This window comes from Streptococcus sp. SP8, from assembly GCF_030440045.1.
Lineage (GTDB): Bacteria > Bacillota > Bacilli > Lactobacillales > Streptococcaceae > Streptococcus > Streptococcus parasanguinis_I.
In genome coordinates, this window is the sequence record NZ_JAQFJL010000003.1 from 57352 (window position 1) to 113394 (window position 56043).

A 56043-nucleotide genomic window follows, 5' to 3' on the forward strand; every position below is an offset into this window, starting at 1 on the left:
TTATCGGAGTCTTGACGTCTGCTCATGGCAATATGTATGCAGTCATCAAAGCGGTTTTGCGCATCAATGAAGGTTTGGACTTGGGATCTGTTCGCTCCCCTTTGACGCCAGTAGTAGAAGCGGATCAAGAAGTGATTCAACGTGCTGCTCAACTCATTCAGGACACAAAAGCCAGATTCCTTTAATCAAAGGAGGTCTAGATGAATCCATATGTTGTAATTGATATCGGAGGGACCAGTATCAAGTATGGTCTAGCCGATGCAAAAGGGCAACTCCTAGAGACCCATGAAATGCCAACGGAGGCCCAAAAAGGAGGACCTCACATTCTTAACACAACAAAGGAAATCGTAGCCCGTTATTTGAAGAAGCATCCCTTGGCAGGGGTTGCGATTTCTTCGGCCGGAATGGTAGATCCTGATAAAGGAGAAATCTTTTATGCAGGCCCACAAATTCCCAACTATGCAGGCACCCAATTCAAAAAGGAAATCGAAGAGACCTTTCAGATCCCTTGCGAGATTGAAAATGATGTTAACTGTGCCGGTCTCGCAGAGGTCACCACAGGCCATGCAAAAGGATCGAACAATGCTGTTTGCCTGACGATTGGGACAGGGATCGGCGGTTGCCTCTTGCTCGATGGTCAGGTCTTTCATGGCTTTAGCAATTCAGCCTGTGAGGTTGGCTATCTTCATTTGCCAGATGGTGCCTTTCAGGATCTAGCTTCAACGACGGCTTTGGTCGAGTATGTGGCGGAACATCACGGTGATCCTGTGGAACAGTGGAATGGCCGCCGGATCTTTAAGCAGGCAACAGAAGGAGATAAGATCTGTATGGCTGGAATTGATCGAATGGTGACCTACCTTGGCAAAGGACTGGCCAATATCGTTTATGTGGTCAATCCAGAGGTCATCGTTCTTGGAGGGGGGATTATGGCTCAGGAAGCTATCCTCAAGCCAAAAATCTATCAAGCCCTGTGTGCCGAACTGGTTCCTAGCCTAGCAGATAAGATCCGTTTGGAATTTGCCCACCATCAAAACGCTGCGGGTATGTTGGGGGCCTACTACCACTTTAGACAAAAACATGAAACATAAAACAAGTCGCGCTGGCGACTTGCTTTTTAAATAGGGAGACCATATTAAGATTTTCGAGAACGTTGATTAGAAAGTTTTTTGTTTTCCCAGTAGCTATTAAAGACAATTTCCTTTTGTTCTCGGCTTTTATTAAGGAAATGAGCATAGATCAAATCGACCACAATGAGGAGTGGTAAAATAGCAGAGATTCGATCGATATAGGTACTACTAGGAAGAGGTGCGGCCGGTAACACTTCTGTGAATCCTTGGTGGATGGCAGCCGGGTTAGCGGTCACAAGAACCGTTTTAGCCCCTTTTTCTTTGGCGTCCAGGAGACTATCTGTAATGGAGTTGGTGCCTCCTGACAATGAGAAACCGATGACTAAACAAGAGGAATCGAGAATACTGGTCGTCCAAGCAAAGCCGTCTTGATCAGTCAGGGCTTCACAAACGACGCCCAATCGCATAAAGCGCAATTTCATTTCTCGAGCGACTAATCCGGAACTACCGATCCCGAAGAAATAGACTCGGTCTACTTGATCGATTAGTTCAGCTACCCGATCTAATTGAGAATCTTTTACCAGACTTTCAGTGACGTTACTGATATGGTGGTAGCGTTGCAAGACACTGAGAGTGAGTTCGTCATGCACTTGCACCTGTTTTTGATTTTTGGTTTCTTCGTTAAAATGATAGACAAACTCCCGATAGCCGGAAAAACCACATTTTTGAGAGAAACGCGTTAAAGCTGCCTTTGAAACATGGAGTAACTCCGTTACACGAGAAGAGGACAGGGAGTGCTGTCGTGCTTCGGATGATAAAAAATATTGGGCAATATCGCGTTCCATATCTGTTAACTCAGCTTCATGGCTGGCGATAATGGCGCGTAAATCTTGATCTTGTTTCACAGCAATCCTCCTTTCTCACGAGATGAAATAACAGGATGCTCCTATAATATATTACACATTATAACATGGGTAACCGCTTTATTCAAGTAAAAGAAATCAAGAAATACTGAAACTAGGAACAGGATAGGAGAAAAGAAGAGAACGCTACCAAACTTGAAACTAAGGTCTTATTTGTTGTCCACAATTTTCTGAAAATTCCCGGTTGGGCCTGAACAAACGATATGAATTGTGGTATAATTTAAGATAATTGTACTGTTGTTGGAAGAACAATAGTTGAATAAGGAGGTGTGACGATGTCGAATGCAACACTCGAGATGATGCAAGAGATCGAGCAAGCTGCTCAGGGCGTGATCGTAGGCTATGAAGCTCAAGTTGAACAAATCCGAACGGATTCGCGCGATCGCCTTGCAACAGTGGCACAGCATTACGATGAGGAAACCAAGCAATTGGTCACAGAGGCAGAAAAAAACGCCCAGGAAAGACTCGTCCGTTTAACGAAAGATCTGGAAGAAACGGTTGCGCGCAATGATGCCAGGGTACAAGAGGCGATGACCGATAAACGAGCTGGGCTAGTTGAAGCCATTGTAGAAAAGGTGGTAGCAAGCTATGGCCGTTAGTCAGATGCAAAAACTGTCCCTCATCTTACCCAAAGATGACTTGGACAGTCTCCTACTAGCGCTACAGTCTGAGGCAAAAATCCAGATTTATGACCTCAGTGAGCATGAAGAATGGCAGGCTGCCTTTGAGGCAAATACCTTGTCTCAACCCTTGACAGAGGACAATCGTCAAGCTTTGGTAGAGCTGCAAAAACGTCAAGAACAAGTTGAAAAAATGATTCAGACTCTGGAGCCTTATATGCCTGAGAAAAAGGCCCTGCAAGCTCTGAAGGAAGAACCCTTAAGCTTGTCTTTTGATGACTTGCAGGCCCACGGGATGATTCGAGATGAGGATCTTCTATTGACCAAGTTGAAACGCCAATTGCGCGTGTTAGACAAGGCTCGTCAGAAGATTGCGGATGCAAAGGCAGAGATAGAGCGCTTAGAAAAATGGCGACCGTTAGAGGTGACACCAGCTGCCCTCGCTACTTTTCACTATGTGCATGGCTTGATCGGGACGATTCCAAATAGCGATACAGACGCTGTTCGTTCTTCCTTAAAAGCTCATCCAGAGCTGGAGTTAGAAGAAGTCTTTACGTCTGAAACCGAACACGGTTATGTCATCTTGTATCGATCGGGAGATCGTGTAGCTGTTCAGGAGCTTCTGGAAGACCATGGGTTCAAAGAATTGGACTATGAAGAAGAGCAGGTCCCGGCCGCCTACTTGGATCGCCTAGAAGGGGAAATCAAAGAGCAAGAAGCTGTAGCTGCAGCAACCCTAGCCGAGTTGCAAAACTCCCAGAAGGAGTTGGACCAGCTTAAGTACCAGATGGATTACTTGCTGAGTTCGGGAGCTCGTGAGGAAGCTAAGTCGCTTCTTGCCAGCACGCAAAGCTTGGTAGCCCTAGAGGGTTGGATTGAAACATCCCAAGTAGCCTCATTGCGAGACTTCTTGCAAGAAGGTTTTGGTTCTCGAGTCTTACTAGAGACACGCGATGTGACGGAAAAAGATTGGGATGACGTTCCGATCCAGTTGCGAAATAATGCCTTGGTAGAACCTTTTGAATTAGTCACAGAGATGTACGCCCTGCCTAAGTATTACGAGAAAGATCCGACACCGATCGTTTCTCTCTTCTACTTTGTTTTCTTTGGCATGATGGTCGCAGATATCGGTTATGGACTGTTGCTAACGGTAGCGACAGGGTTTGCCCTTAAAGCCTTTAAGCTCAAGCCTAGTACAGCCAAGAACCTTCGTTTCTTCAGCCTCCTTGGAATTTCAGTGGCCCTTTGGGGTGTGGTCTATGGCTCTTTCTTTGGATTTGAGATGCCTTTTGCCCTGATCAGTACGACCAGCAACGCCATGACCATCCTGATCCTCTCAGTGGTCTTTGGTTTTATCACCGTCTTAGTGGGCCTCTTCCTAGGAGGAATGAAAAATGTTCGCCTCAAAGACTACACGGAAGCCTATAATGCGGGCTTTGCTTGGGTCTTGATCCTACTTGGTTTAATGCTTCTAGCAGTAGGCAATATCTTGCCAGGGATGAGCCTGCTAGTTCCGATCGGCAAGTGGCTGGCTATTTTGAATGCCATTGGGATCTTGATTGTTTCCATTGTCAGTGCCAAGAAGCTATCCGGTTTAGCGTCTGGTCTCTTTAACCTCTACAATGTTAGTGGCTATGTCGGAGACTTGGTCAGCTTCACCCGTTTGATGGCCTTGGGCTTGTCTGGAGCGAGTATCGGTTCGGCCTTCAACCTCATTGTCAATCTCTTCCCACCGCTTGGACGGTTTACGGTAGGGCTTGTGCTCTTTATCGTCCTACATGCCATTAATATGTTCCTGTCCTTCTTGTCAGGATATGTGCATGGAGCCCGTTTGATCTTTGTGGAGTTCTTCGGTAAGTTCTACGAAGGAGGAGGCAAGCCATTTCGTCCTCTCAAACCTTCTGAACGCTATATTAAAACAAAAAAATAAGTATTATCTTTAATAAATAGGAGTATATTCATGGAATCTTTAGCATCATATTTTTCAGCCCATGGGGGCGCCTTCTTTGCAGCATTTGGTGTGGCGATCGCCGTTGCACTTAGTGGAATGGGATCTGCCCTTGGGGTTGGTAAAACGGGTCAAGCAGCAGCAGCGCTCTTGAAAGAACAACCTGAAAAATTTGCCCAAGCCTTGATTTTGCAATTGTTGCCAGGTACACAAGGTTTGTACGGTTTCGTTATCGGGATCTTGATCTGGTTGCAAATTAAGCCAGATATGCCACTTGAAACAGGGGTTGCTTACTTCTTTACAGCTCTTCCAGTTGCGATCGTTGGTTATTTCTCAGCCAAACACCAAGGAAATGTTGCGACAGCAGGGATGCAAATCTTGGCAAAACGTCCTGAAGACATGATGAAAGGGGTTATCCTTGCGGCCATGGTTGAAACCTATGCCATCTTGGCCTTCGTTGTGTCCTTCCTATTGACCCTACGCGTCGGCTAAGAGCTAGCTTTGATGAATTCGCCTCGCGAGGTGAAAAACACAAGACGCATGCAATAGGAGAAAAACGATATGGATGAACAAACCCAATTAAAGGATTCGATCTTGGCCCAAGCCCACGAAAAAGGGCGTAAACTCTTAGAAGAGACCAAGGAAACCATCCTAAAAGAAGAGACTGCGCAAGAAGAGCGGTTGATCCAAGAGAAACTCAATCAACGCTCCGAGCAGCTCAAGCGGATTCAACGTCAATTGCAACGTGAAACCCAACAAATCGAAAATAAAAAACGCCAATCAACCCTTGTCACCAAACAACGAGTCTTAAAGGATCTCTTTGCAGATGCTTACGAAGCGATGGTGGCTTGGCCCCTTGACAAGGAAATGCAGTTTGTAGATGCAGTCTTAGATCGCTATCAGGGACAAGTTGTGACCCTGACCTTTGGGGCGGTGAGCGCTAGCAAATTTGATCCAGCAGCTCTCGATAGATGGAAGCAGACTCATCAGAATGTGACAGTTGCGGATGCGACGATCCCAGCTCAGGCAGGCTTTGTCTTGTCGGTTGGGAAGATTGATGACAACTATCTCTACCGTGATTTGGTGGATTCCATTTGGGAGCAAGAAAGCTACCAGATGGCAGCCAGCATTTTCACCGACGAAGAGAACTAGGAGGTTGCAATGAGCGAACGGACCTATTCTCAAGTTAATACAGGAATCAGCGTACGTGAGGCTAGTTTTGTCAGTCCCAGTCAGTTCGAGCAGTTGCTTGCAAGTCCCTCTAGTGAGAGCCGAGAAGGCTTGCTACAAGGGACACCTTATGCTTTAGACAGCCACGAGATCAAGGATTTAGCAGCCCTTGAAGAGCGCCTGATGGCAGCCTTGTTGGCGGAATACCAATGGGCTTTTGAGGTAACCCCCCAGTCAGACCTGGTTAGCCTCTTCACCTTGAAGTACACCTATCACAATCTCAAGGTATATCTGAAAAACAAGGCTACAGAGCGCAAGTTGGGACATTTATTGATCCCTATCGGACCTTATTCTCTTGATGTGCTCGAACATTTGGTGGCGACCTTTTCTGCGGAGCATTGTCCAGCCTTTATGGCGGAAGAAGTGGCTGCAACTTGGCAAGAATTCCAAGACTATCAGGACTTGCGGGTCCTCGAAATCGGGATGGACTTAGCTTATTTTAAACACCTGAGATACTTAGGAGACAGCCTAGATCATCCGATTTTGAAGCAGTTGGTGGACGTGACCATTGACTTTTACAATGCGATTACAGTTAAGCGGGCCTTGGATCAGCAAAAACCGCATAGCTTTATGCACCAATTACTCTCAGATGAAGGGAGCCTCAGTGCCCATCAGGTGATCGACCTGCTAGAATCCGGCCAGTGGTTGACCTGGTTTTATCAAGTTAATCCGCTGGAGTACGATCTCGCCTTAGAGACTTATGAAGAAAAGATGCGCACCGGTCAACTAAAGACCGTAGAGTTGGAGTATTTAGAGAGTTTGGTGAAATTCAGTCTTCTAGACGCTGGCCGTTTTGAAGTCGATGGACCACTCCCTCTTGTTCGTTATCTTTACGGAAAAGAGTTAGAGGTGACCAACCTTCGTTTGGTCCTCTCTGGTTTGGACAATGGTTTTCCGCTAGCAGAAATTAAAGAAAGGATGAGACCGATTTATGGACAAACAGACCTATAAGATCGCCGTTGTGGGCAATCGGGACGCCATCCTTCCTTTTCGCCTGATTGGCTTTCAAACCTATCCGGTCACAGAGCCGCAAGAAGCGATCAATACCTTGCGAAAACTCAGTCGGGAAAACTTCGGGATTATCTACCTGACAGAGGATATTGCTCAGGCCATTCCAGAAACAGTGGCTTTTTACGACCAGCAGCTGACACCGGCTTTGATCCTTATCCCGACCCATAGAGGGACTACAGGACTGGGCCAACAGCGGATTCGTGATAATGTCGAAAAAGCAGTAGGACAGGATATTTTATGAGAACAAATGAATTTGGTCAAGCGATTGGGGATGCACTGCCGGAGTTTACACCGGGGCGCTTGCCAGCTATTGAGAGGATCGAAGGTCGCTATACCGTGATCGAGCGCCTCTCAAAAGAAAAACATGGGGCGGATCTTTATCAGGTTTACGGGCCGGACTCTCCAGCAGCTATGTGGACCTTTCTGTTTAAAGGTCCTGCCCGCAATGAAGAGGAGTGGGACCGCTTATTAGATGACCTCATGACAGCCCAAGGTCGCTTTTACTATGCGATTGTAGACAAAGATTCAGGCAAGGCTTTGGGGACATTCTCTCTCATGCGGATCGATCAAGCCAACCGGGTGATCGAAGTCGGAGCAGTGACCTACTCACCAGCACTCCAAAAGACACGCATGGCTACGGAAGCCCAGTATCTGTTAGCGCGCTACGTGTTTGAAGATTTAGGCTACCGCCGTTATGAGTGGAAATGCGATGCCTTAAACCAAGCTTCTCGCAAAGCAGCTGAGCGCTTAGGATTCACCTATGAAGGCTGTTTCCGTCAGGCTGTTGTTTATAAAGGTCGTACCCGCGATACAGACTGGTTGTCCATCATTGACCAAGAATGGCCAGCTATCAAACAGCGGCTAGAAGCTTGGTTGGATCCAAGCAATTTCGATGCTAATGGCCAACAAAAGCAAGCTCTAAGAGAGATAGCACAAAAGTAAAACAAAGAAACAAAGGATTCCCAGGAGGAATACATGACTCAAGGAAAAATTATCAAAGTTTCCGGTCCCTTGGTGGTTGCATCAGGGATGCAGGAGGCCAATATTCAAGATATTTGCCGGGTCGGCGATCTTGGTTTGATTGGCGAAATTATTGAGATGCGGCGTGACGAAGCCTCTATCCAAGTATATGAAGAAACGTCTGGAGTCGGTCCAGGAGAACCAGTGGTAACAACCGGAGCTCCCCTTTCTGTTGAATTGGGACCAGGTTTGATCTCTCAGATGTTTGACGGGATCCAACGCCCCTTGGAACGCTTCCAAGAAGTGACTGCCAGTGACTTTTTGGTTCGTGGGGTGCAAGTTCCAAATCTAGATCGGGACACCAAATGGGCCTTCGAACCAAGTGTGACAGAAGGGACAGAAGTGGTCGCTGGAGACATCGTCGGTACCGTTCAAGAGACCAATATGGTGGAACACCGCATCATGGTACCCTTTGGTGTCAGTGGACGTGTGACCAAGATCGCAGCAGGTTCTTACACAGTGGAAGAGCCGGTCTATGAGATCGAGCAGGCAGATGGTAGCCTCTTTACTGGGACCCTGATGCAAAAATGGCCCGTTCGTCGAGGCCGTCCCTTTGCACAAAAACTGATTCCAGTAGAGCCTTTGGTCACCGGTCAACGGGTTATCGATACCTTCTTCCCTGTGACTAAGGGTGGAGCTGCAGCTGTTCCGGGTCCTTTCGGAGCTGGGAAAACAGTTGTGCAACACCAGGTGGCCAAGTTTGCCAATGTAGACATCGTAATTTACGTTGGTTGTGGGGAACGTGGAAACGAAATGACGGACGTTCTGAATGAATTTCCAGAATTGATCGATCCGACGACCGGTCAATCCATCATGCAACGGACCGTTTTGATCGCTAATACTTCGAACATGCCGGTGGCGGCGCGGGAAGCTTCCATTTACACAGGGATTACTATTGCCGAATACTTCCGTGATATGGGCTATTCCGTTGCCATCATGGCGGACTCTACTTCGCGTTGGGCAGAAGCTCTCCGTGAAATGTCTGGTCGTCTAGAAGAAATGCCAGGGGATGAAGGATACCCAGCCTATCTTGGTAGCCGGATTGCTGAATATTACGAGCGTGCAGGTCGGGTTAAGACACTTGGAACCGCTGCGCGTGAAGGTTCGATTACCGCCATCGGTGCCGTTTCCCCTCCAGGTGGAGACATTTCAGAGCCGGTGACCCAAAATACCCTGCGGATCGTCAAGGTCTTCTGGGGACTAGATGCTCAGTTGGCGCAACGCCGCCACTTCCCAGCCATCAACTGGTTGAGTTCTTATTCACTTTACCAAGATGAAGTCGGTCGCTATATCGATCTACATGAACAAATCAGCTGGTCTGAAAAAGTGACCCGCGCTATGAATTTGCTTCAAAAGGAAAGTGAATTGCAAGAAATCGTCCGCTTGGTTGGTCTAGATTCCTTGTCTGAAAAAGACCGCTTGACCATGAATGCGGCTAAGATGATCCGTGAAGACTACCTGCAACAAAACGCCTTTGATGAGGTCGATACCTATACCTCTTTCAGCAAGCAGGTGGCCTTGTTGACCAACATTTTAACCTTTGACCAAGAAAGTCAAAAAGCGTTGGAATTAGGGGCTTACTTCACAGAAATCATGGAAGGAACCGTGGCTCTTCGGGACCGCATTGCCCGTAGCAAGTTCATCCATGAGGATCAGTTGGCAACCATCCAAGCCCTGAAAGAAGAAATCGTAGAAACCCTACACCAAATCGTCGCAAAAGGAGGAGTAGACAATGAGCGTGATTAAAGAATACCGTACTGTCAGCGAAGTTGTTGGCCCCTTGATGATTGTCGATCAGGTCGAAGGGGTTCACTACAATGAACTGGTAGAAATCAAGCTTCATGACGGAACGACCCGCCAAGGACAAGTCCTCGAAGTCCAAGAAGACAAGGCCATGGTCCAGCTCTTTGAAGGATCTAGCGGGATCAACTTGGAGAAAGCCAAAGTCCGCTTTACCGGACGTCCCCTAGAACTTCCTGTGTCTGAAGACATGGTCGGACGCATCTTTAGCGGGATGGGGAAACCCATTGATGGCGGTCCAGAGATTATCCCAGAGAAGTACTTGGACATTGATGGACAAGCCATTAACCCTGTTTCGCGGGACTATCCGGATGAATTTATCCAGACAGGAATCTCAGCCATTGACCATTTGAATACCTTGGTTCGGGGCCAAAAACTCCCAGTATTCTCAGGTTCTGGTCTTCCTCACAAGGAGTTGGCGGCTCAGATTGCTCGTCAAGCGACGGTTCTTAATTCTGAAGAAAACTTCGCCGTGGTCTTTGCGGCCATGGGGATTACCTTTGAAGAAGCCGAGTTCTTTATGAACGACCTTCGGGAGACAGGTGCCATTGACCGCTCGGTCCTCTTTATCAACTTAGCTAATGACCCCGCTATCGAGCGGATTGCCACTCCTCGGATCGCCTTGACAGCTGCCGAATATTTGGCCTATGAAAAAGACATGCACGTCTTGGTTATTATGACCGATATGACCAACTACTGTGAAGCCCTTCGGGAAGTATCTGCTGCCCGCCGGGAAGTTCCAGGTCGTCGGGGCTATCCAGGTTACCTTTATACTAACCTCTCAACCCTCTACGAACGTGCAGGACGCTTGGTTGGAAAGAAAGGATCTGTGACCCAAATTCCGATCCTCTCTATGCCAGAAGATGACATCACCCACCCCATCCCTGACTTGACAGGCTACATCACCGAAGGACAGATTATTCTGTCCCGCGATCTCTACAATAGTGGTTACCGCCCACCGATCAATGTTCTTCCATCCCTTTCTCGTTTGAAGGACAAGGGTTCTGGTGAAGGCAAGACTCGGGAAGACCATGCGGCGACTATGAACCAGCTCTTTGCGGCTTACGCTCAAGGAAAACAAGCCAAAGAACTGGCCGTAGTGCTTGGGGAATCTGCCTTGTCAGATACGGACAAGCTCTATGTTAAATTTACGGACCGCTTTGAGCAAGAATACATCAATCAAGGTTTCACTACCAATCGGACGATTGAGGAAAGTTTGGATCTCGGTTGGGAACTCTTATCCATCCTTCCAAGAACAGAGCTTAAACGGATCAAGGATGAGATGATTGACAAGTATCTGCCAAACAAAGAGGATTAGCCTATGGCACGATTAAATGTAAAACCAACTCGGATGGAGCTTAATATTCTCAAAGAGCGCCTCAAGACAGCAACCCGGGGGCACAAGTTGCTCAAGGATAAGCGGGATGAACTCATGCGTCGCTTTATTGAAGCTGTGCGTGAGAATAATCGCCTGCGCCAAAAGGTGGAGGCAGCGCTGGTGGGCAATATGCAAGATTTCGTGATGGCCAAGTCCTTAGAGAGTGACCTTATGGTAGAAGAAATCTTTGCCGTTCCCACTCGAGAAGTGATGCTCCATATCGAGGAAGAAAATGTCATGAGTGTGCGCGTGCCCAAGCTCCATGCCCGAATCGATAATCCATACGGAGATGATGAAGGGGACGTGGTTTATAGCTACCTCGCCTCCAACAGTCAAATGGACAGCACCATTCAAGAAATGGGGGATCTACTCCCAGATTTGCTTAAGTTAGCGGAAATTGAAAAAAGCTGCCAACTCATGGCAGATGAAATCGAGAAAACCCGCCGTCGGGTGAATGGACTCGAGTATGCGACCATCCCAGACCTCAAAGAGACTATCTATTATATCGAAATGAAACTCGAAGAAGCCGAACGCGCCAACCTCGTCAGAATCATGAAGGTCAAATAAGATACAAAGCCCGTAAAATGCAAAGTGAAAATAGGGAGCAGGACAGAAGCACTGTTGTATAGAATGCTTCGTTGTCCTGCCCCCACAAGGCTGATTAGGATTTTTCCGAGCTCTTAAAGCAAGAGAAAAATCCAATCAGCTACTGTGCCTTTGAAGTTAGTACTATTACAGTTTGCGTTTTTCACCCAGCCTTAATGACTTAAAAAAGATAAGAACCTCATTGAGGAACGGCTCCTTGATGAGGTTTTTTTCACCCTGGAACTCTTCTTCCGCCACCCTTTTTTTATGTTACTAGTTTGTAACAATGTGACAAGAAAGACGAAATGTTACAAGAAAAATACAGTTTTGTTAAATAGCCAAAAAGGCCTTTTATTATTTATAAATTGTGATAAGATAGTATAGTAGTTCATTTGTTCAAGAAAATCTTGAGCAAAAAAACAAAGAAAAAAGAGGATAAAAGATGAAATTAAAAGTTAATACGAAAGCCTTGATCGCTTCAACAGTAGCTCTTGCAGTGATTCCATTTACAAAAGCCACTGCAGAAACACTTGAAGATTGGGTAGCTCGCTCAGTAGATGAAATCAAACATGATATCCAACAAAGCGGTGAAAACCAACAAACTTATACTATCAAATATGGTGATACATTGAGTTCGATCGCAGAAGCGCTTGGAATCGATGTTCATGTGTTGGCAAACTTGAACAACATCAGCAACATGGATTTGATCTACCCAGGTACTGTTTTGAAAACAACAGTAAATGATCAAAAAGAAGTAACTTCAGTTGAAATCCAAACTCCTCAAGCAGGTGCGACAGATGCAACCGTTGCAAGTGCTGACTTGACAACAAACCAAGTGACAGTTGATGACCAAACAGTCGCTGTCAACGATTTGTCAAAACCAGTTAACGAAGATAACAAAGCTGTTCCAGTTGCTCCAGCAGCGGAAACTCAAGAAGCTCCTGTAGTTGAAGTACCAGTAGCAGAAACACCAGCACAACCAGCTGTTCCAGAAACACCAAGCTACGGTGCTCCAGCTACCAATGTTGCAACTCAAAACCCAGAAACAGCCCCAGCTTCTGCTCCTGAAGCTCCAGCAACTCAACCAGAAGCTCCTGCTGAAACACCAGCTCCTGCAGACGAAGCTCCGGCAGCACAACCTGCAGCAGCAGAAACTGTCGCAGCACCAGAAGTGCAACCAGTAGCAGAAACCTCAACGAGCGGAAATACGATTCCAAATGATCCACACCTTCAACCTCAAGCGGAAGCTTTCCGTCAAGAAATCGCTGCAAAATTTGGTATCACAAACATTGGTGGTTACCGTGAAGGGGATCCAGACGATCATGGTAAAGGACTTGCAGTGGACGTAATGGTACCAACCAGTTCACAACTCGGGGATCAAGTTGCCCAATATGCTATTGACAACATGGACCGTGCAGGTATCTCATATGTTATCTGGAAACAACAATTCTACATGCCAGTAGACAACATTTACGGACCAGCTAACACTTGGAACCAAATGCCTGACCGTGGTGGAGATACAGCAAACCACTATGACCACGTGCATATCTCATTTAACGGATAATAAAACATTGAACTAGGCCTAGAGCCTAGTTCTTTTTTGTGTGCACAAAAAAAAGCCGGAAGACGAATCTTCCAGCCGGACAATGGTTATAAAATATGATCGACTTTTTCCACCTGATAAAGGGCAATCGCCATGATAATGGTTAAGACCAGTAGCATGAGGATAGCTGGTGTCCAAGAGTGGAAGAGAGATTTGCTGTAGCCGAAGAGAATGGGACCAAAGGCTGCAAAGACGTAGCCTCCGGTTTGGGCAAGTCCAGAAAGTTGAGCTGTTTTTTCAGGTGTGCTGGATTTCATAGAGAAAGCGACCATGAGGTAAGGGAAGAGCGAACTAACGGAACTTCCAATTAGGGCATTTAATACCAACCAGTAGAAGAAGTTGCTGGTCGGGATTAAGAGCATGGCTACCCCCAGAATCCCTGCTCCGACAACAATGGCAAGCATCAAGCGTCGATTGCGATCGGATAACCGTGTCGTTAAACTTGGGATCGTCAAGGAGAATGGGAGACTGATCAGGGTAAACACGGAGGCCAGTAGTCCAGATTCAACCTTTGAAAGGCCAGCTTGAACAGCCATGGTCGGAAGCCAAGTCATACTTGTATAGAAAAGTAGTGACTGCAAGCCTCCGAAAATCATGATAGCCCAGACATATTTATTGGTATACCACTTGCTACTAGATTCCGTAGTAGCAGCCTTTTTGAGTCGGTGGTTGTAGCGAAGGTTAGGAATCCAGATAACCAAAGCAAGAGCACACAAGGCTGTCAAGATGTTGACCAAACCTTGCCAAGAAGTGGCTTTGGTGATCGGAACAGCGACAGAAGAGGCGATCGCTGTGGACATCCCCATAGAAGTGATGTACAAAGTGGTCAGAATGCCTAGTTGGCGGGGTCTGTTCGCCTGAATGAGGCTTGGAAGGAGCACATTGAGAAAGGCGATGCCAGCTCCAATCAAGATGGTTCCCAGATAGAGGAAGGGGAGGTTGATAATCCGAATAGCAGATCCGATCGTAATCGCGATCAAAACTAGGAAAAAGAGGCGCTCAATCCCCAACTTTTTAGCAAATTGAATCGCAAAAGGTGAGAAAATGGCAAAGGTGAGAAGTGGTAAGCTAGTCAATAGTCCCAGAGAGCTCACATCTACCCCCAAACCAGCAGCGATGTCAGACAAGACTGTCGGAAGCGTAGTAAATGGTGTTCGTAAAATAATCCCAAGCATAATGATGCCCGGGATGAATAGCATAGAATGTGTTTTTTTCATAAATCCTCCTCAGACAAAAATTCTCTTCATTATAACATAGATTGAGCATAAATTGGAGTATTGATACAAATGAAGGAGAAGGACCGTAGTTCTCACTGTCGTTCGAACTGCGTCAACGTACCTAAGTTCGTCTACGCCCCTATTGGACTTGACTCACTAAGGTACGTAGAAAAAGCCACCGGTTTTGGTGGCTCTTATAGGGAGATTATTATGAAAAAGTTTAGGATTTTCTATCAAACAAAGTTAGGAGGTCTTTATTTGATGGTTTTATTATAAGGCGGTTTGCTTAAAGAAAACTTAAGAAAAGGCGCTGACCGAAAGAATCGGTCTAAAGTCTGAGACGTCTTTATTCGCTGAAGAAATCAATGCCGGTTTTGTTGAGTTCGTTGACTCGCAACATGAATTTTGTTTTGATTTGAACAAGTGGGCTTCCGAAATTTTCGAGTGCAATCAAACCTTCCAGGGCTTTTAGGACCTGCTTGGCACGATAAACCCCTTCCTTGTCATTTAAGCCAAGGAGGGCATAGACCTGTATAAATTCTAACTGCATGGAAATACTGGTGTTTAAAATCGGTTTGCGCTTGCGAAGCTGGTTAATCGATTGAAGAAAATTCAGAGCTTCTAAGTAGAGTTCTTTTTTAATAAGATAGTTGGCTAGATTTAACAGCAAAGAGGCCAATGCATTGGCAGAGTAGGCAGAATAACTGCTTTCAAAAAGTTCCAAGGATTCCTTTCGAATCTTAGCGACGACTTCATAGGGCAAGACAGATAAAAGGGCAATGGTGAAGTCTTGCTCAATTTCATTTTGATAGGCAAACGGCACTTCTTGAGCGATTCGTTGAATCGAGACAGGTGCGTCTTCCAGGTGGATTTCTTTTCCCATCGCGTTATTGACATTGATTTCAAGCGAGCGCAAATAGAGTTGCCAGAGCTCTTTGTTCTCCTCTGCAACAGGCGATTTTTCGTGCTTTAAGCGCTCAATAATGGACAGAAAATCCATGTTTTCTTGATTGATGTGTTTCATCAAAATAGGACTGAAATTTTGAATGGTTAAGCCAGGATAATGGGACAAAAAGGTGTCCCAATCCACCCCCATAGACAGCAAGAGGCGAGAGAATGTCTCGATGGTTACTCCTTTTTGAGAACGCTCAAATTGGCTGAGGAACTGAGGAGAGACAATGTCTGCAGCGACTTCTTTTAGAGAAAGACCGCGTGCTTCACGAATCTTACGAAATGTTGGACCAAATGGAGAAGATGAGGACATAGGGGGGCTTCCTTTCAATTAGCATACCATTAGTATACCTCAAAAAGGGATGGAATTAAACTCAGAGTTTAATTTTTAACAAAAAAACTAGAAATTATTCGATTTTTAAGAAAAATGAAACTATAGTTTACATGGCCCTTTTTTAGGGAGAGATTTTTGATAAAATAAGGTCAATTCTAGAAGATACGCTTATAACAAAAGGAGATTTACAATGACGACACAAGAAATTTTACAGCTATTAGATGAAAAGCGCGTGCTAACAGCCCCTGCAGCAGTTGCTTGGGATGAAGTTCAGCGCCAACAAAACCGATTAAATAAAGCAGCGAAGAGACTCAATGGGCCAATCACGGTCACACTGGCCCTCAATCTTCTTTTTGCCTTTACGATTTTTCTCTTAGAACAAAGTCACCTGATGCACGGTTTTCTACTGATGCTCGGATTGATGGGTGGGTTGATTGCGATCAAATATTTTGTATTTGTAGCCCCAGCCAAGCAGGCTCTTGCCAATGCCCAGGCCCTTTATAACCAGGAAATCAGCCAACCAGCCTACCAACAAGGGATGCAAGGTTTCCCACAAAAATTTTATAATTACCACGACCTCTTCCGACTATATAACTTAATCGCAGAAGGCCGTGCCTCTACCTTGCCTGAAGCCTACAATCTGCTTGAAATGCAACAATTCCAAGAAACGCAAGTGAATCTGCAAGAGGAGGCCAATGCCCTACAAGCCGATATCGCACGTAGCTCAAGGGTCAGTGCCGTTGCTAATGTAGTCACTGCTTACAATACTTATCGCATCCACAAAGATATGTGATGTCAAAAAGATAAAAGATGAAAAAACCTCCCAAGAGTCATGATCGAAAATCAGAGCTCTCGTGGAGATTATTTTGTTGTCCTGTAAAAAGTAGTTCCGCACGGCATCCATGTACTCAAGTTCACTAACGTATTAAGGATCGTAGTTCTCACTGTCGTTCGAACTGCGTCAACGTACCTAAGTTCGTCTACGCCCCTACTGGACTTGACTCACTAAGGTACGTAGAAAAAAGCCACCGGTTTTGGTGGCTCTTATAGGGAGATTATTATGAAAAAGTTTAGGATTTTCTATCAAACAAAGTTAGGAGGTCTTCATTTGATGGTTTTATTATAAGGCTCATTTCTTAAAGAAAACTTAAGAAAAGACACGGTCTATAAGAATCGGTCTTAGGTCTGATAATTTTTTTACAACAGACTCTATTTAGATTTTTTTCTAAATAGAGTTGACAAACCCATCCGAAAGTACTAGAATCTATTTAGAAAGATATCTAAATAGATTAGAGGAGATAGAGAATGAATTTTGCGCAAACATTTAAAGCTTTATCGAATCCGATAAGAAGAAGTATCTTAGAACTGCTAAAGGCGGGGAAGTTATCTGCTGGTGATATCGCTGGCCACTTTGATGTAGCAGGAGCGACCATTTCCCATCATTTAAACCTCCTCAAGCAGGCAGATTTAATTCGAGAGGAAAAAGAGAAGAATTTTATCTACTATGAACTCAATACTTCTGTCTTGGAGGATTTAATGGTCTGGCTCGTTGATTTGAAAGGAGACTCTACTGATGAAAACGAATAAAAAACTATTGCTATTAACTTCTATGGTGATCCTTTTCCCCATGCTTTGGGGGCTGATGATTTGGTCGCAATTACCTAACCAAATCCCGATTCACTTCAATTTTGCTGGCCAGCCCAATAACTTCCAATCGAAACCCCTGGTTGTGTTTGGTCTTCCTATTTTCGATCTCATGGTGCATCTGTTTATGATCTTTATGATCGGTCGCGATTCTAAGAATAGCGCTATGAATGAAAAAATGATCAGAGCGATTTACTGGTTGACCCCAATCGTTTCCTTAAGTACCTCCTATCTCATCTATAGCAAGGCGCTAGGATCTACTACCAATCCATCAGTTTTTGTTTCGGTTCTGCTGGGTCTCATCTTTGTAATCATGGGCAATTACATGCCTAAGCTAAAAGTGAATCACACGGTTGGAATCCGTCTGCCTTGGACCTTACAGAGTGAAGATAACTGGCACAAAACCCATCGCTTGGCAGGGAAGTTGTGGGTTCTCGGAGGTTTGATCCTTCTACTTGAAGCAGGCCTTCAATTCGCGCTTTCTTATGTTTTGGTGCTGGTCATCCTCGCCATTGTGTTTATCCCTGTGATGTACTCTTATCAATTAAGTCGGAAAAATCGTTAGTATGAAAAACAACCAGAGAAGAAGCCAGTCGGGAACGGTTTCTTTTCAGGTTGTTTTTGCTTGTTCATCGTTTCAAATTTAAAACTTTCAGGAAAATACTTATTTTTCGGAAAGTAATATTTAGAAATTGAATGGTATTGGTCGAATATTTCTAGGGAGTCTTAGAGGATGATGTGGGGTTCCATTTTTATTTTTTTAAGACAATATAGATTAGGTATAAGTTCCTTAATGATATTTTCCCTATCCATATACATACCATTATTTCCCCAGCAGGCAACTACTAAATCAGATTGTGCTACACATTCTAAAATATAATTATCATTTTCGTTTCCGATAGGATTATCAGTTAAATATATATCCTTTGGGTAAGTGCTTCTAAAAGCAAATAAGTTAGCCATAAGTAAGGTTCCATATCCCCAATCCTTGGCGTAATTTATACATCGTGTGATTGTAGGATCATCAATAGTTTCATCGGCAATTGATGGATTTAAACCAATAAAAAGAATTGTAGGTTTTGTTGAATCCCAGGTACGAGATAGTTTATAGCGATAAATCTGATCGTCTGAAATAGTAGCTTCTTTTTGCATAGTTGGCCTCCGTTTTCTTCTATTATATCACTAAATATTTTTCCAAAAAAAATATTTATAAATTATTCAGATCACTTTTGATATAATAGAATCAGAAACATAGAGGAGATTATAAATGAGAAATAAACGAATCACATGCCAACAATGTAAATCTTTAATTGAATATGATCCTACATCTACCCATGAAGGTCTCAGGGATTTTGAGGAGATAGTCTGTCCGCGATGTGACTACGTTGTGACACGAGTTTTTACCGATTTAATTCCATCTGTCCGAGTGGTAGATTAGTAGAATAGAAGTGGAGATATTAGATTTCTACTCATGTTTAGTTATTTATTTTTGCTAAAGTTTAAAATTAAATCAAAGATTGCAATTTTTGTTAAAAAGTAAAAGTGATAAATTTGGGAAACTAATCCTGGTTGAAATCCCCTTATTGAATCAAATTTATTCAATTTTTTTGAAATAAAAAAGCAGTACAAGTCTGCTAAAGTTTAATGTAAAGCTATTTATAACTACCTAAAATCAGCCCGTGTCAAAGCAGGTCTTAAGAAAGCTCGTAAAGCATCACAATTATCAAAACGTTAATCAACACGCTTATATCAACGTTTACAGACATTTAAGAAATTTCTCTTGGATGTCTTTTTTTGTCTAGCTAAATTTTACAAATTGGGCAATTTAGGTTACTCAATAATATAAAAAAGATAAAAATTTAAAGTTCGAATTTTAATTTTTAAAAAAGTAATTATTATTGAATATCTGTTCAAACATTTTTTCTTTTCTAAGGTTAATATAAGTATATATACTTTAAAAAAGGAAGTCAAACATCTTGCTCATAGATTTTTGCATTTTTAAAAAATACATTTTGTCATATAATAATGTGGAAAATTGACGGATTCCTTAAACAATCATATAATATGAATATGTAAACCCTTACATACTATTCTACTTATACTTGATAAAATGCAAGTTCTTGAGGATCTATAAATATATAGACACTCTTCTATTTATAAAGTGAAATAAAGAATCACGGAGAAAGTTTATGGATATTAAAGAGACATTCAACCAGCTAGACAATACAAAATTTAATGATTTCAATAATCGCCTTGAAGGTTTTGAGAAACTTTTTAAAGACAAATATTATTTTACCCATCCCGAAGATTTTAGCTCAATCTTTAGCATTTTGGTAAAGTATGGAAAAAGTACAAGTAAATATATTTTATCGAAAGGAGAGATATATGAGTGAAATAGTTATTAATGCTCAGAATTTATCTAAAAATTTTTATAATTTTGATTCAAGACTCCCATTTATCAAGAGATTTTTGAAACGTAATCAAATAACGATTCGAGCTGTTCAAGATATTAGTTTTACGATTAAGAGAGGGAGTATAGTTGGCTTTATTGGGAGTAATGGAGCTGGTAAATCCACAACGATTAAAATGTTGACTGGGACTCTTTATCCTAGTTCCGGAAAATTAGAAGTGAATGGAGAAATTCCATTTAAAAGAAGTATAAATTTTAGAAAAAAAATTTCAATAGTAGTAGGAAATAAATTACAGTTATTTCAAGATGTTTCGGCTATGGATTATTTTCAATTGATTGGTACTTTATATGAGGTAGAACCGGCGATTTTACAAGAACGAATTCAGGAATTAAGCAATTTGTTGAATGTAAAAGATCAGCTTTACCAGCAGGTCCGGACCCTCTCTCTTGGACAAAAAATGAAAATGGAGTTTATCGCGGCATCTTTAACAAGTCCGGAAATATTATTTTTAGACGAGCCTACTATAGGGTTAGATATACAGTCTAAAAAAGATATCAGAACATTTTTAAAGAAAATGAATGAAGAATGTCATACTACTATTATTTTAACGAGTCATGATATGGATGATATTTCGTCTGTTTGTGACGAATTAATCGTCATTGACAAAGGAAAAATTATTTTGCAGGAGTCAATGGATGTTATTTTATCTAAATTTTCTGATTTTAAATATTTAAAGATAAAAATGACATCAGATTTGGTACCAGAGTTATGCTCTGTTAAAGGAGTAGTAGTCATTTCTCAAACAAAATCGGAATGTATACTAAAAATACCTAGAGATTTTGTCTTTGAGACATTAGAATCAATCAATAAGCTTGTAGATATAGAAGATTTTGAAATATCAAATCTTTCTTTAGAAGAAATTATTTTACAAAACTATTTTACAAAAAAGGAGCACAATTGAAAAAAGAAATGTCTATTATTCTGATATCATTTCGATCTATTTTGAACTATAAATCAAGTGTACTATTGTTAATGTTACAGGCAAGTATACAAATTATGATATCAGTATTTTTATGGACATATATATATCAGAGTAACCAGATAGATATAGCAGGATATGATTTTACCTCAATGGTTCAATACTATTTGGGGACTATAATTTTTTCATATTTTGTTTTTTATCCAGTTGATTGGGAAATCAATGACGATGTTCATTCAGGAAATTTTTTTAGCATATTAATAAAACCTGTTACTTTTTATAAGTATTATTTTTGTAAAATGCTTGGAGATAGGATTGCTCATTTATTATTTATCATCATTCCTGTCATTTTATTCTCCAGTGTTTATTACAAGAATGAGTTATTAACCATTGAAATTCTTATTTTAGGAAGTATTGCAATTATTCTATCTATGTTTCTATGGTTTTTAATATCATGTTGTGTAGGTATGCTTTCTTTTTGGTTAGAAAATATATTTTTTGTCCTTACTGTTAAAGAAATAGTAATTCAGTTTTTATCAGGAATATTATTGCCTTTAAGTTTTTTTTCAAATAATTTTCGTCTGTTTTTAGATGTATTACCTTTTAAATACTTAGTATATGAACCGCTTCAGATGTTTAGTAATGATACATATAAATTAATAGACTATTTGAGAATTATTTGTATTCAATTGATTTGGTGCATCATTTTTTATATTATATCAAGATTCATATTGAGAAAAGGAGTGGAGCACTTCTCAAATGTGGGAGGATAAAATGTTTAGAATAAAAGTAATTTTTAGGCTACTTCATTTTGGTTTTAAATCTGATATGAATTTTCATTTTGACTTCTTTTGTGGTCTATTTTCGTCGATACTGTGGATTGGTTTACCTATTGTATTTTTTAGATTGATTTTCTTAAACATAGACTCTTTTAATGGTTGGGACTATTATCAAATTTTATTTTTGGTAGGTTCCTACACTATTGTAGATGGAGTTATGATGGGATTGTTAATTAGAAGTATGGGAATTTTAGAATCAGATATTTTGAGTGGTAACTTGGATCAAATTTTATTGAGGCCGTTTGATACTCAGTTGTTCTATATTTTTAGATCATTTAATTTAGTTCAATTCGTGAATACTTTTTTTGGTCTTGCGATCATTTTTATAAGTTATGGAAATTTAAATGTACATTTAAATTCATTAAAAATATTATTTTATATCCTTTCTTTAATGTGTGGTTGTATTATATATTATTCAATTTGGTTTCTAATAACGATTAGTTCATTTTGGTTCCCAACTAAATTTTCAAAAGTAGATGTATTTTTGAATTATATTGGAATTTCTAAGTATCCATATAATATTTTTACAGGTATTAACAGATTGATCACTATGTTATTTGTTCCCAATTTATTAATTGCCAATCCTGCAGTATTAATATTTTTAGGGAAAGATACATTGAACCTATTTTTCTATCAAATAGTTTTTACAGTTTTTTTGATTATTATCAGTCGTACAATTTTTAGAAAAGGATTGAAAAAATATGAAAGTGCAGGAAGATAAACAATGTTGTTCAGTTATATGTTTGACTAAAGGAAGTGATTCGCTGTACTTTGTTTTGTGGTCATTGAAACATCAGATAATTATAAACTATAATTTAAAGAATAGTATTATTAACTTATAGGTGCTAAGAAAAAATTTAAAGAAATTCCCTCATTCAATCAAACTTATTCATATTTTTTAAAATAAGAAAATAGTTGGATTTTGATGATGGTTGATATAAAGCTAAACTGAAAGTACCTGAAATCCAACTGTGTCAAACCAGGTCATACGATCTGTGAGAAAAAGAACACATAACAAAAAGAGGAGCTTCACAATAAAGTTCCTCTTCTTTTATATATCCGAATCATTATTCTTATTTCAAAAAAGGTAGTGAAAAAGGTAGTGATTCGGTTGATTTATATTGCAATGTAGTGAAATTTAGAATTTCAAGAATCGCTTAAAATCAAGGTTTCTAACATCTATTGACGTGTAGTGAACCCCTATTTCACTTCTGTAAACACAACGTGTTTGCGAAGTTTTGGTGAGTATTTCTTCAATTGAAGACGGTCTGGAGTGTTACGTTTGTTTTTAGAAGTAAGGTACAAGCGTTCACCAGATTCTTTGTGTTCAAGTGTAATATTTACGCGCATGGTATCTCCCTTCTATTATTCAGCTGATGCAGCTTTAGCGATCTTACGTCCTTTGTAGTATCCTTTAAGTGATACACGGTGTGAACGTGAGTAATCTCCAGTTGCTTCGTCAAAGTTTACAGATGGAGCTGTTACTTTGTAGTGCGTACGACGTTTGTTTTTCTTCGCTTTTGATGTGCGACGTGCAGGTACTGCCATTTCGTTTTTCTCCTTTTAAGATATAAATTCAATTAGGTTTGATTTTCATCAACTGTAACAGTATAACAAAACTTTTTTGTAAAGTAAAGTTACTTGACAAAAAAATTGAAATTTTTGAAAGAAACTTTTCTGTCGTCTGTCTCTTCAAAGACCTTGCCTATCTTTGTGCTCTCTTTTATGCTATAATGGTAAAAAATGAAACGAGAGGAATGACATGACAGAATTAGATACACGCCATCGCAGTAGCGTCTACGACAGCATGGTTAAATCCCCTAACCGGGCTATGCTTCGAGCAACTGGGATGACCGATGAAAACTTTGAAAAACCAATCGTAGGGGTGATCTCTACTTGGGCTGAAAACACACCTTGTAATATGCACCTCCATGATTTTGGAAAATTGGCCAAAGAAGGTGTGAAAGATGCAGGAGCTTGGCCAGTCCAATTCGGAACCATTACGGTTGCGGATGGGATCGCTATGGGGACACCAGGGATGCGCTTCTCCTTGACTTCTCGTGATATCATTGCAGACTCTATCGAAGCAGCTATGGGTGGTCACAACGTGGATGCTTTTGTAGCCATCGGGGGCTGTGATAAGAACATGCCTGGTTCGATGATTGCCATTGCCAATATGGATATCCCAGCGATCTTTGCTTATGGTGGGACCATTGCTCCAGGGAATCTCGATGGAAAAGATATCGACTTGGTTTCTGTTTTCGAAGGAATCGGGAAATGGAACCATGGTGATATGACTGCTGAAGAAGTGAAGCAACTGGAATGTAATGCCTGTCCTGGCCCTGGTGGCTGTGGGGGTATGTATACGGCCAACACCATGGCGACAGCGATCGAGGTCCTTGGGATGAGTCTTCCTGGTTCCTCTTCTCACCCTGCTGAATCAGCTGATAAAAAAGCCGATATCGAAGAAGCAGGTCGTGCAGTTGTCAAAATGCTTGAAATGGGACTGAAGCCATCTGATATCTTGACTCGTGAAGCCTTTGAAGATGCGATTACAGTCACAATGGCGCTTGGTGGTTCTACCAATGCGACCCTTCACTTGCTTGCGATCGCTCACGCAGCTAACGTTGACTTGACGCTGGAAGATTTTAACGATTTCCAAGAGCGTGTGCCTCACTTGGCTGACTTGAAACCATCAGGTCAATATGTCTTCCAAGACCTTTACAATGTCGGTGGTGTGCCAGCCGTCATGAAATACCTTCTGAAGAATGGGTTCCTTCATGGGGATCGCATCACCTGTACTGGTAAAACGGTAGCTGAGAACTTGGAAGCCTTCGCTGATTTGACACCAGGTCAAAAAGTTATCATGCCACTTGAAAATCCAAAACGTGCGGATGGTCCATTGATCATCTTGAAAGGGAACTTGGCTCCAGAAGGAGCAGTTGCCAAAGTATCAGGGGTGAAGGTGCGTAACATCACGGGTCCTGCTAAGGTCTTTGATTCGGAAGAAGCTGCCATTGAAGCGGTTCTTTCGGATGAAATCGTGGATGGCGACGTTGTCGTTGTTCGTTTTGTAGGTCCGAAGGGTGGTCCTGGTATGCCGGAAATGCTGTCCTTGTCATCTATGATCGTTGGTAAAGGCCAAGGAGATAAGGTGGCCCTCTTGACAGACGGACGCTTCTCCGGTGGTACTTATGGTCTCGTTGTCGGTCACATTGCGCCTGAAGCTCAGGTCGGTGGTCCAATCGCCTACCTCCACACAGGGGACATGGTAACAGTTGACCAAGATACCAAAGAAATCACCATGCACGTTTCAGACGAAGAGTTAGCGAAACGAAAGGCAGAAACAACCTTGCCACCACTGTATAGTCGTGGAGTTTTGGGTAAATACGCCCACATCGTTTCTTCCGCATCTCGTGGTGCCGTGACCGACTTCTGGAATATGGAACAGTCTGGTAAACAATAATTGCAAGGACGACTTTGTCCAAAGAGAGAGTGGGACAGAAATCGGCAATTCGTTAGAATTCGATTTCGTCGTCCCACCTCCGCATAGTTGAGTAGGGCTGTAAAAGCTGATGAAATCAGCGTAGTAGAGCCCACTCAACCACTGCGTCTTGCTCGACAATCCAAAAACAAGAAGAGGCTAGGACTTTTGTCCCGGCCTCTTTTTTGGCTCAAAGTGGCTATTATCGACCCTGTCGCTGAAACGTATGAATATTACTTTTTGGTGGCTTTGAGTGTATCATCTGTCATTTTTTCTTGTAAATCCGTCTATAATTTGCTATAATTTTGGCTAATCGAATCAATCCTTTAATACTGTCCAGAGAGGCAGGCAAGGAGCTATGGAAATGAAAGGCCTGGGAAGACCAGCCTATATTTTGTGTATCTCCTTGTTATGGGGGATTTTTTTGTATAGTTGAAAAGTGGTTTGATAAAAAAGAAATCGTCGATGATGGAAGTAGGGAGTGCATCTTTACGATTTGGTCATCGAAGGTAGACGTTTTTGTTCAGCCATAGCTTGTCGCATCTTAATTTTAGGAGGTTTTTACGATCGTGAATGACGTTAAATATGATGTGAATGATATGCCAAAACCTGGTTTATTGGTTGGTTTATCTTTCCAGCATTTGTTTGCCATGTTTGGGGCGACAGTGCTGGTGCCGATTTTGGTTGGGATTGATCCTGCCATTGCTTTGTTCTCATCTGGTTTGGGGACCTTGGCTCACTTGACAGTGACCAAGTATAAGATTCCTGCCTATATGGGGTCTAGTTTTGCTTATATTGCTGCTATGCAGATGTTGATGAAGACAGATGGAATCGCAGCAGTTGCCCAAGGTGCTATGGCGGGTGGTTTGGTCTACTTGTTTGTAGCTCTGATTGTTAAGCATGCGGGTAAAGACTGGATTAATAAGGTCCTTCCACCAATCGTGGTTGGTCCCATTATCATGGTCATTGGTTTGAGTCTTGCGAAGAATGCCGTCACTGATGCGACAACCTTAAATAATAGCTACAGCGGCTATGCTCTATTGATTTCGATGGTTACCCTCTTTGCGGTTATCCTCTTTAACATGTATGGCAAGAAGATTGTCGGTGTCGTCCCAATTTTACTTGGATTAATTGTGGGCTATATTTTCTCATTGGCTCTTGGTTTGCTGACAGGACATAGTTTTGTCAATTTCTCAGAGGTAAGTGCGGCGCATTGGATTCAAGTTCCAAACTTTGACATTCCATTTGTGGATTATAGTTTTAAGCTCTATCCAAGTGCGATTTTGACCATGGCTCCGATTGCCTTTGTGACCATGACGGAACATTTTGGCCACCTCATGGTTTTAAATAGTTTGACTGAGCGTGATTACTTCAAGGATCCAGGGCTAGACCATACGCTTACTGGTGATGGCTTGGCACAGATTATTGCTGGATTCTTTGGAGCTCCTCCGGTAACTTCTTATGGGGAAAACATTGGGGTGATGGCCCTTAGTAAGGTCTACTCAGTTTACGTTATTTCAGGCGCAGCAGTGATTGCGGTTGTCATGAGCTTTATTGGGAAGCTATCAGCACTCTTGCACTCTATTCCAACTCCTGTATTGGGAGGTTTGTCTATTGCCCTCTTTGGGGTTATCGCTGCTAGCGGTTTGAAAATTTTAGTTGAACATAAGATTGATTTTGATAATAAAAAGAATCTCTTGATTGCAAGTGTGATCCTAGTATCAGGGATCGGTGGTTTGATGATTGACCTCGGTGGTCTTCAAATCACGGGTGTGGCAACGTCAACCATTCTTGGAATTGTGTTGTATCAAATCCTTCCAGAACCAAAAGCTGATGAGGCTTAGTCCATTCTGGTAGTGAAAAAGTTTGAATGGATTCAAACATTATAAAAAACGAGGAACAAACTCTGATGGCAGAGTTTGTTCCTCGTTTTTTTATTATGGATCGATTTCCAAAGAGGCCTTCCTTTATTAGTTGACTGCGTTTATTAAATGGTAATGATTGTTATCGTGGTGGAAGACCAAGGGCGATGCGCCCGTATCGGCTGATTCGTGTAATTTTCCAAGCGGGTGACCAAGTCACTTCAACCTTGACATCTTCGATCCCATCGATTTCCTTGAGGCGCGAAACGATTTCGATCGGAAGGCTCTCAGCACAGCTACAAGCCGTATCGGTAAAGGTCATAACCACCTTGCAAGTGCCGGCTTCATCTAGATGGATCTCGTAGATCAGTCCTAGGTTATAGACATCTAACTCAACATCGGTATCAAATACAAGCTCCAATTTTTCGATTAACGACTTCTCTAGTGCCAGGGCGCGGTCATTGATTTTGATATCCTCTCTCATCGCAAGATCCTTTCAGTGTAGTATGGCTTCCATTTTCTCATAATTCGGCTGATAAGGCAAGAAGAGAAAGAGTTTTTGAACGTGTCGAACGAAGGAAATTCGGTCCAGTCTCCATTTCTCTTCGAATTTGTGGTAAAATAGAGGCAAAAGTAAGACAAAGGATGAAGGCTATGAAATTACAAAAACCAAAAGGGACCCAGGATATCCTTCCTGGCGATTCAGCGAAATGGCAATATGTAGAAGGCTTTGCACGCAAGGTCTTTGCGCGATACAATTATGATGAAATCCGCACACCGATCTTCGAACATTATGAAGTCATCAGCCGTTCAGTAGGGGATACGACGGATATCGTTACCAAAGAAATGTATGACTTCTATGATAAGGGAGACCGTCATATCACGCTTCGTCCAGAAGGAACAGCTCCTGTTGTCCGCTCGTATGTAGAAAATAAACTCTTTGCGCCTGAGGTACAAAAACCAAGTAAGTTCTATTACATAGGCCCAATGTTCCGCTATGAACGTCCTCAAGCAGGTCGTTTGCGTCAATTCCACCAAATTGGGGTAGAATGCTTTGGATCGGGCAATCCTGCAACGGATGTCGAAACCATTGCCATGGCAGCACAATTCCTGAAAGAATTAGGAATTGATAATGTAACCTTGCACTTGAACACCTTGGGAAGCCCTGCCAGTCGTCAGGCTTATCGTCAAGCCTTGATTGATTACCTCTTGCCAATGAAGGATCAATTGTCTAAGGACAGCCAACGTCGCTTAGAAGAAAATCCGCTTCGTGTCTTGGATTCAAAAGAAAAAGAAGACAAGGCCGCGGTTGAACAGGCTCCTTCCATCCTAGACTATCTTGATGAAGAAAGCCAAGCGCATTTTGATGCGGTTCGTCGGATGTTAGAAGACTTGGGGGTAGCCTATGTCATCGATACCAATATGGTGCGTGGCTTGGATTACTACAACCACACGATTTTTGAGTTCATTACAGAAATTGAAGGCAATGAATTGACAGTCTGTGCGGGTGGTCGCTATGATGGTTTGGTTGAATACTTCGGTGGCCCTGCGACAGCTGGTTTTGGATTTGGTATCGGTGTGGAACGGATCCTTCTTGTCCTTGAAAAGAAAGGCATTGAATTGCCGATCGAAACAGGCCTAGATGCCTATATCGCTGTCCTAGGAGATGAGGTCAATGAAGCAGCGCTTAGCTTGGTTCAGGCCCTTCGAATCCAAGGCTTCAAGGCAGAACGTGACTACCTTGGACGCAAGCTCAAGGCACAATTTAAGTCAGCAGATGTCTTTGCGGCCAAAGCCTTGATTACCTTAGGAAGTAGTGAAGTTGAGAGCGGTCAAGTTACTGTGAAAAATAACCAAACTCGTCAAGAAGTAACGGTAGCTCTTGAAACCTTGAAGAAAGACTTCCCATCTGTTTTAGCAGAGTTGGGATTGGCTTGATCAAGTCTTGCAGACACCTGAAAAACAGATTCGCATGGGAGTAGGAGCAAAGTCGTTGCGCCTGCTCTCTTTTATCTAGCTTCTGTTTGCCGACCTTTGCCAAGATTTGGCGAAAAGCCGTTAAATTTTCTGACATTTATGATATAATGAGAAGACTACTAGTAAAGGAATGAAACAGTCATGACATTAGTTTATCAATCAACACGAGATGAAAAAAATACTGTAACAGCTAGTCAAGCCATTCTTCAAGGATTGGCGACAGATGGCGGTTTGTTTACTCCAGTCTCTTATCCTCAAGTAGAGCTGGATTTTGATACCCTCAAAGATGCTTCTTACCAAGAAGTGGCCAAGCTTGTTTTGTCAGCCTTTTTGGACGACTTTACAGCAGAAGAGTTAGACTACTGTATTTCTCATGCTTATGACAGCAAGTTTGATACCCCAGCTATTGCTCCGCTTGTCAAACTCGATGGACAATACAACTTGGAGCTCTTCCACGGTTCCACCATTGCCTTTAAAGATATGGCTTTGTCGATCTTGCCTTACTTTATGACAACAGCAGCTAAAAAGCACGGTCTGGAAAACAAGATTGTCATCTTGACAGCGACTTCTGGAGATACTGGAAAAGCTGCTATGGCAGGTTTTGCTAATGTTCCAGGGACAGAGATCATTGTCTTTTATCCAAAAGACGGTGTCAGCAAGGTGCAAGAATTGCAAATGACGACTCAAACGGGGGACAATACCCATGTCATCGCGATCGATGGAAACTTTGACGATGCCCAAACCAATGTCAAACACATGTTCAATGATGTGGCGCTTCGTGAAAAATTAGCAGCCAACAAGATGCAATTCTCATCAGCTAACTCTATGAACATTGGCCGTTTGGTGCCTCAGGTTGTCTATTACGTATACGCCTATGCGCAATTGGTGAAGACAGGCCAAATCACAGCGGGAGAAAAAGTCAACTTTACCGTGCCAACAGGAAACTTTGGAAATATCTTGGCAGCTTTCTATGCCAAACAAATCGGTCTTCCAGTTGGGAAATTGATCTGTGCCTCAAACGAGAACAATGTTTTGACAGACTTCTTCAAAACACGTGTCTATGATAAGAAACGCAGCTTCAAAGTAACCACTAGTCCATCGATGGATATCTTAGTCTCTTCAAACTTGGAACGTTTGATCTTCCACTTGGTAGGCAATGATGCCACAAAGACCAAAAAGTTGATGGAAAGCCTCGTTGCAACAGGTCAATACCAATTGTCCAACTTTGATGCAGATATCTTAGATTTGTTTGCGGCTGCATACGCAGATGAAGCAGAAACTGCTGCAGAGATCAAGCGGGTCTATGAAGCATCTGATTACATCGAAGACCCTCATACAGCTGTAGCATCAGCCGTTTATCAAAAATACCGGACCCAAACAGGGGATGCTGCTAAAACAGTCATTGCCTCTACAGCAAGTCCTTATAAATTCCCAGTTGTGGCAGTAGAAGCAGTGACGGGCGAGACAGGTCTAGGCGATTTCGAAGCCTTGGCCAAATTGCACACCCTCTCAGGTGTTCTTGTGCCACCGGCTGTAGACGGTCTTGAAACTGCGCCGGTTCGCCATCGTACAAGCGTAGCTGCTAAAGACATGCAAGCAGCCGTAGAAGACTACTTGGGACTGTAATTCTCCCTATTAGAAAGATCAAAAGAGCCGTTTGGCTCTTTTATATACTCATGAATTCATACAAAAAAATCTTAAACATTGCCCTTCCTGCCATGGGTGAAAATTTCTTACAAATGCTGATGGGTATGGTGGACTCTTATTTAGTGGCTCACCTGGGCTTGATTGCCATTTCAGGTGTTTCCGTCGCAGGAAACATCATCACCATCTATCAAGCCATCTTTTTGGCACTGGGTGCGGCAGTTGCCAGTGTCATGTCCAAAAGCTTGGGCGAAAAAAATCAAGAAAACATTGCCTACCATGCGACAGAGTCACTGAAGGTGACCTTGTTGTTGAGTGCTCTCTTAGGAGGGGCTTCGCTGTTATTTGGACGCCAGATGATTTCGCTGTTGGGGACTGAAGCTGCAGTAGCCGAAAGTGGGGGGATTTACCTTTCCTTGGTTGGCGGGACCATAGTTCTCTTAGGATTGATGACGACCTTGGGCTCCTTGGTTCGGGTGGCCAACAATCCACGTATTCCTATGTATGTGAGCCTGTTGACCAATCTATTAAACGCTCTGTTCTCCTCTGTAGCCATTTTCCTTTTTGGTTGGGGCATTGTTGGTGCTGCTTTGGGGACAGTGCTAGCCCGTCTGGTGGGCGTCATCCTCTTGTGGCAAAAGGTCCAGCTACCCTTTGCCCCCCTTCGTTGGGGATTGGATCGTAAGCTCTTGAACTTAGCACTTCCAGCAGCCGGAGAGCGGCTGATGATGCGGGCTGGAGATGTGGTAATCATTGCGATCGTGGTTGCTTTTGGGACCGAGGCAGTCGCAGGAAATGCCATCGGAGAGACCTTGACCCAGTTCAACTACATGCCTGTATTTGGAGTGGCCACAGCGACGGTCATGCTCGTAGCACGGAGCCTTGGTGAAGGTGATCTTGAGCAGATTGCCCGCCTTCGAAAGCAGTCTTACTGGTTGTCCTTTGTATTAATGTTACCCATTGCCTTAGGAATCTTTTTTGGGGGCACCCTTCTGACCTATCTCTACACACAAGATGTGAAAGCGGTAGAAGCTAGCCTGTCGGTTGTCCTCTTTTCTTTGTTGGGAACGCCGTTTACAGCAGGAACGGTCATCTATACGGCTGTTTGGCAAGGCTTGGGAAATGGGAAGCTTCCATTTTATGCAACGACCATTGGCATGTGGGTCATTCGAATTGGAGCCGGTTATCTGCTTGGAGTAACTCTTGGTTTTGGCCTTCCAGGGGTCTGGACGGGGACCTTGCTAGACAATGGTTTCCGTTGGCTATTTTTGAGTCAGCTTTATAGACGAAAAGTAGGAGAGAGAAAATGACAAAACGAGCTTTTATTTGGGATCTGGATGGGACCTTGCTGGATTCCTATGATGCTATTTTAGCAGGTCTTGAGGAGACCTATGCAACTTATCAGCTTCCCTTTGACCGAGCCAGCATTAAAGACTACATCTTGAAGCATTCGGTTCAAGATCTTTTAGTAGCTGTGGCGGAGGAGTATCATCTGGATGTGACCGACTTGAATCATCGCCGAGCTGAAAGTCTAGCAGAGAAAAATGCCCAGGTCCTTCTGATGGATGGGGCGCGTGATGTCCTATCCTGGGCACAAGAAGCTGGAATTGAGCAGTTTGTCTATACCCATAAGGGAGAGAACGCCTTTGTCATCCTGCGGGACTTGGGTTTGGAATCTTTTTTTACAGAGATTTTGACCAGTCAAAGTGGTTTTGCTCGCAAGCCTGACCCAGAAGCTGCCAGGTATCTGATGGAGAAGTACGGGGTGGAGCCAGAAAATACCTACTATATTGGGGATCGGAGCCTGGATATTGACTTTGCAAGAAATAGCCAGATTCAGAGTATCAATTTTTTGACGTCTGACTATCAAGGCAATCATCAGATGAACACCTTACTAGATATTCCAGGTATTTTAAACGCTGAAAAGAATCTGTAAAGAATTTGTTTTCATTTTGAAATAAAGTCGTAAGCTTTCTTTAAGAAATGTCCGCTATAATAGAAGCATAAACAAAGACCTCCTAACTTTGTTTAGAAAAATCCTAAAACTTTTCTTTTTCATAATAATCTCCCTAAGAGTCGCCAAATCAGGCGGCTTTTTTTGTGCGAAAAAACAGTACAAGCTCTTTTCCTTGCTAGGATAGAAGAAAAAGTTTATAATTGACCTATCAATTATTGATTTATCAAAAATAATACGGAGAAGGAATATGGCAGAAATAAATGATTTGCTCTACCAACTACGCTTGGCGGATCAATCAACTACGCAACTTTTTGAAAAGTGCCTAGGGATTAGCTTAACACGTTATCAAATTTTGCAGGATTTATTAGAACAAGCACCTTGCAATCAGATCGCGGTTCAGGAGCGCTTGCAGATTGATCCAGCGGCTTTAACCCGGCATTTCAAAATATTGGAAAAGGAAGGATTTGTCCATCGGAGTCGAAATCCAAAGAATCATCGGGAAATCTTAATTCATTTGACGGATACGGCCTATAATCGTTTGGTCAAACATCCCCCTCGCCATCATGTGGCGGTGAAAGAACAGATGAGTCGGATTTTAACTGCTCAAGAACAAGAGCAATTTTCTTACCTGCTGGACAAATTAGTATCTGGCATTGAACAAATAACAGTTGAATAAAAAGGAGAATCTACGATGTCATTACTGACGATTATTTTAGCAAGTCTTGCTGCACTGGAGCATTTGTATATTTTTTATTTGGAGAGCATCAGAACCACATCTGATACCACAAGTCGGGTTTTCAACATGGATAAAGAAGAACTCGCTCGCCCATCTGTGACTTCTTTATTTAAGAATCAAGGGATATACAATGCCTTGATTGGGGTGTTCCTCTTGTATGGATTGTTTGTCTCTAAAAATAGTGAAGTTGTTACAATTTTTGTGCTTTTTATTATTGGAGCTGCGGCCTACGGTGCGATGACAGCCAATAAAAAGATTATCTTGACCCAAGGTGGTCCTGCAATTTTAGCTTTATTGAGTATCCTATTGTTGGGATAAAAAGGACGGGCCGCTAGGGCTCTTTGAGCTGATTTTATTAAATAAGTGTAGAAAAAAGTATAAAAAAAGACTAAAAATTTTATTGACTTTCTAAGAAAAAGGGTTATAATGGTAGCAACAGAAAAGTAATGAGTCAGCTATTTTCAGGGAGCTTGTGGGAATTGTGAACAAGCAATAGCGACTGATGAAAATTGGACTGTTATGATTAATGAATTCTAACCCATGTGAATTCGGTTGGCACCCCTTACCGTGCAACTCCTTGATAGAGGAGATAGAGATGTAGGGAAAGACCAGCTATTTTTCCCTATAAAAGAGGTGGCACCGCGGACACTACGCCCTCACACAGTTTTTGTGTGAGGGCTTTTCTATGTGCCTTAGCAAGCGAAGCGAGCTTAGGCACATTGATCCCAAAGCGAGAATTGAGCGATGGGATACCCTTGCTTGCCTTAGCAAGCGAAGCGCGCTTAGGCACATTGATCCCAAAGCGCAAATAGAGCGTGGGATATCCTTGATAGCCTTAGCAAGCGAAGTAGGGTGCGGCTGAATTCCTTAGAATAAAAGAGAGGTTTCTGATATGAAAAAAGTTTTATCTGCTGATGTGTTGAGTCCAATTTTGGCTTATATGCGTTTGGATGCGCCCCATAAAATGATCTTGGAGTCGATCCCTCGTGAAAAAGAGAATGCACGTTTTTCAATTGTAGCCTATCGGCCAGTCAGTGAAGTCAAGTTTGAAAATGGCATTCTCTATTACAATGATCAAATTGTTGAAGAGGATCCTTTGGATTTTTTGAATCGCATCACGGTCAAAACGAAAACTTCAGAAGAACTTCCTTTTAACGGTGGGGCGATTGGATTTGTCGGCTATGACTTGATTGGCTTCTATGAGAACATTGGTTCCATTCCTGAAGATACGATCGGCACACCAGATCTTCACTTTTTCTTATATGAAAGCTATGTGATTTTTGATCACAAAAAGGAAAAGGTCTATGTGGTGGAAGAGAACCTCTATAGTGGACGGAGTGAAGCAGAGCAAGCGTCGAGCTTGGAGCAAGTATTAGCACAATTGGCAAGACCTGCAAAAGAAGAGTTTCAGGACAAGGACCTGCATGCGCTTCATTTCCACAATCATTTGGAGCAAAAAGAGTTTGAGGAAATGGTGGCCCTAGCGCGGGACTATATTCGAAAAGGAGATATGTTCCAATGCGTGCTCAGTCAACGTTTTTCAGCTGACTTTTCAGGAAAACCACTAGATTATTACCGCAATTTGCGCGTGACCAACCCTTCGAATTATCTCTACTTTTATGATTTTGGGGAGTACCAAATTATCGGTGCTAGTCCAGAAAGTCTGGTGTCGGTCAAGGACCGAGTGGTGACAACTAATCCCATTGCGGGCACGCGTCCAAGAGGGATCGATGAAGAGAGTGATCGGCAATTGGCAGCTGATTTGGCAGGGGATCCAAAAGAAGTCGCAGAACACCGGATGTTGGTGGATCTAGGGCGAAACGATATTGGGCGTATCGCCCAAAATGGGTCGGTTGAAGTGACCAAATATATGGAAGTGGAATTCTTCCGTTATGTCATGCACCTGACCAGTGTGGTCAAGGGACAATTGCTTCCTGGACTAGCCTCCATTGAGGCTCTGAAGGCAACTCTTCCAGCGGGGACCGTTTCGGGGGCTCCCAAGATTCGAGCCATGAAGCGAATCTATGAGGCTGAAAAAGAGAAACGAGGCGTCTATGCGGGTGCTATTGGCTATCTCTCTGTGACGGGGGATCTCGATTTTGCTATTGCGATTCGAACCATGATCCTCAAAAATAAGAAGGCTTATGTGCAGGCTGGAGCAGGAATCGTTTATGATTCGATCGCTGAAAATGAATACCAAGAAACCGTCAATAAGGCAAAATCGATGACAAGGATTGGAGAAGAAGGATGATTTTATTAGTCGATAATTACGATTCATTTACCTACAATTTAGCACAGTATATCGGAAAATTTGATGAGGTCCAGGTGCTTCGAAATGATGATCCGGACTTGTACCAAGTTGCCCAAGAAGCAGATGCCTTGGTCTTTTCTCCAGGTTCAGGTTGGCCAAAGGATGCGGGCAAGATGGAGGAGATGATCCGAGATTTCGCAGGGATCAAACCAATCTTGGGGATTTGCTTGGGGCATCAAGCGATTGCGGAAGTTTTTGGAGGGCGCTTGGGATTGGCACCACAGGTCATGCATGGCAAACAAAGCCAGATCCAGCTAGAAGCTCCCTCTCCGCTATACGCGGGTGTTGCAAAAGAGGTCCCAGTCATGCGTTACCATTCGCTGACGATTGAAGACATGCCAGAGGATTTTGTCATTACCTCTCGAACGACGGATGATCAAGCGATTATGGGAATTCAACACCGTAGCTTACCGATTTATGGTTTTCAATACCATCCAGAAAGTATCGGGACGCCAGATGGGCTCAAGACCATCGAAAATTTTGTCAAACTAGTCAAGGAGCGGAAGATGAAACAAGTGCTTGCAAAAGTAGCGGAAGGAATGGATCTAACTAGTGCAGAGTTAGAAGCAACCATGGAGGAAGTCGTTGCTGGTCGTGCTTCAGAAGCACAGGTGACGGCCCTTCTTCTAGGTCTCAAAATGAAGGGAGAAACGGTTGAAGAGCGGACGGCTATTGCAAAAGTGATGCAGGCCTATGCAGTCGCTATTCCTACAGAAGTTCAAGGAGCAATGGACAATTGTGGAACAGGGGGCGATCGTTCGTATAGTTTCAATATTTCAACAACAGCTGCCTTCGTCCTTGCTGGTGGTGGCATCAAGATGGCGAAACACGGCAATCGTTCGATTTCTTCTAAATCTGGTTCTGCGGATGTATTAGAAGCTCTAGGGATTAACCTTGATTTGGGTCCAGAAGACTTGGGACGAGTGTTTGAAAAGGCGGGCATTGTCTTTCTGTTCGCCAAAAATCTGCACCCTGGCATGCGCTATATTATGCCCGCTCGCTTGGCGCTAGGGGTTCCAACGGTGATGAACTTAACCGGTCCTCTTATCAATCCGATTCCTCTAGAAACCCAGCTATTGGGAACCAGTCGTCCAGATATGCTGGAAAGTACGGCGGAGATTCTAAAGAATTTGGGTCGGAAACGCGCAGTGGTGGTGAGTGGTCCACAAGGTTTAGACGAGGCAGGCCTTGATGGGGCAACCCAGCTCGCTATTCTGGAAAATGGACAGGTTACCTTATCCAGCTTTCAACCAGAAGATATCGAAATGGAGCGCATCGAAATTGATCAAGTACGAGGTGGAGACGCCAAACGCAATGCGGAAATTTTGCTCAGTGTCTTGAAGAATGAAGCGAGTCCCTTCTTAGAGGTGACGGTCTTAAATGCAGGCCTTGGTTTTTATGCCAACGGCAAGGTAGATTCTATCAAGGAGGGAATTGCCTTGGCACGTGAAGTGATTGCCAGTGGGGCTGCCCTTGAGAAATTGAGATTATTACAGGAGTATCAAAAATGAGTCAAGAATTCTTGCCAAAGATTCTAAAGGAAAAGGCGCGTGAAGTGGCTGCGATGAAAGAAGAGAAACTCCAACCTTTGCGCGAGACCTACCGCCTGTATGATTACCTAAAGAGTCATCCAGAAAAGCTTCAGATCATCGCAGAGGTGAAAAAGGCTAGCCCGAGTCTGGGAGATATTCATGTCGATGTGGATATCGTCGCGCAGGCTAAGATTTACGAAGAAAATGGGGCCGTGATGATTTCTGTCTTGACTGATGAAGTGTTTTTCAAGGGCAGTATCGAGTATCTCCGCGAAATATCTAGTCAGGTGCGTATCCCCACCCTCAACAAAGATTTCATTGTGGATGAAAAGCAAATAATTCGGGCGCGAAATGCAGGGGCAACCGTGATCTTGTTGATTGTTGCAGCCTTATCAGAGACTCGTCTGAAAGAGCTCTATGAGTTTGCGACCCATCTTGGCCTGGAGGTCTTGGTGGAGACCCATAATCTGACAGAACTAGAGGTAGCTCACCGGATTGGGGCTCAGATCATCGGGGTCAATAATCGCAACTTGGTGACCTTTGAGACAGACCTCCATACTAGCCTTGAATTGGCGACAAGCTTTGAACAAGAACCGGTTTACATCTCTGAGTCTGCTATTTTCACAGCAGCAGACGCTCGCATGCTGGCTCCTTATTTTAATGGCATTCTCGTTGGGACAGCCCTCATGAAGGCAGACAATGTGGCTGAAAAAGTAAAGGAGTTGCAGATTGACAAAGGTTAAAATTTGCGGACTGTCCACTCCAGAAGCTGTCCAGACAGCTGTTGAAGCTGGTGCGGACTACATTGGTTTTGTCTTTGCACCAAGCAAACGGCAAGTAACACTGGAGCAAGCCCGGCAGTTGGCTACAGGGATTCCAGAGGGGGTTCAAAAAGTCGGTGTTTTTGTATCGCCACAAAGAGAAGAAGTGGAGCAAGCTTGCCAAGTTGTGGGCTTGGACCTGATACAAGTGCATGGGCCGATGGATGAAACCATCTTGCAAGACCTTCCCCAACAAACGATTCGCGCTGTTCAAGTGGGGAAAGATGCAGCTCTTCCTGAGACCAGTGCCGATTATCTGCTCTTTGATGCTCCTGTAGCAGGAAGTGGGCAGACCTTTGACTGGCAAAAGCTCGAAAGTCAAAACTTTACAAAGCCCTTCTTTATTGCAGGAGGCTTGACGGAAGACAATGTAGCAGATGCCATTCGCTTCTTTCATCCTTATGCGGTGGATGTATCCAGTGGGGTCGAGACAAATGGAATAAAAGATCAAGAAAAGATAAAACGATTTATAGAAAGGGTCAAGCATGGCATATAAACAACCAGATCAAAACGGATTTTACGGGCGGTTCGGGGGACGATTTGTCCCTGAAACCTTGATGACAGCAGTTTTAGAATTAGAAGAAGCCTACAGAGAAAGTCAAGCAGATCCTTCTTTTCAAGCAGAATTGGATCAGCTTCTGAAACAATATGTCGGTCGGGAAACACCGCTCTATTATGCTAAGAATCTAACCAAGTATGTCGGTGGAGCCAAGATCTTTCTTAAAAGAGAAGATCTCAACCACACAGGAGCTCATAAAATTAATAATGCCCTAGGACAGGTTTTGCTGGCACACCGAATGGGTAAAAAGAAGATCATCGCAGAAACAGGGGCTGGACAGCACGGTGTTGCAACGGCAACGGCCGCTGCTTTATTTGATATGGAATGCACCATCTACATGGGGGAAGAAGATGTCAGACGCCAAGCCCTTAATGTCTTTCGGATGGAGTTGTTGGGGGCAAAGGTTCAATCGGTAACAGATGGGTCGCGTGTCCTCAAGGATGCAGTCAATGCTGCCCTTAGAGGCTGGGTAGCAAATGTGGAGGATACCCACTATATCATGGGTTCTGCTCTAGGACCTCACCCATTCCCAGAAATTGTCCGTGATTTTCAAAGTGTCATTGGCCGAGAAGCCAAACGCCAATTTGCAGAGCAAAATGATGGTGCATTACCAAATGCAGTTTTAGCCTGTGTAGGAGGCGGATCGAACGCCATTGGCCTCTTTTATCCTTTTGTTGAAGATACATCTGTTGCCATGTATGGGGCAGAAGCTGCTGGGCTTGGAGTAGATACAGACCAGCATGCAGCAACCTTGACCAAGGGACGTCCGGGAGTCCTTCACGGTGCCTTGATGGATGTTTTACAGGATGCCCATGGACAGATTTTAGAAGCCTTCTCGATTTCAGCAGGTCTCGATTATCCAGGAATTGGGCCAGAGCATTCTTATTTCCATGACATCAAGCGGGCAACCTATGTGCCAGTGACAGACAAAGAAGCCCTAGAAGCCTTTCAATTGCTTTCGAAAGTAGAAGGAATCATTCCAGCCCTGGAATCGAGCCATGCTATCGCCTATGCGGTGAAATTGGCCAAGGAAATGGGGCCTGAAAAATCTATGATCGTTTGCTTATCAGGTCGTGGGGATAAAGATGTGGTACAAGTCAAAGACCGCCTAGAACAAGAGAGAGGAGAGTAAGATGGGAAAGACCTTAACAGAGCATTTACAAAAGCTGAAAGACCAGCAGCAAGGGATCTTTGTTCCTTATATCATGGCAGGAGATCATGAAAAAGGCTTGGAAGGTTTGCAGGAAACCATCCAATTTTTGGAGGAGCTTGGTGTCTCAGCCATTGAAGTTGGCATTCCTTTTTCAGATCCGGTGGCAGATGGCCCTGTGATTGAAGAGGCGGGACTAAGAAGTTTAGCCCATGGGACGACGACAGAGGAACTGGTACAAACGATCCAGCGTCTGGAGACAAGTGTTCCTTTGGTCATCATGACCTATTTCAATCCCTTGTTCCAATATGGGCTTAAAAACTTCTTTAGAGATGTAGAAGGAACAGCGGTCAAGGGAGTGATTATTCCGGATCTTCCTCATGAGCATGCAGATCTGGTAGAGCCTCTCTTAGTGGATAAAGACATCGCTTTGGTGCCGCTAGTGAGCTTAACCACAGGAATCGAGCGCCAGAAGAAATTGATCCATGATGCAGAAGGATTTATCTATGCCGTTGCTGTCAATGGAGTGACGGGGAAAGCTGGTAGCTATCGAGATGACTTGGACCATCACTTGGCCCAATTACACGAAATAGCGTCCATTCCTGTTTTAACAGGTTTTGGAGTTTCCAGCATGGAGGATGTTCACCGTTTCAACAAGGTCTCAGATGGAGTGATTGTGGGGTCCAAAATCGTTAAGGCTCTCCACCAAGGGGAGACAGACGCCATCGCTCGTTTTATTTCTCAAGCAGTGAAGGGCTAGAAGCTTCATTTCATTCATCATCAGCTTGATTCTCCTAGATCAAGCTCTTTGTCTACTATTTTAAACATTCCCCTCGTTTGTCTTTACAAACGAGGGTTTCTCGTTACAATAGAGGTAGTAACAAGAAAAGAGGAGAAGAGAATGATAAGCCTTGAAGAAATTGATCAAGTTGTCCAGTCAGGTCCTTTTGAACCAACCTGGGACTCTCTTAGCCATCAAGTCTGTCCAGATTGGTATCGAGATGCCAAATTTGGAATGTTTATCCACTGGGGCGTCTACAGTGTACCTGCCTTTGGTTCAGAATGGTATTCGCGAAATATGTATATCCAAGGGAATCCTTGCTATGACTATCATCGAGAGCATTTTGGAGACCAGGCCAGCTTTGGCTACAAGGCTCTCATTCCTCTTTTTACAGCCGATCGATTTGATCCGGCATCTTGGCTGGATCTCTTTCAAAAAGCGGGAGCCCAGTATCTTTTTCCAGTTGCGGAGCACCACGATGGTTTTCAGATGTATGCCTCTACTCTCTCGCCTTATAATAGCTTAGAAATGGGGCCGAGACGAGATGTCTTAGGAGAGCTGAGGGAGGAAGCAGAAAAACGTGGCCTGCACTTCTGTACGTCTTCTCACCGGGCAGAACACCAGTTTTTCTTTTCACATGGCAAGGAATTCGTCAGTGACATTTCGCAGGAAGTCCCAAGAGACAGCCTTTATTGGCCAGCGGAGCCAGAGCCCAAGGATCATTTTGATCTGACTTCCCAGCCTTATCCAAGCAAAGAATTCTTGGAAGACTGGCTGTTGCGAACCTGTGAACTGGTGCGGGACTACCAGCCAGAGCTCCTTTATTTTGACTGGTGGATCCAGCATGAGAGTTTCCGTCCCTACTTGATGCGCTTTTTGGCTTATTATTACAATCTAGCAGCACAAGAGGATCGCAAGGTGGCTGTTTGTTACAAACAGGATGCCCTCCCTTTCGGTTCAGGAATCGTTGAGATGGAGCGGGGAGGCTACGGAGAGACGCAAGCCTTTCCGTGGCAAATGGATACCGCGATCGCCCGTAATTCTTGGTGTTATACTCAGGATCTAGCCTACAAGACCAGTAAGGAATTGCTACAAAATTTAGTTGATGTTGTGGCCAAAAATGGCAATCTTCTGCTCAATATTGGACCCAAGGCAGATGGCACGATCCCTGAGCAAGACCAAGACATCCTCACAGAGATCGGGGACTGGCTGGCGGTAAATGGAGAAGCCATTTATCAGAGTCGGCCTTGGCGGGTGTCATCGGACGGACCAACCGAGGCCCAGGAAGGTTCCTTCTCAGATGGGGAAGCGCCACTCTATACCAGCCAAGATTTCCGCTATACCATGCGTGATGGCTTTCTTTATGCTATCCAGCTGGAACCAAGTGGAAGGACGGAAGAGTTGACCTTGCCGTCTCTCGCCTATGACCTCAAGCAACCGAAAATTCTTCATGCGCGCATTCAAAAGGTGGAACCCCTTGGAGAAAGTCAGCTTCTTTCTTGGAGCCAAGATGAGACAGGGCTTCATCTTCAGTTACCAGCTTGTAGCAAAAAACAACCGCGTGTTTTGCGCCTCAGCTTTTAGTTTTCTTGAAGCTTTCTATAAGGAATCGTTTAGGTTTCTCTTGTATACTGTACTCATCCAATAAGAAATGAGGTACAGAAAATGAAAATCTCAGTTAATTATCCAAAACGCTTTAAGAAATTGCCACAACAAGGTTCTTGTTACGGCGAATAAACACTTCTCTTCATTTTTCATAAGAAACTCCTAAAGAAGGCTCTACCCGAAAGGGTAGAGTTTTTATGTACCAGAGACCTTGTGATTCGTGGTATAATAGGCCTATGGAAAAAAAGAATAAATTACTACTCATCGACGGGTCATCCGTCGCTTTTCGTGCCTTTTTCGCACTCTATAATCAAATCGATCGCTTCAAAAATGCCAATGGTCTGCATACCAATGCGGTCTATGGCTTTAATCTCATGTTGAGCCATCTCTTAGAGCGCATCCAACCGACCCATGTCCTCGTTGCTTTTGATGCAGGAAAGACGACTTTTCGGACGGAGATGTATGCCGACTACAAAGGGGGCCGTGCAAAAACTCCAGATGAGTTCCGCGAGCAGTTTCCTTTCATTCGTGAGCAATTAGACCATCTGGGAATCCGCCATTATGAGCTAGCCCAGTATGAAGCGGATGATATTATTGGAACGCTTGATAAGATGGCAGAAGCTACCTCAGTACCCTTTGAAGTCACCATTGTCTCTGGGGACAAGGATTTGATCCAGCTGACGGATGACAATACGGTGGTTGAAATCTCCAAAAAAGGGGTGGCAGAGTTTGAAGAATTCACTCCAGCCTATCTGAAAGAAAAGATGGGACTGACACCAGAGCAATTTATCGACCTCAAGGCCTTGATGGGAGATAAGTCGGATAATATCCCAGGTGTCACCAAAATCGGAGAAAAGACCGGGATCAAACTACTCCTAGAGTACGGGTCTCTCGATGGTATTTATGAGCATATCGACGAGATGAAGGCTTCTAAGATGAAGGAAAACCTCATCAACGACAAGGAGCAGGCCTATCTGTCTAAGACTCTCGCAACCATCGATACCAATGCGCCTATTGAAATTGGCCTGGACGATATCACTTATTCGGGTCCTCATCTAGAAAATCTCGCCAAGTTTTATGAGGAGATGGGCTTCAAGCAACTCCGTCAGGCCTTGGATCTCAGTGGAGAAGAAGCAGCTCCTGTAGCTATTGACTATACAGAAGTCGAGCAAGTCACTTCAGATATGCTCACGGAAGATAGTTTCTTCCATTTTGAGATTTTTGGGGACAATTACCATACGGAACCCATCATCGGTTTCGCATGGGGGACCAAAGGTCAGCTCTACGCGAGTACAGATACTGGTCTTTTACAAACACCGATTTTCAAAGAATTTCTCGAAAAAACGCCCCTCAAGGTCTATGACTTCAAGCGGGCCAAGGTCTTGCTTAGCCACTTGGGCATTACCCTTCAAAATCCCGCGTTTGACAGTCGATTGGCCAAGTATCTCTTGTCGACCGTAGAGGACAATGAAATTTCAACCATTGCGAGTCTCTATAGTCAGATTGCGCTACCGCTGGACGAAGTCGTTTATGGCAAGGGAGCCAAAAAAGCTATCCCAGAAAAGGCGGTCCTATTAGAGCATTTGGCACGGAAAGTCGCTGTTTTACTGGATACCGAAGAGCCCATGGTGGAACAGTTGCAAGCCCATGACCAGCTAGATTTGCTCTATGATATGGAGCAACCACTAGCAGCTATTTTGGCCAAGATGGAAATCGCGGGGATCAAGGTAGAGCGCCAGACCCTAGAGGATATGCAGGTGGAAAACGAAGTGGTCTTGGAGCGCTTGACTCAAGAAATCTACGAGCTTGCAGGAGAAGAGTTTAATATCAATTCTCCAAAACAATTGGGGGTCATTCTCTTTGAAAAATTGGGACTCCCTCTTGAATATACTAAGAAGACAAAAACCGGCTATTCAACAGCCGTTGATGTCTTGGAACGCCTGGCTCCAATTGCACCGATTGTGTCTAAGATTCTTGAATACCGCCAAATTGCTAAGATCCAGTCGACCTATGTCATCGGTCTTCAAGATTGGATTTTGGAAGATGGGAAGATCCATACCCGCTATGTACAGGATTTGACGCAGACAGGCCGTTTGTCCAGTGTGGATCCCAACCTGCAAAACATTCCTGTCCGTTTGGAACAAGGTCGTCTTATTCGTAAGGCCTTTGTCCCAGAAGAGGAAAACAGTGTCTTGCTGAGTTCGGACTATTCACAAATCGAACTGCGCGTCTTGGCCCATATTTCGGGAGATGAGCATTTGATTGACGCCTTTAAACATGGGGCAGATATCCATACATCGACTGCTATGCGCGTTTTCAATATTGCAAAACCTGAAGATGTGACGCCGAACGACCGTCGCAATGCAAAAGCAGTAAACTTCGGTGTGGTTTATGGAATTTCCGACTTTGGACTGTCTAACAACCTAGGGATCAGTCGAAAAGAAGCCAAGGCTTATATTGAGACCTACTTCGAACGCTACCCTGGCATCAAGGACTATATGGAGAGAGTGGTACGGGAAGCGCGTGATAAAGGCTATGTGGAGACCCTCTTCAAGCGTCGTCGGGAGATTCCAGATATCAATTCTCGCAACTTCAATGTTCGAGGCTTTGCGGAGCGGACGGCTATCAACTCACCAATCCAAGGATCTGCAGCAGATATCTTGAAAATTGCCATGATCCACTTGGACCAAGCGCTAGAAGCAGGAGCATACAAGACCAAGATGCTTCTTCAGGTGCACGATGAAATCGTTCTGCAAGTACCAAGTGATGAACTGGCAGCGATCAAAGAACTCGTCAAAGAGACCATGGAATCCGCTATTGAACTTGCAGTACCACTGGAAGCTGATGAGAACGAAGGCAAAACATGGTATGAAGCCAAATAAGATTAAGTTTGTTCAAAACAGAAAGCGGTAGGAAACTTTTCAGTTTCCTACCGCTTTTAACGACAAACACTTGCAATGCCCTCCGTATTGTTATACTATTTAAAGAAAGGAAACGCATACAAAAGGAGATTCTTATGGCTTATTCATTTCGCAATCCTAGTGATGGCATTATCAAACATTACCTAGAAACCAGCAAGATCATCGCTGTAGTTGGATTATCTGACCGTGAAGATACGACCAGTCATCGTGTCAGCAAGGAGATGCAAGAGCGGGGCTACCGGATTATTCCTGTCAACCCCCGTGCAGCTGGTGGCCAGATCCTTGGAGAAACGGTGTACGCTAGCTTGCAGGAGATCCCTTTCCCAGTAGATATCGTCGATGTATACCGTCGCAGTGAGTTTTTACCAGATGTGGCACGTGATTTTATTGAGACGGATGCGAAAATTTTCTGGGCACAGTTGGAGCTGGAAAATCAAGAAGCCGAAGAAATCCTTCGTGGAGCTGGACGAGAAGATATTGTCATGAACCGCTGTATCAAACGGGAACACACCCGACTGATCTGAGGAGACTCCCTATACGGTTTATAAATGACAAGAAATTAACAGTAGGGCTATAGAAGAAAACCCCAGCAGGAAACTGGGGTTTTCTTCTTACTCTTATTCAGTTTCATGGCTTGGATGGCCTGTGAAATGGCGCGGCCCTTGTTTAATCTGCTTGATTTGATCATAAAATGCAATTTGGCAGTTGATAAAGTAAGGCATGGTATAGAAGCCGATGACATCGCGCGTGAAGTAATTCAAGAAGTACCAACCAATCAAGGTTAGATCGAGCACCAAGCGATTGCTGCGGAACCCTTTCATGGTTTCACGACTTTGGCGAAGCACTCCAAAGGCTCCCTTGTAGTCGCCGTCTCGTAATTGCTCATAGAGGATCAATTCGACCAAGCTGAGACTGTAGTATTGTGGCAGGTAAAAGAGTAGGCCGAGTAGGCCCAGCACGACACCGGTAGTCATCAGAGGCATTTGTTGCATGAGAGATTGGAATTCAGGACTGGAAGCACTCAGAGTGCTAGGGTTGCTCACCTTGTCGTAAATCGCCAAAAATCGAATGCTGGCGTAGGTGCTGATGAGGCTCCCTACATAGAGGATGAGTCCCCATAAAAAGAGGACGACTTGCTTCAAGATCAAGGTGGCAAATACAGAGGTAAAGCGATCTTGTTTAAAGATATCTAACACGCGTGTTCGGTGTTCGATCTTGGGATTAATCGTATCTAAATAGCTAAAAGTTGCACCGACCACTAAAATGGAGATGACAAAGGAGACGACAGAAGGAAAGAGCTGCCGCTGGATCATGTAGATACCTGCTTGCTGCAAGGTCATATCCGGTAGTAGATCGATCAGATCTTGCCCACTTAATAGAAAGTTAGCAAGAATGGTCAACAGGACCGGCAAGGCAAAAAGGATAGCTAAGCCCGGTTGCTGGACTTGCATGGTACGTGCCCGGAGGCGAATCAGTTTAAGGTTCATGGATGACACTCTCTTCATAGTAGTACTTTTTATTATAACATAAGTCCGTGACAGAGCCGGTAAAATTTGGTACAATCGTACAGGTGATCACAGGAAAACTGTGACAGGAATAAGAAGGCTGGGACTGTTTTTCCCAGTACGGAGGTAACCATGACAGATTCACCGATTCAATATCGATTAATCAAAAAAGAAAAGCATACAGGTGCTCGTCTGGGAGAAATTATCACCCCTCACGGGACCTTCCCAACCCCAATGTTTATGCCTGTAGGGACTCAGGCAACCGTTAAGACCCAATCGCCAGAAGAACTCAAGGAAATGGGTTCCGGCATTATCTTGGCCAACACCTACCATCTCTGGCTTCGTCCCGGGGACGACTTGGTCGCAAAAGCAGGAGGACTGCACCAGTTCATGAACTGGGACCAGCCCATTTTAACAGATAGTGGAGGCTTTCAGGTCTATTCATTAGCGGATACCCGCAATATTACTGAAGAAGGGGTAACTTTTAAAAACCACCTCAACGGCTCGAAGATGTTCCTCTCTCCAGAAAAAGCCATCTCCATCCAAAACAATCTAGGGAGTGACATCATGATGTCCTTTGATGAATGTCCTCAGTTCTATCAACCCTATGATTATGTGAAAAAATCGATCGAACGGACCAGTCGTTGGGCAGAACGTGGTCTGAAGGCTCACCGTCGCCCTCATGATCAAGGTCTTTTCGGGATTGTCCAAGGGGCTGGATTTGAAGACTTGCGCCGTCAGTCTGCTCAAGATTTAGTCAGCATGGACTTCCCAGGCTATTCCATCGGCGGCTTAGCTGTTGGGGAAAGCCATGAAGAGATGAATGCGGTACTAGATTTCACAACTCCGCTCTTACCAGAGAACAAGCCACGCTATCTCATGGGAGTAGGAGCTCCAGACAGTCTGATCGATGGCGTTATTCGTGGAGTAGATATGTTTGACTGTGTCTTGCCGACGCGAATTGCGCGAAATGGCACCTGTATGACTAGTCAAGGACGTCTGGTGGTGAAAAATGCGCAATTTGCAGAAGACTTTACACCGCTGGATCCCGAATGTGATTGCTACACCTGTAAGAATTACACCCGAGCTTATCTTCGCCACCTCCTCAAGGCAGATGAGACCTTCGGCATTCGCTTGACAAGCTACCACAACCTGTACTTCTTGATCAACCTCATGAAGCAGGTCCGTCAAGCCATTATGGATGACAATCTCTTAGAATTCCGTGAGCATTTCGTCGAAAAATATGGCTATAACAAATCAGGACGGAATTTCTAGAAATAGATAAATAGGAAGAAAAAAGACGACAGCCATCTGAGAATAATAGGAATAACTGCTAGACGCAGTGGTTGATTGGTATCTTTGTTCGCTTGTTAAGCTCCAAAGATAACCTAATCAACTTTGCGGGGGCGAGACGATGAACAAATTGGATATAAATTTGTTCTGTCTCGCTCCCTTTTTCCTATATAATAGCAACTTTTTTAGCACGCTTTTTCTTTCGAAAACACTTTCATCAAAAAAACGAAAAAAATCTTCTCAAATCCCTTGCATTGGGCCTTTGTTTGTGTTAAACTACTATGGTGCTGTGAAAAACAGCTATTAGCTTTGATGCAAGAGGTTGCGACACGCTCGGTTGCATTGCCACGCAACGCGCGTCGGTTTTCTTGTGGAGCTAGCCTATTATCTTAAATAGACGAAAAGGAGAAAAAGATGGCAAACAAAAAAATCCGCATCCGTTTGAAAGCGTACGAACACCGTACACTCGACACGGCGGCTGCAAAAATCGTAGAATCAGCTACTCGTACAGGTGCACAAGTTGCGGGTCCAATCCCACTTCCAACTGAGCGTAGCCTCTACACAATCATTCGTGCGACTCACAAATACAAAGATTCTCGCGAACAATTCGAAATGCGTACACACAAACGTTTGATCGACATCATCAACCCAACTCAAAAAACAGTTGACGCTTTGATGAAATTGGATCTTCCAAGTGGTGTAAACGTAGAAATCAAACTTTAATCTAAAGCTTGATCCAGAGCATAAAAAACGCTCGTTAAAAACTTTTTGAATAAAAAACTATAGAAAAGGAACTATTTTCTCATGACAAAAGGAATCTTAGGGAAAAAAGTGGGAATGACTCAAATCTTCACTGAAGCTGGCGAATTGATCCCTGTAACAGTTATCGAAGCAACTCCAAACGTTGTTCTTCAAGTTAAAACTGTTGAAACAGATGGTTACAACGCTATCCAAGTTGGTTTCGATGACAAACGCGAAGTATTGAGCAACAAACCTGCTAAAGGACATGTAGCAAAAGCTAACACGGCTCCTAAGCGCTTCATTCGTGAATTCAAAAACGTTGAAGGCTTGGAAGTTGGTGCTGAAATCACAGTTGACACTTTCGAAGCTGGAGACATTGTTGATGTAACTGGTACTTCTAAAGGTAAAGGTTTCCAAGGTGTTATCAAACGCCACGGACAATCACGTGGACCTATGGCTCACGGTTCTCGTTACCACCGTCGTCCAGGTTCTATGGGACCTGTTGCACCTAACCGCGTATTCAAAGGTAAAAACCTTGCAGGACGCATGGGTGGCGATCGTGTAACGATTCAAAACCTTGAAGTTGTACAAGTTGTTCCAGAAAAGAACGTTATCCTTATCAAAGGTAACGTACCAGGTGCTAAGAAATCTCTTATCACTATCAAGTCAGCAGTTAAAGCTGGTAAATAATAAGGAAAGGGGAATACAGTCAAAATGGCAAATGTAACATTATTCGACCAAACTGGTAAACAAGCGGGCGAAGTTGTTCTTAACGATGCGATCTTTGGTATCGAACCAAACCAAGCAGTTGTATTTGATGTGATCATCAGCCAACGTGCTAGCCTTCGTCAAGGAACTCACGCAGTTAAAAACCGTTCAGCCGTTTCAGGTGGCGGACGCAAACCATGGCGTCAAAAAGGAACTGGACGTGCTCGTCAAGGTTCTATCCGCTCTCCACAATGGCGTGGTGGTGGAATCGTCTTCGGACCAACTCCACGTAGCTATGCGTACAAACTTCCTCAAAAAGTTCGTCGCCTTGCACTTAAATCTGTTTACTCAGAAAAAGTTGCTGAAAACAAATTTGTAGCCGTTGATTCTCTTGAATTTACAGCTCCAAAAACTGCTGAATTTGCAAAAGTTCTTGCAGCTTTGAGCATCGATTCTAAAGTCCTTGTTATTCTTGAAGAAGGAAACGAATTCGCAGCTCTTTCAGCTCGTAACCTTCCAAACGTGAAAGTTGCGACTGCTACAACTGCAAGTGTTCTTGACATCGCAAATAGTGACAAACTTCTTGTTACTCAAGCAGCTATCTCTAAAATCGAGGAGGTTCTTGCATAATGAATTTGTATGATGTTATCAAAAAACCTGTTATCACTGAAAAGTCAATGGCTCAACTTGAAGCAGGCAAATATGTATTCGAAGTTGACACTCGCGCTCACAAACTTTTGATCAAACAAGCTGTTGAAGCTGCGTTTGAAGGTGTAAAAGTTGCGAATGTGAACACTGTAAACGTAAAACCTAAAGCAAAACGCGTTGGACGTTACACTGGTTTTACTTCAAAAACTAAAAAAGCTATCATCACGCTTGCAGCTGATTCTAAAGCAATCGAGTTGTTTGCTACTGAAGCTGAATAATCTAAGGAGGAAATATCGTGGGAATTCGTGTTTATAAACCAACAACAAACGGTCGCCGTAATATGACTTCTTTGGATTTCGCTGAAATCACAACAAACACACCTGAGAAAACTTTGCTTGTTTCTCTTAAAAACAAAGCAGGTCGTAACAACAACGGTCGTATCACTGTTCGTCACCAAGGTGGTGGACATAAACGTCATTACCGTTTGATCGATTTCAAACGTAACAAAGATGGAGTTGAAGCAGTCGTTAAAACGATCGAATACGATCCAAACCGCTCAGCTAACATCGCGCTTGTACACTACACTGACGGTGTGAAAGCTTACATCATTGCCCCTAAAGGTCTTGAAGTAGGTCAACGTATCGTATCAGGACCAGAAGCAGATATCAAAGTCGGAAACGCTCTTCCACTTGCTAACATCCCAGTTGGTACTTTGATCCACAACATCGAATTGAAACCTGGTAAAGGTGGAGAATTGGTACGTGCTGCTGGAGCTTCTGCTCAAGTGTTGGGTTCTGAAGGTAAATATGTACTTGTTCGTCTTCAATCAGGCGAAGTTCGTATGATTCTTGGAACTTGCCGTGCTACAGTTGGTGTTGTCGGAAACGAACAACATGGACTTGTAAACCTTGGTAAAGCGGGACGTAACCGCTGGAAAGGTGTTCGCCCTACAGTTCGTGGTTCTGTAATGAACCCGAATGATCACCCACACGGTGGTGGTGAAGGTAAAGCACCAGTTGGACGTAAAGCGCCATCTACTCCTTGGGGTAAACCTGCGCTTGGTCTTAAAACTCGTAACAAGAAAGCGAAATCTGACAAACTTATCGTTCGTCGTCGCAACCAAAAATAATCATAAGCAACTAGCTTACACTTTCCGCCAGCTCGGTAGCGCTGCTTAGCAGCGCAAGCCGCTGTGGTACTAAATTTTAAAGGAGAAAATTACAAAATGGGACGTAGTCTTAAAAAAGGACCTTTCGTCGATGAGCATTTGATGAAAAAAGTTGAAGCTCAAGCAAACGACGAAAAGAAAAAAGTAATTAAAACTTGGTCACGTCGTTCAACGATCTTCCCAAGTTTCATCGGATACACTATCGCAGTTTATGATGGACGTAAACATGTACCTGTCTACATCCAAGAAGACATGGTAGGTCACAAGCTTGGTGAATTTGCACCAACTCGTACTTACAAAGGTCACGCGGCAGACGACAAGAAGACACGTAGAAAATAAGGAGAACATAAATGGCAGAAATTACTTCAGCTAAAGCAATGGCTCGTACAGTGCGTGTTTCACCTCGTAAATCACGTCTTGTTCTTGACAACATCCGTGGTAAAAGCGTAGCCGATGCCATCGCTATTTTGACATTCACACCAAACAAAGCTGCAGGGATCATCCTTAAAGTGTTGAACTCAGCAGTAGCAAACGCTGAAAACAACTTTGGTTTGGAAAAAGCTAACTTGGTAGTATCTGAAGCATTCGCAAACGAAGGACCAACTATGAAACGTTTCCGTCCACGTGCGAAAGGTTCAGCTTCACCAATCAACAAACGTACAGCTCACATCACAGTAGCTGTTGCAGAAAAATAAGGAGGTAAACTCGTGGGTCAAAAAGTACATCCAATTGGTATGCGTGTTGGTATCATCCGTGATTGGGATGCCAAATGGTATGCTGAAAAAGAATACGCGGATTACCTTCATGAAGATCTTGCAATCCGTAAATTCATTCAAAAAGAATTGGCTGACGCAGCCGTTTCAACTATTGAAATCGAACGCGCAGTAAACAAAGTTAACGTTTCACTTCACACTGCTAAACCAGGTATGGTTATCGGTAAAGGTGGAGCAAACGTTGATGCACTTCGTGCAGCTCTTAACAAATTGACTGGTAAACAAGTACACATCAACATCATTGAGATCAAACGTCCTGACTTGGATGCTCACCTTGTTGGTGAAGGAATTGCTCGTCAATTGGAACAACGTGTTGCTTTCCGTCGTGCACAAAAACAAGCGATCCAACGTGCTATGCGTGCTGGAGCTAAAGGAATCAAAACTCAAGTATCAGGTCGTTTGAACGGTGCAGATATCGCCCGTGCAGAAGGATACTCTGAAGGAACTGTTCCACTTCACACACTTCGCGCTGATATCGATTACGCTTGGGAAGAAGCAGACACTACTTACGGTAAACTTGGTGTTAAAGTATGGATCTACCGTGGTGAAGTTCTTCCAGCTCGTAAAGACGCTAAAGGAGGTAAATAACCAATGTTAGTACCTAAACGTGTAAAACACCGTCGCGAATTCCGTGGTAAAATGCGCGGTGAAGCAAAAGGTGGAAAAGAAGTAGCATTCGGTGAATACGGTCTTCAAGCTACAACTAGCCACTGGATCACAAACCGTCAAATCGAAGCTGCTCGTATCGCCATGACTCGTTACATGAAACGTGGTGGTAAAGTTTGGATTAAGATTTTCCCACACAAATCATACACCGCTAAAGCTATCGGGGTACGTATGGGATCTGGTAAAGGGGCTCCTGAAGGTTGGGTAGCACCAGTTAAACGTGGTAAAGTGATGTTCGAAATCGCTGGTGTATCTGAAGAGATCGCGCGCGAAGCACTTCGTCTTGCTAGCCACAAATTGCCAGTTAAAACTAAATTTGTGAAACGTGAAGCAGAATAAGGAGAGGTCATGAAACTTACAGAAGTAAAAGAATTTGTTAAAGAACTTCGTGGTCTTTCTCAAGAAGAACTCGCGAAGCGTGAAAATGAATTGAAGAAAGAATTGTTTGAACTTCGTTTCCAAGCAGCTGCTGGTCAATTGGAACAAACTGGACGTTTGAAAGAAGTGAAAAAACAAATCGCTCGTATCAAAACTGTTCAATCAGAAGCTAAATAATAGACTAGGGAAGGAGAATTTCAATGGAACGCAATAATCGTAAAGTTCTTGTTGGACGCGTTGTGTCTGACAAAATGGACAAAACAATCACAGTTGTAGTTGAAACTAAACGTAACCACCCAGTCTATGGTAAACGTATCAACTATTCTAAAAAATACAAAGCTCATGATGAAAACAATGTTGCTAAAGAAGGCGATATCGTTCGTATCATGGAAACTCGTCCGCTTTCAGCTACAAAACGCTTCCGTCTTGTAGAAGTCGTTGAAAAAGCGGTCATCATCTAATCATACCTGAAAGGAGAAAACGTAAATGATTCAAACAGAAACTCGTTTGAAAGTCGCTGACAACAGTGGCGCACGCGAAATCTTGACAATCAAAGTTCTTGGTGGTTCAAAACGTAAATTCGCGAGCATCGGTGATGTAATCGTTGCATCTGTAAAACAAGCTACTCCTGGTGGTGCGGTTAAGAAAGGTGACGTTGTAAAAGCTGTTATCGTTCGTACTAAATCAGGTGCTCGTCGTAAAGATGGTTCATACATCAAGTTCGACGAAAATGCAGCAGTGATCATCCGTGACGACAAAACTCCTCGCGGAACTCGTATCTTTGGCCCAGTTGCACGTGAATTGCGTGACGGTGGTTTCATGAAGATCGTATCACTTGCTCCAGAAGTACTTTAATCAATAAAAAAACAAACACAGTCCCCTGGCTTAGCCAGGGTGCCCATCGGGCGTAAGAATAAAAGGAGAATAAAATGTTTGTAAAAAAAGGCGACAAAGTTCGCGTTATTGCTGGTAAAGACAAAGGCGTAGAAGCTGTTGTTCTTACTGCTCTTCCAAAAGTAAATAAAGTTGTTGTAGAAGGTGTAAACATCATTAAGAAACACCAACGTCCAAATAACGAAAACCCTCAAGGTGCGATCGTTGAAAAAGAAGCTCCAATCCATGCTTCTAACGTTCAAGTTTTGGACAAAAACGGTGTTGCTGGACGTGTTGGCTACAAATTTGTAGACGGCAAAAAAGTTCGCTACAACAAAAAATCAGGCGAAGTGCTTGACTAATCACGAAGGAAAGGAGAAGTATAATGGCTAATCGTTTAAAAGAAAAATACCTTAATGAAGTAGTACCATCATTGACTGAGCAGTTCAACTATTCATCAGTTATGGCTGTGCCAAAAGTTGATAAAATCGTTTTGAACATGGGTGTCGGTGATGCAGTATCAAATGCTAAAAACCTTGAAAAAGCTGCTGAAGAGCTTGCTTTGATCTCAGGTCAAAAACCATTGATCACTAAGGCTAAAAAATCAATCGCCGGCTTCCGTCTTCGTGAAGGTGTTGCGATCGGTGCAAAAGTTACCCTTCGTGGTGAACGTATGTACGAATTCTTGGATAAATTGGTAACAGTTTCACTTCCACGTGTACGTGACTTCCATGGTGTTCCAACAAAATCATTTGATGGACGCGGAAACTACACACTTGGTGTGAAAGAACAATTGATCTTCCCAGAAATCAACTTTGATGATGTTGATAAAACTCGTGGTTTGGATATCGTAATCGTAACTACAGCGAACACAGACGAAGAATCACGTGCATTGCTTACTGGCCTCGGTATGCCGTTTGCAAAATAATATAGGAGGTAAAACTAATGGCTAAAAAATCTATGATTGCTAAGAACAAACGCCCAGCGAAGTTCTCTACTCAAGCATACACTCGCTGTGAACGTTGTGGACGTCCACACTCAGTTTACCGCAAGTTTAAACTTTGCCGTGTTTGCTTCCGTGAATTGGCATACAAAGGTCAAATCCCAGGTGTCACAAAAGCATCTTGGTAATTTAAGATAGTTAGGGCGTCAAAACTCTAAGTGAAAATAGGAAACTTGACGAAGAAACTTTAGTTTCTAGGAAAGTTTATCTTTTTCACACAGAGTTTAGCCCGGGTTCAGTTGGGCTTGCCAATTTGAACACGAGCTACAGCTTTGGCAAAAAAGACCAATTTTCTTTGGAGCATCGCTCCTGCATCAAATTGCCTATTTTTGCTCTCGCTGTTACGCTCTCTGTATCATGTATTAACTAGCAAGTGCAACTTGCAAACTACTAGTAAGAGGAGAAATTATAATGGTTATGACTGACCCAATCGCAGACTTCCTTACACGTATTCGTAACGCTAACCAAGCAAAACACGAAGTACTTGAAGTACCTGCATCAAACATCAAAAAAGGGATTGCTGAAATCCTTAAACGCGAAGGTTTTGTAAAAAACGTTGAATTCATCGAAGATGACAAACAAGGCATCATCCGTGTATTCTTGAAATACGGACAAAACGGTGAAAAAGTTATCACAAACTTGAAACGTGTATCTAAACCAGGTTTGCGTGTTTACAAAAAACGTGAAGATCTTCCAAAAGTTCTTAACGGACTTGGAATTGCTATCCTTTCAACTTCTGAAGGTTTGCTTACTGATAAAGAAGCACGCCAAAAGAACGTTGGTGGGGAAGTTATCGCTTACGTTTGGTAATATTTAGTTCCCAATTTCGTTGTGACTCTTCGTTATTGTCTCTTGCCTAACCCAAAGTTATGTCTGCGAGACAATGCCTTGATTCACTTAGAAAATGAGACCTAAACATTAACTTTTAAATCAAAAAGATTTAAACCCCGTGAAAACTGGCCCGTAAAGGCCTGACAATTTAACAGGAGAATAAAAAACATGTCACGTATTGGTAATAAAGTTATCGTGTTGCCTGCTGGTGTTGAAATCACTAACAATGACAACGTTGTAACTGTAAAAGGACCTAAAGGAGAACTTACTCGTGAGTTCTCAAAAGATATTGAAATCCGTGTGGAAGGTACTGAAGTAACACTTCACCGTCCAAACGATTCAAAAGAAATGAAAACAATCCACGGAACAACTCGTGCCCTTTTGAACAACATGGTTACTGGTGTATCAGAAGGATTCAAGAAAGAACTTGAAATGCGCGGGGTTGGATACCGTGCACAACTTCAAGGATCAAAACTTGTTTTGGCTGTTGGTAAATCACACCCAGACGAAGTTGAAGCTCCAGAAGGAATTACTTTTGAACTTCCAAACCCAACAA

General features: G+C 43.4%; 62 protein-coding genes and 2 pseudogenes (2 of these 64 cut by a window edge). 56 read left to right on the plus strand and 8 right to left on the minus strand.

Features of this window, described 5'->3' with window-relative positions; genetic code table 11:
- Positions 1-185: the end of a dihydrodipicolinate synthase family protein gene (locus PCY11_RS04660; RefSeq protein ID WP_037608222.1), read on the plus strand. Its footprint begins 733 nt before the window's first position; 185 of the gene's 918 nt are visible here — the last part of the coding sequence; its start codon lies off the left edge, out of view; it ends in the stop codon at positions 183-185.
- A 15-nt stretch (positions 186-200) separates the two neighbouring features.
- On the plus strand, positions 201-1088 hold the full coding sequence (locus PCY11_RS04665) for an ROK family protein (RefSeq protein ID WP_003009424.1): 888 nt from the start codon (positions 201-203) through the stop codon (positions 1086-1088).
- A gap of 44 nt (positions 1089-1132) precedes the next feature.
- Here the strand turns inward: PCY11_RS04665 and PCY11_RS04670 are convergent, their stop codons facing one another.
- On the minus strand, positions 1133-1972 hold the full coding sequence (locus PCY11_RS04670) for a MurR/RpiR family transcriptional regulator (protein ID WP_118228641.1): 840 nt from the start codon (positions 1970-1972) through the stop codon (positions 1133-1135).
- A gap of 293 nt (positions 1973-2265) precedes the next feature.
- On the opposite strand from PCY11_RS04670, the gene PCY11_RS04675 reads away from it, so the two are divergent.
- The 11 genes from PCY11_RS04675 to PCY11_RS04725 all read left to right on the plus strand — a co-directional run bounded on the left by PCY11_RS04675 (position 2266) and on the right by PCY11_RS04725 (position 13146).
- Positions 2266-2589 (plus strand): hypothetical protein, encoded by a 324-nt coding sequence (locus PCY11_RS04675; protein ID WP_024055125.1) that lies wholly within the window; start codon positions 2266-2268, stop codon positions 2587-2589.
- Positions 2579-4540 (plus strand): V-type ATP synthase subunit I, encoded by a 1962-nt coding sequence (locus PCY11_RS04680; RefSeq protein WP_301362539.1) that lies wholly within the window; start codon positions 2579-2581, stop codon positions 4538-4540. Before PCY11_RS04675 ends, PCY11_RS04680 begins: the two co-directional genes overlap by 11 nt.
- 30 nt (positions 4541-4570) lie before the next feature.
- Positions 4571-5050 carry a V-type ATP synthase subunit K gene (locus PCY11_RS04685; RefSeq protein WP_003009435.1) on the plus strand — a complete coding sequence of 160 codons (480 nt, stop codon included), beginning with the start codon at positions 4571-4573 and terminating at the stop codon, positions 5048-5050.
- A gap of 69 nt (positions 5051-5119) precedes the next feature.
- A complete protein-coding gene (locus PCY11_RS04690; RefSeq protein ID WP_031572754.1) occupies positions 5120-5710 on the plus strand; it encodes an ATP synthase subunit E in 591 nt (196 codons plus the stop codon).
- A 9-nt stretch (positions 5711-5719) separates the two neighbouring features.
- Positions 5720-6739: a V-type ATPase subunit gene (locus PCY11_RS04695; RefSeq protein ID WP_301362540.1), complete on the plus strand. Its 1020-nt coding sequence runs from the start codon at positions 5720-5722 to the stop codon at positions 6737-6739.
- Entirely contained in the window at positions 6720-7040 is a 321-nt protein-coding gene (locus tag PCY11_RS04700) for a V-type ATP synthase subunit F (protein ID WP_031572747.1), read from the plus strand. The genes PCY11_RS04695 and PCY11_RS04700 overlap by 20 nt, the downstream gene beginning before the upstream one ends.
- On the plus strand, positions 7037-7741 hold the full coding sequence (locus tag PCY11_RS04705; RefSeq protein WP_301362541.1) for a GNAT family N-acetyltransferase: 705 nt from the start codon (positions 7037-7039) through the stop codon (positions 7739-7741). Before PCY11_RS04700 ends, PCY11_RS04705 begins: the two co-directional genes overlap by 4 nt.
- A gap of 33 nt (positions 7742-7774) precedes the next feature.
- Positions 7775-9565, plus strand: a complete 1791-nt coding sequence (locus tag PCY11_RS04710) for a V-type ATP synthase subunit A (RefSeq protein WP_301362542.1) — start codon at positions 7775-7777, stop codon at positions 9563-9565.
- Complete coding sequence (locus PCY11_RS04715; RefSeq protein WP_155169852.1) at positions 9552-10937, plus strand: V-type ATP synthase subunit B; 1386 nt, start codon at positions 9552-9554, stop codon at positions 10935-10937. The genes PCY11_RS04710 and PCY11_RS04715 overlap by 14 nt, the downstream gene beginning before the upstream one ends.
- Before the next feature lie 3 nt (positions 10938-10940).
- Positions 10941-11564: a V-type ATP synthase subunit D gene (locus PCY11_RS04720; RefSeq protein WP_003002380.1), complete on the plus strand. Its 624-nt coding sequence runs from the start codon at positions 10941-10943 to the stop codon at positions 11562-11564.
- Between the two features lie 460 nt (positions 11565-12024).
- Positions 12025-13146, plus strand: a complete 1122-nt coding sequence (locus PCY11_RS04725) for a LysM domain-containing protein (protein ID WP_049475241.1) — start codon at positions 12025-12027, stop codon at positions 13144-13146.
- Between the two features lie 86 nt (positions 13147-13232).
- Here PCY11_RS04725 and PCY11_RS04730 read toward each other — a convergent pair whose 3' ends face one another.
- Both PCY11_RS04730 and PCY11_RS04735 read right to left on the minus strand, forming a co-directional pair.
- On the minus strand, positions 13233-14402 hold the full coding sequence (locus tag PCY11_RS04730) for an MFS transporter (RefSeq protein ID WP_021154226.1): 1170 nt from the start codon (positions 14400-14402) through the stop codon (positions 13233-13235).
- 346 nt (positions 14403-14748) lie between these two features.
- Entirely contained in the window at positions 14749-15666 is a 918-nt protein-coding gene (locus PCY11_RS04735) for a helix-turn-helix domain-containing protein (protein ID WP_247920019.1), read from the minus strand.
- Positions 15667-15877: 211 nt separating this feature from the next.
- Here PCY11_RS04735 and PCY11_RS04740 point away from each other — a divergent pair, with 211 nt between their 5' ends.
- The 3 genes from PCY11_RS04740 (at position 15878) to PCY11_RS04750 (ending at position 17896) form a co-directional block, all read left to right on the plus strand.
- A complete protein-coding gene (locus PCY11_RS04740) occupies positions 15878-16480 on the plus strand; it encodes a hypothetical protein (RefSeq protein WP_049486045.1) in 603 nt (200 codons plus the stop codon).
- A 512-nt stretch (positions 16481-16992) separates the two neighbouring features.
- Positions 16993-17274, plus strand: a complete 282-nt coding sequence (locus PCY11_RS04745; protein WP_247920018.1) for an autorepressor SdpR family transcription factor — start codon at positions 16993-16995, stop codon at positions 17272-17274.
- Positions 17261-17896, plus strand: a complete 636-nt coding sequence (locus PCY11_RS04750) for an SdpI family protein (RefSeq protein ID WP_301362543.1) — start codon at positions 17261-17263, stop codon at positions 17894-17896. Before PCY11_RS04745 ends, PCY11_RS04750 begins: the two co-directional genes overlap by 14 nt.
- A gap of 120 nt (positions 17897-18016) precedes the next feature.
- On the opposite strand, the pseudogene PCY11_RS04755 reads toward PCY11_RS04750, so the two are convergent.
- Positions 18017-18483, minus strand: a pseudogene (locus PCY11_RS04755) (DUF1643 domain-containing protein).
- Positions 18484-19520: 1037 nt separating this feature from the next.
- Here PCY11_RS04755 and PCY11_RS04760 point away from each other — a divergent pair.
- The 4 genes from PCY11_RS04760 to PCY11_RS04775 are packed head-to-tail and all read left to right on the plus strand — an operon-like array spanning position 19521 to position 22281.
- Positions 19521-19724, plus strand: a complete 204-nt coding sequence (locus tag PCY11_RS04760; RefSeq protein WP_003010127.1) for a hypothetical protein — start codon at positions 19521-19523, stop codon at positions 19722-19724.
- Entirely contained in the window at positions 19717-20703 is a 987-nt protein-coding gene (locus PCY11_RS04765; protein WP_301362545.1) for an ATP-binding cassette domain-containing protein, read from the plus strand. Before PCY11_RS04760 ends, PCY11_RS04765 begins: the two co-directional genes overlap by 8 nt.
- Entirely contained in the window at positions 20700-21494 is a 795-nt protein-coding gene (locus PCY11_RS04770; RefSeq protein WP_125826858.1) for an ABC-2 family transporter protein, read from the plus strand. Before PCY11_RS04765 ends, PCY11_RS04770 begins: the two co-directional genes overlap by 4 nt.
- 1 nt (position 21495) lies before the next feature.
- Positions 21496-22281, plus strand: a complete 786-nt coding sequence (locus PCY11_RS04775) for an ABC transporter permease (protein ID WP_003013947.1) — start codon at positions 21496-21498, stop codon at positions 22279-22281.
- Between the two features lie 479 nt (positions 22282-22760).
- On the opposite strand, the gene rpmG is transcribed toward PCY11_RS04775, so the two are convergent.
- A complete protein-coding gene (rpmG, locus tag PCY11_RS04780; RefSeq protein ID WP_001265622.1) occupies positions 22761-22910 on the minus strand; it encodes a 50S ribosomal protein L33 in 150 nt (49 codons plus the stop codon).
- Between the two features lie 15 nt (positions 22911-22925).
- The gene (rpmF, locus tag PCY11_RS04785) at positions 22926-23108 is read right to left on the minus strand and encodes a 50S ribosomal protein L32 (protein WP_003009516.1); all 183 of its coding nucleotides are present in this window, start codon (positions 23106-23108) and stop codon (positions 22926-22928) included.
- Between the two features lie 214 nt (positions 23109-23322).
- Here rpmF and ilvD point away from each other — a divergent pair, with 214 nt between their 5' ends.
- Together ilvD and PCY11_RS04795 are read left to right on the plus strand one after the other, a co-directional pair.
- Positions 23323-25026 carry a dihydroxy-acid dehydratase gene (gene ilvD, locus PCY11_RS04790; protein ID WP_049486604.1) on the plus strand — a complete coding sequence of 568 codons (1704 nt, stop codon included), beginning with the start codon at positions 23323-23325 and terminating at the stop codon, positions 25024-25026.
- 587 nt (positions 25027-25613) lie between these two features.
- The gene (locus tag PCY11_RS04795; protein WP_049475257.1) at positions 25614-26888 is read left to right on the plus strand and encodes a uracil-xanthine permease family protein; all 1275 of its coding nucleotides are present in this window, start codon (positions 25614-25616) and stop codon (positions 26886-26888) included.
- 160 nt (positions 26889-27048) lie between these two features.
- Here PCY11_RS04795 and PCY11_RS04800 read toward each other — a convergent pair whose 3' ends face one another.
- Positions 27049-27390, minus strand: coding sequence for a metal-sulfur cluster assembly factor (locus PCY11_RS04800; RefSeq protein ID WP_049472501.1), 342 nt, complete (start codon positions 27388-27390; stop codon positions 27049-27051).
- 170 nt (positions 27391-27560) lie between these two features.
- Between PCY11_RS04800 and hisS the strand changes: the two genes are divergently transcribed.
- The 16 genes and pseudogenes from hisS to PCY11_RS04880 all read left to right on the plus strand — a co-directional run bounded on the left by hisS (position 27561) and on the right by PCY11_RS04880 (position 45424).
- On the plus strand, positions 27561-28844 hold the full coding sequence (gene hisS, locus PCY11_RS04805; protein ID WP_049475258.1) for a histidine--tRNA ligase: 1284 nt from the start codon (positions 27561-27563) through the stop codon (positions 28842-28844).
- A gap of 180 nt (positions 28845-29024) precedes the next feature.
- Positions 29025-30509, plus strand: a complete 1485-nt coding sequence (gene thrC / locus PCY11_RS04810; RefSeq protein WP_301362546.1) for a threonine synthase — start codon at positions 29025-29027, stop codon at positions 30507-30509.
- Positions 30510-30559: 50 nt separating this feature from the next.
- The gene (locus tag PCY11_RS04815) at positions 30560-31837 is read left to right on the plus strand and encodes an MATE family efflux transporter (protein WP_049475260.1); all 1278 of its coding nucleotides are present in this window, start codon (positions 30560-30562) and stop codon (positions 31835-31837) included.
- On the plus strand, positions 31834-32463 hold the full coding sequence (locus PCY11_RS04820; RefSeq protein ID WP_049475261.1) for an HAD-IA family hydrolase: 630 nt from the start codon (positions 31834-31836) through the stop codon (positions 32461-32463). Before PCY11_RS04815 ends, PCY11_RS04820 begins: the two co-directional genes overlap by 4 nt.
- Before the next feature lie 268 nt (positions 32464-32731).
- Positions 32732-33160 (plus strand): MarR family winged helix-turn-helix transcriptional regulator, encoded by a 429-nt coding sequence (locus PCY11_RS04825; protein ID WP_070845918.1) that lies wholly within the window; start codon positions 32732-32734, stop codon positions 33158-33160.
- Between the two features lie 15 nt (positions 33161-33175).
- Positions 33176-33538: a DUF1304 domain-containing protein gene (locus PCY11_RS04830; RefSeq protein ID WP_003009544.1), complete on the plus strand. Its 363-nt coding sequence runs from the start codon at positions 33176-33178 to the stop codon at positions 33536-33538.
- 574 nt (positions 33539-34112) lie between these two features.
- Positions 34113-35471: an anthranilate synthase component I gene (gene trpE, locus PCY11_RS04835; RefSeq protein WP_049475263.1), complete on the plus strand. Its 1359-nt coding sequence runs from the start codon at positions 34113-34115 to the stop codon at positions 35469-35471.
- Positions 35468-36028: pseudogene (locus tag PCY11_RS04840) on the plus strand (aminodeoxychorismate/anthranilate synthase component II); the annotation flags it as partial. The gene trpE and the pseudogene PCY11_RS04840, both read left to right, overlap by 4 nt.
- A 9-nt stretch (positions 36029-36037) precedes the next feature.
- Positions 36038-37042, plus strand: a complete 1005-nt coding sequence (gene trpD / locus PCY11_RS04845) for an anthranilate phosphoribosyltransferase (RefSeq protein ID WP_070845934.1) — start codon at positions 36038-36040, stop codon at positions 37040-37042.
- Positions 37039-37806 (plus strand): indole-3-glycerol phosphate synthase TrpC, encoded by a 768-nt coding sequence (gene trpC, locus PCY11_RS04850; protein ID WP_070845920.1) that lies wholly within the window; start codon positions 37039-37041, stop codon positions 37804-37806. Before trpD ends, trpC begins: the two co-directional genes overlap by 4 nt.
- The gene (locus PCY11_RS04855; RefSeq protein WP_070845922.1) at positions 37793-38380 is read left to right on the plus strand and encodes a phosphoribosylanthranilate isomerase; all 588 of its coding nucleotides are present in this window, start codon (positions 37793-37795) and stop codon (positions 38378-38380) included. Before trpC ends, PCY11_RS04855 begins: the two co-directional genes overlap by 14 nt.
- Positions 38370-39575 (plus strand): tryptophan synthase subunit beta, encoded by a 1206-nt coding sequence (gene trpB / locus PCY11_RS04860; RefSeq protein ID WP_070845924.1) that lies wholly within the window; start codon positions 38370-38372, stop codon positions 39573-39575. The genes PCY11_RS04855 and trpB overlap by 11 nt, the downstream gene beginning before the upstream one ends.
- Position 39576: 1 nt before the next feature.
- Complete coding sequence (trpA, locus tag PCY11_RS04865) at positions 39577-40353, plus strand: tryptophan synthase subunit alpha (RefSeq protein ID WP_070845926.1); 777 nt, start codon at positions 39577-39579, stop codon at positions 40351-40353.
- A gap of 141 nt (positions 40354-40494) precedes the next feature.
- Positions 40495-41958, plus strand: coding sequence for an alpha-L-fucosidase (locus PCY11_RS04870; protein WP_070845927.1), 1464 nt, complete (start codon positions 40495-40497; stop codon positions 41956-41958).
- 257 nt (positions 41959-42215) lie between these two features.
- Positions 42216-44861 carry a DNA polymerase I gene (polA, locus tag PCY11_RS04875; protein ID WP_070845929.1) on the plus strand — a complete coding sequence of 882 codons (2646 nt, stop codon included), beginning with the start codon at positions 42216-42218 and terminating at the stop codon, positions 44859-44861.
- A gap of 134 nt (positions 44862-44995) precedes the next feature.
- Positions 44996-45424, plus strand: a complete 429-nt coding sequence (locus tag PCY11_RS04880) for a CoA-binding protein (RefSeq protein ID WP_003017033.1) — start codon at positions 44996-44998, stop codon at positions 45422-45424.
- A 93-nt stretch (positions 45425-45517) separates the two neighbouring features.
- On the opposite strand, the gene PCY11_RS04885 is transcribed toward PCY11_RS04880, so the two are convergent.
- Positions 45518-46387, minus strand: a complete 870-nt coding sequence (locus tag PCY11_RS04885; protein ID WP_041826175.1) for a DUF975 family protein — start codon at positions 46385-46387, stop codon at positions 45518-45520.
- A gap of 150 nt (positions 46388-46537) precedes the next feature.
- On the opposite strand from PCY11_RS04885, the gene tgt reads away from it, so the two are divergent.
- From tgt to rplF, 18 genes are all read left to right on the plus strand, one after another.
- On the plus strand, positions 46538-47680 hold the full coding sequence (gene tgt, locus PCY11_RS04890; protein WP_003010858.1) for a tRNA guanosine(34) transglycosylase Tgt: 1143 nt from the start codon (positions 46538-46540) through the stop codon (positions 47678-47680).
- Positions 47681-48112: 432 nt separating this feature from the next.
- Positions 48113-48421, plus strand: a complete 309-nt coding sequence (rpsJ, locus tag PCY11_RS04895; RefSeq protein ID WP_003009585.1) for a 30S ribosomal protein S10 — start codon at positions 48113-48115, stop codon at positions 48419-48421.
- Positions 48422-48502: 81 nt separating this feature from the next.
- Entirely contained in the window at positions 48503-49129 is a 627-nt protein-coding gene (gene rplC, locus PCY11_RS04900) for a 50S ribosomal protein L3 (RefSeq protein WP_003010846.1), read from the plus strand.
- 24 nt (positions 49130-49153) lie between these two features.
- The gene (rplD, locus tag PCY11_RS04905; RefSeq protein WP_003009591.1) at positions 49154-49777 is read left to right on the plus strand and encodes a 50S ribosomal protein L4; all 624 of its coding nucleotides are present in this window, start codon (positions 49154-49156) and stop codon (positions 49775-49777) included.
- Entirely contained in the window at positions 49777-50073 is a 297-nt protein-coding gene (locus PCY11_RS04910; RefSeq protein WP_003009593.1) for a 50S ribosomal protein L23, read from the plus strand. Before rplD ends, PCY11_RS04910 begins: the two co-directional genes overlap by 1 nt.
- 17 nt (positions 50074-50090) lie before the next feature.
- Positions 50091-50924 (plus strand): 50S ribosomal protein L2, encoded by an 834-nt coding sequence (gene rplB / locus PCY11_RS04915; protein ID WP_000512900.1) that lies wholly within the window; start codon positions 50091-50093, stop codon positions 50922-50924.
- Between the two features lie 96 nt (positions 50925-51020).
- Positions 51021-51302 (plus strand): 30S ribosomal protein S19, encoded by a 282-nt coding sequence (gene rpsS / locus PCY11_RS04920; protein WP_000533766.1) that lies wholly within the window; start codon positions 51021-51023, stop codon positions 51300-51302.
- Positions 51303-51313: 11 nt separating this feature from the next.
- Positions 51314-51658 carry a 50S ribosomal protein L22 gene (rplV, locus tag PCY11_RS04925; RefSeq protein WP_000818139.1) on the plus strand — a complete coding sequence of 115 codons (345 nt, stop codon included), beginning with the start codon at positions 51314-51316 and terminating at the stop codon, positions 51656-51658.
- Between the two features lie 12 nt (positions 51659-51670).
- A complete protein-coding gene (gene rpsC, locus PCY11_RS04930) occupies positions 51671-52324 on the plus strand; it encodes a 30S ribosomal protein S3 (protein ID WP_003002336.1) in 654 nt (217 codons plus the stop codon).
- A gap of 3 nt (positions 52325-52327) precedes the next feature.
- Entirely contained in the window at positions 52328-52741 is a 414-nt protein-coding gene (rplP, locus tag PCY11_RS04935) for a 50S ribosomal protein L16 (RefSeq protein WP_000960947.1), read from the plus strand.
- 9 nt (positions 52742-52750) lie between these two features.
- Complete coding sequence (gene rpmC / locus PCY11_RS04940) at positions 52751-52957, plus strand: 50S ribosomal protein L29 (protein WP_003002350.1); 207 nt, start codon at positions 52751-52753, stop codon at positions 52955-52957.
- A gap of 23 nt (positions 52958-52980) precedes the next feature.
- Positions 52981-53241 carry a 30S ribosomal protein S17 gene (gene rpsQ, locus PCY11_RS04945; protein WP_003009600.1) on the plus strand — a complete coding sequence of 87 codons (261 nt, stop codon included), beginning with the start codon at positions 52981-52983 and terminating at the stop codon, positions 53239-53241.
- A 25-nt stretch (positions 53242-53266) separates the two neighbouring features.
- A complete protein-coding gene (gene rplN / locus PCY11_RS04950) occupies positions 53267-53635 on the plus strand; it encodes a 50S ribosomal protein L14 (RefSeq protein ID WP_003002384.1) in 369 nt (122 codons plus the stop codon).
- A gap of 74 nt (positions 53636-53709) precedes the next feature.
- The gene (gene rplX, locus PCY11_RS04955) at positions 53710-54015 is read left to right on the plus strand and encodes a 50S ribosomal protein L24 (protein ID WP_003002315.1); all 306 of its coding nucleotides are present in this window, start codon (positions 53710-53712) and stop codon (positions 54013-54015) included.
- Positions 54016-54038: 23 nt separating this feature from the next.
- Positions 54039-54581 (plus strand): 50S ribosomal protein L5, encoded by a 543-nt coding sequence (gene rplE, locus PCY11_RS04960; RefSeq protein ID WP_003009606.1) that lies wholly within the window; start codon positions 54039-54041, stop codon positions 54579-54581.
- 17 nt (positions 54582-54598) lie between these two features.
- Positions 54599-54784, plus strand: coding sequence for a type Z 30S ribosomal protein S14 (locus tag PCY11_RS04965; protein ID WP_001085699.1), 186 nt, complete (start codon positions 54599-54601; stop codon positions 54782-54784).
- A gap of 283 nt (positions 54785-55067) precedes the next feature.
- Positions 55068-55466, plus strand: a complete 399-nt coding sequence (rpsH, locus tag PCY11_RS04970; RefSeq protein WP_003010897.1) for a 30S ribosomal protein S8 — start codon at positions 55068-55070, stop codon at positions 55464-55466.
- Between the two features lie 189 nt (positions 55467-55655).
- Positions 55656-56043, plus strand: the 5' portion of a protein-coding gene (gene rplF / locus PCY11_RS04975) for a 50S ribosomal protein L6 (protein ID WP_003009612.1). It continues 149 nt past the right edge of the window; only the first 388 of its 537 coding nucleotides appear in the window; the start codon lies at positions 55656-55658; the stop codon falls past the right edge of the window.

Coding starts and splice junctions, on each gene's coding strand:
- trpD (WP_070845934.1), top strand. CDS start 36,038: ATGAAACAAGTGCTTGCAAAAGTAGCGGAAGGAATGGATCTAACTAGT.
- rpmF (WP_003009516.1), bottom strand. CDS start 23,108: ATGGCAGTACCTGCACGTCGCACATCAAAAGCGAAGAAAAACAAACGT.
- PCY11_RS04695 (WP_301362540.1), top strand. CDS start 5,720: ATGAGCGAACGGACCTATTCTCAAGTTAATACAGGAATCAGCGTACGT.
- PCY11_RS04870 (WP_070845927.1), top strand. CDS start 40,495: ATGATAAGCCTTGAAGAAATTGATCAAGTTGTCCAGTCAGGTCCTTTT.
- PCY11_RS04830 (WP_003009544.1), top strand. CDS start 33,176: ATGTCATTACTGACGATTATTTTAGCAAGTCTTGCTGCACTGGAGCAT.
- PCY11_RS04685 (WP_003009435.1), top strand. CDS start 4,571: ATGGAATCTTTAGCATCATATTTTTCAGCCCATGGGGGCGCCTTCTTT.
- PCY11_RS04730 (WP_021154226.1), bottom strand. CDS start 14,402: ATGAAAAAAACACATTCTATGCTATTCATCCCGGGCATCATTATGCTT.
- PCY11_RS04725 (WP_049475241.1), top strand. CDS start 12,025: ATGAAATTAAAAGTTAATACGAAAGCCTTGATCGCTTCAACAGTAGCT.
- PCY11_RS04715 (WP_155169852.1), top strand. CDS start 9,552: ATGAGCGTGATTAAAGAATACCGTACTGTCAGCGAAGTTGTTGGCCCC.
- rpsJ (WP_003009585.1), top strand. CDS start 48,113: ATGGCAAACAAAAAAATCCGCATCCGTTTGAAAGCGTACGAACACCGT.
- rplC (WP_003010846.1), top strand. CDS start 48,503: ATGACAAAAGGAATCTTAGGGAAAAAAGTGGGAATGACTCAAATCTTC.
- PCY11_RS04880 (WP_003017033.1), top strand. CDS start 44,996: ATGGCTTATTCATTTCGCAATCCTAGTGATGGCATTATCAAACATTAC.
- PCY11_RS04820 (WP_049475261.1), top strand. CDS start 31,834: ATGACAAAACGAGCTTTTATTTGGGATCTGGATGGGACCTTGCTGGAT.
- rpsS (WP_000533766.1), top strand. CDS start 51,021: ATGGGACGTAGTCTTAAAAAAGGACCTTTCGTCGATGAGCATTTGATG.
- PCY11_RS04825 (WP_070845918.1), top strand. CDS start 32,732: ATGGCAGAAATAAATGATTTGCTCTACCAACTACGCTTGGCGGATCAA.
- PCY11_RS04720 (WP_003002380.1), top strand. CDS start 10,941: ATGGCACGATTAAATGTAAAACCAACTCGGATGGAGCTTAATATTCTC.
- rplE (WP_003009606.1), top strand. CDS start 54,039: ATGGCTAATCGTTTAAAAGAAAAATACCTTAATGAAGTAGTACCATCA.
- rplN (WP_003002384.1), top strand. CDS start 53,267: ATGATTCAAACAGAAACTCGTTTGAAAGTCGCTGACAACAGTGGCGCA.
- rplX (WP_003002315.1), top strand. CDS start 53,710: ATGTTTGTAAAAAAAGGCGACAAAGTTCGCGTTATTGCTGGTAAAGAC.
- PCY11_RS04910 (WP_003009593.1), top strand. CDS start 49,777: ATGAATTTGTATGATGTTATCAAAAAACCTGTTATCACTGAAAAGTCA.
- PCY11_RS04675 (WP_024055125.1), top strand. CDS start 2,266: ATGTCGAATGCAACACTCGAGATGATGCAAGAGATCGAGCAAGCTGCT.
- rplD (WP_003009591.1), top strand. CDS start 49,154: ATGGCAAATGTAACATTATTCGACCAAACTGGTAAACAAGCGGGCGAA.
- trpC (WP_070845920.1), top strand. CDS start 37,039: ATGAGTCAAGAATTCTTGCCAAAGATTCTAAAGGAAAAGGCGCGTGAA.
- PCY11_RS04750 (WP_301362543.1), top strand. CDS start 17,261: ATGAAAACGAATAAAAAACTATTGCTATTAACTTCTATGGTGATCCTT.
- PCY11_RS04700 (WP_031572747.1), top strand. CDS start 6,720: ATGGACAAACAGACCTATAAGATCGCCGTTGTGGGCAATCGGGACGCC.
- rpmC (WP_003002350.1), top strand. CDS start 52,751: ATGAAACTTACAGAAGTAAAAGAATTTGTTAAAGAACTTCGTGGTCTT.
- PCY11_RS04885 (WP_041826175.1), bottom strand. CDS start 46,387: ATGAACCTTAAACTGATTCGCCTCCGGGCACGTACCATGCAAGTCCAG.
- ilvD (WP_049486604.1), top strand. CDS start 23,323: ATGACAGAATTAGATACACGCCATCGCAGTAGCGTCTACGACAGCATG.
- rplP (WP_000960947.1), top strand. CDS start 52,328: ATGTTAGTACCTAAACGTGTAAAACACCGTCGCGAATTCCGTGGTAAA.
- PCY11_RS04815 (WP_049475260.1), top strand. CDS start 30,560: ATGAATTCATACAAAAAAATCTTAAACATTGCCCTTCCTGCCATGGGT.
- PCY11_RS04735 (WP_247920019.1), bottom strand. CDS start 15,666: ATGTCCTCATCTTCTCCATTTGGTCCAACATTTCGTAAGATTCGTGAA.
- trpE (WP_049475263.1), top strand. CDS start 34,113: ATGAAAAAAGTTTTATCTGCTGATGTGTTGAGTCCAATTTTGGCTTAT.
- PCY11_RS04665 (WP_003009424.1), top strand. CDS start 201: ATGAATCCATATGTTGTAATTGATATCGGAGGGACCAGTATCAAGTAT.
- PCY11_RS04740 (WP_049486045.1), top strand. CDS start 15,878: ATGACGACACAAGAAATTTTACAGCTATTAGATGAAAAGCGCGTGCTA.
- trpB (WP_070845924.1), top strand. CDS start 38,370: ATGGCATATAAACAACCAGATCAAAACGGATTTTACGGGCGGTTCGGG.
- rplV (WP_000818139.1), top strand. CDS start 51,314: ATGGCAGAAATTACTTCAGCTAAAGCAATGGCTCGTACAGTGCGTGTT.
- PCY11_RS04690 (WP_031572754.1), top strand. CDS start 5,120: ATGGATGAACAAACCCAATTAAAGGATTCGATCTTGGCCCAAGCCCAC.
- polA (WP_070845929.1), top strand. CDS start 42,216: ATGGAAAAAAAGAATAAATTACTACTCATCGACGGGTCATCCGTCGCT.
- PCY11_RS04800 (WP_049472501.1), bottom strand. CDS start 27,390: ATGAGAGAGGATATCAAAATCAATGACCGCGCCCTGGCACTAGAGAAG.
- PCY11_RS04745 (WP_247920018.1), top strand. CDS start 16,993: ATGAATTTTGCGCAAACATTTAAAGCTTTATCGAATCCGATAAGAAGA.
- rpmG (WP_001265622.1), bottom strand. CDS start 22,910: ATGCGCGTAAATATTACACTTGAACACAAAGAATCTGGTGAACGCTTG.
- PCY11_RS04760 (WP_003010127.1), top strand. CDS start 19,521: ATGGATATTAAAGAGACATTCAACCAGCTAGACAATACAAAATTTAAT.
- PCY11_RS04775 (WP_003013947.1), top strand. CDS start 21,496: ATGTTTAGAATAAAAGTAATTTTTAGGCTACTTCATTTTGGTTTTAAA.
- thrC (WP_301362546.1), top strand. CDS start 29,025: ATGACATTAGTTTATCAATCAACACGAGATGAAAAAAATACTGTAACA.
- trpA (WP_070845926.1), top strand. CDS start 39,577: ATGGGAAAGACCTTAACAGAGCATTTACAAAAGCTGAAAGACCAGCAG.
- PCY11_RS04710 (WP_301362542.1), top strand. CDS start 7,775: ATGACTCAAGGAAAAATTATCAAAGTTTCCGGTCCCTTGGTGGTTGCA.
- PCY11_RS04680 (WP_301362539.1), top strand. CDS start 2,579: ATGGCCGTTAGTCAGATGCAAAAACTGTCCCTCATCTTACCCAAAGAT.
- tgt (WP_003010858.1), top strand. CDS start 46,538: ATGACAGATTCACCGATTCAATATCGATTAATCAAAAAAGAAAAGCAT.
- rpsH (WP_003010897.1), top strand. CDS start 55,068: ATGGTTATGACTGACCCAATCGCAGACTTCCTTACACGTATTCGTAAC.
- PCY11_RS04965 (WP_001085699.1), top strand. CDS start 54,599: ATGGCTAAAAAATCTATGATTGCTAAGAACAAACGCCCAGCGAAGTTC.
- PCY11_RS04765 (WP_301362545.1), top strand. CDS start 19,717: ATGAGTGAAATAGTTATTAATGCTCAGAATTTATCTAAAAATTTTTAT.
- hisS (WP_049475258.1), top strand. CDS start 27,561: ATGAAATTACAAAAACCAAAAGGGACCCAGGATATCCTTCCTGGCGAT.
- rpsQ (WP_003009600.1), top strand. CDS start 52,981: ATGGAACGCAATAATCGTAAAGTTCTTGTTGGACGCGTTGTGTCTGAC.
- PCY11_RS04705 (WP_301362541.1), top strand. CDS start 7,037: ATGAGAACAAATGAATTTGGTCAAGCGATTGGGGATGCACTGCCGGAG.